The sequence below is a fragment of the Stutzerimonas stutzeri genome, assembly GCF_051028275.1.
Taxonomy (GTDB): domain Bacteria; phylum Pseudomonadota; class Gammaproteobacteria; order Pseudomonadales; family Pseudomonadaceae; genus Stutzerimonas; species Stutzerimonas stutzeri_AS.
Genome location: NZ_CP069269.1, coordinates 634,388 through 690,951, shown reverse-complemented (window position 1 = coordinate 690,951; position 56,564 = coordinate 634,388). Strand labels below are relative to the sequence as shown.

55 protein-coding genes and 2 pseudogenes (2 of these 57 running past the window's edge) are annotated in these 56,564 nt (G+C 61.9%); 39 read left to right on the top strand and 18 right to left on the bottom strand.

Annotation, left to right across the window (positions count from 1 at the left end; all coding sequences use genetic code 11):
- The 3 genes from urtC to urtE all read left to right on the top strand — a co-directional run.
- Positions 1-483, top strand: the final stretch of a protein-coding gene (gene urtC / locus JQR87_RS03095) for an urea ABC transporter permease subunit UrtC (RefSeq protein ID WP_407292686.1). 597 nt of this gene lie to the left of the window's left edge; 483 of the gene's 1,080 nt are visible here — the last part of the coding sequence; its start codon lies off the left edge, out of view; it ends in the stop codon at positions 481-483.
- Positions 480-1,334, top strand: a complete 855-nt coding sequence (urtD, locus tag JQR87_RS03090; protein ID WP_407292688.1) for an urea ABC transporter ATP-binding protein UrtD — start codon at positions 480-482, stop codon at positions 1,332-1,334. Before urtC ends, urtD begins: the two co-directional genes overlap by 4 nt.
- 187 nt (positions 1,335-1,521) lie before the next feature.
- Positions 1,522-2,220: an urea ABC transporter ATP-binding subunit UrtE gene (urtE, locus tag JQR87_RS03085; protein WP_407292690.1), complete on the top strand. Its 699-nt coding sequence runs from the start codon at positions 1,522-1,524 to the stop codon at positions 2,218-2,220.
- A 23-nt stretch (positions 2,221-2,243) separates the two neighbouring features.
- Here urtE and JQR87_RS03080 read toward each other — a convergent pair whose 3' ends face one another.
- Positions 2,244-3,032 (bottom strand): aldolase, encoded by a 789-nt coding sequence (locus JQR87_RS03080; protein WP_407292692.1) that lies wholly within the window; start codon positions 3,030-3,032, stop codon positions 2,244-2,246.
- Between the two features lie 213 nt (positions 3,033-3,245).
- On the opposite strand from JQR87_RS03080, the gene JQR87_RS03075 reads away from it, so the two are divergent.
- Entirely contained in the window at positions 3,246-4,568 is a 1,323-nt protein-coding gene (locus tag JQR87_RS03075; RefSeq protein ID WP_407292694.1) for an aspartate aminotransferase family protein, read from the top strand.
- Between the two features lie 47 nt (positions 4,569-4,615).
- On the opposite strand, the gene JQR87_RS03070 is transcribed toward JQR87_RS03075, so the two are convergent.
- Positions 4,616-6,112 carry a PLP-dependent aminotransferase family protein gene (locus JQR87_RS03070; RefSeq protein WP_407292695.1) on the bottom strand — a complete coding sequence of 499 codons (1,497 nt, stop codon included), beginning with the start codon at positions 6,110-6,112 and terminating at the stop codon, positions 4,616-4,618.
- Positions 6,113-6,371: 259 nt separating this feature from the next.
- Between JQR87_RS03070 and JQR87_RS03065 the strand changes: the two genes are divergently transcribed.
- The 5 genes from JQR87_RS03065 (at position 6,372) to JQR87_RS03045 (ending at position 10,372) form a co-directional block, all read left to right on the top strand.
- Complete coding sequence (locus tag JQR87_RS03065; protein WP_407292697.1) at positions 6,372-7,274, top strand: transporter substrate-binding domain-containing protein; 903 nt, start codon at positions 6,372-6,374, stop codon at positions 7,272-7,274.
- A gap of 126 nt (positions 7,275-7,400) precedes the next feature.
- A complete protein-coding gene (locus JQR87_RS03060) occupies positions 7,401-8,042 on the top strand; it encodes an amino acid ABC transporter permease (RefSeq protein ID WP_407292699.1) in 642 nt (213 codons plus the stop codon).
- 10 nt (positions 8,043-8,052) lie between these two features.
- On the top strand, positions 8,053-8,715 hold the full coding sequence (locus tag JQR87_RS03055; protein ID WP_407292701.1) for an amino acid ABC transporter permease: 663 nt from the start codon (positions 8,053-8,055) through the stop codon (positions 8,713-8,715).
- Positions 8,708-9,463, top strand: a complete 756-nt coding sequence (locus JQR87_RS03050) for an amino acid ABC transporter ATP-binding protein (protein WP_407292703.1) — start codon at positions 8,708-8,710, stop codon at positions 9,461-9,463. Before JQR87_RS03055 ends, JQR87_RS03050 begins: the two co-directional genes overlap by 8 nt.
- 147 nt (positions 9,464-9,610) lie before the next feature.
- Positions 9,611-10,372: an SDR family oxidoreductase gene (locus JQR87_RS03045; RefSeq protein WP_407292705.1), complete on the top strand. Its 762-nt coding sequence runs from the start codon at positions 9,611-9,613 to the stop codon at positions 10,370-10,372.
- Between the two features lie 130 nt (positions 10,373-10,502).
- On the opposite strand, the gene JQR87_RS03040 is transcribed toward JQR87_RS03045, so the two are convergent.
- The 6 genes from JQR87_RS03040 to JQR87_RS03015 all read right to left on the bottom strand — a co-directional run bounded on the left by JQR87_RS03040 (position 10,503) and on the right by JQR87_RS03015 (position 15,950).
- Positions 10,503-11,237: a sulfite exporter TauE/SafE family protein gene (locus tag JQR87_RS03040; RefSeq protein WP_407292707.1), complete on the bottom strand. Its 735-nt coding sequence runs from the start codon at positions 11,235-11,237 to the stop codon at positions 10,503-10,505.
- Between the two features lie 198 nt (positions 11,238-11,435).
- Positions 11,436-12,581 (bottom strand): ABC transporter substrate-binding protein, encoded by a 1,146-nt coding sequence (locus JQR87_RS03035; protein WP_407292709.1) that lies wholly within the window; start codon positions 12,579-12,581, stop codon positions 11,436-11,438.
- A 23-nt stretch (positions 12,582-12,604) separates the two neighbouring features.
- On the bottom strand, positions 12,605-13,312 hold the full coding sequence (locus tag JQR87_RS03030; protein WP_407292711.1) for an ABC transporter ATP-binding protein: 708 nt from the start codon (positions 13,310-13,312) through the stop codon (positions 12,605-12,607).
- Positions 13,299-14,066, bottom strand: coding sequence for an ABC transporter ATP-binding protein (locus JQR87_RS03025; RefSeq protein ID WP_407292713.1), 768 nt, complete (start codon positions 14,064-14,066; stop codon positions 13,299-13,301). Before JQR87_RS03025 ends, JQR87_RS03030 begins: the two co-directional genes overlap by 14 nt.
- Positions 14,059-15,087, bottom strand: coding sequence for a branched-chain amino acid ABC transporter permease (locus JQR87_RS03020; protein WP_407292715.1), 1,029 nt, complete (start codon positions 15,085-15,087; stop codon positions 14,059-14,061). The genes JQR87_RS03025 and JQR87_RS03020 overlap by 8 nt, the downstream gene beginning before the upstream one ends.
- The gene (locus tag JQR87_RS03015) at positions 15,087-15,950 is read right to left on the bottom strand and encodes a branched-chain amino acid ABC transporter permease (RefSeq protein WP_407292717.1); all 864 of its coding nucleotides are present in this window, start codon (positions 15,948-15,950) and stop codon (positions 15,087-15,089) included. The genes JQR87_RS03020 and JQR87_RS03015 overlap by 1 nt, the downstream gene beginning before the upstream one ends.
- A gap of 489 nt (positions 15,951-16,439) precedes the next feature.
- Between JQR87_RS03015 and JQR87_RS03010 the strand changes: the two genes are divergently transcribed.
- The 7 genes and pseudogenes from JQR87_RS03010 to JQR87_RS02980 form a co-directional block, all read left to right on the top strand.
- The gene (locus JQR87_RS03010) at positions 16,440-17,273 is read left to right on the top strand and encodes an urease accessory protein UreD (RefSeq protein ID WP_407292719.1); all 834 of its coding nucleotides are present in this window, start codon (positions 16,440-16,442) and stop codon (positions 17,271-17,273) included.
- Between the two features lie 133 nt (positions 17,274-17,406).
- Complete coding sequence (ureA, locus tag JQR87_RS03005) at positions 17,407-17,709, top strand: urease subunit gamma (RefSeq protein WP_407292721.1); 303 nt, start codon at positions 17,407-17,409, stop codon at positions 17,707-17,709.
- A 57-nt stretch (positions 17,710-17,766) separates the two neighbouring features.
- Positions 17,767-18,276, top strand: a complete 510-nt coding sequence (locus tag JQR87_RS03000; protein ID WP_407292723.1) for a GNAT family N-acetyltransferase — start codon at positions 17,767-17,769, stop codon at positions 18,274-18,276.
- On the top strand, positions 18,273-18,578 hold the full coding sequence (locus tag JQR87_RS02995) for an urease subunit beta (protein ID WP_407292725.1): 306 nt from the start codon (positions 18,273-18,275) through the stop codon (positions 18,576-18,578). Before JQR87_RS03000 ends, JQR87_RS02995 begins: the two co-directional genes overlap by 4 nt.
- Before the next feature lie 104 nt (positions 18,579-18,682).
- Complete coding sequence (gene ureC / locus JQR87_RS02990; protein WP_407297843.1) at positions 18,683-20,383, top strand: urease subunit alpha; 1,701 nt, start codon at positions 18,683-18,685, stop codon at positions 20,381-20,383.
- 461 nt (positions 20,384-20,844) lie between these two features.
- Positions 20,845-22,317: an NCS1 family nucleobase:cation symporter-1 gene (locus JQR87_RS02985; protein ID WP_407292727.1), complete on the top strand. Its 1,473-nt coding sequence runs from the start codon at positions 20,845-20,847 to the stop codon at positions 22,315-22,317.
- 179 nt (positions 22,318-22,496) lie between these two features.
- A pseudogene (locus tag JQR87_RS02980) lies at positions 22,497-22,634 on the top strand (ATP-binding protein); the annotation flags it as partial.
- On the opposite strand, the gene JQR87_RS02975 reads toward JQR87_RS02980, so the two are convergent.
- Together JQR87_RS02975 and JQR87_RS02970 are read right to left on the bottom strand one after the other, a co-directional pair.
- A complete protein-coding gene (locus JQR87_RS02975) occupies positions 22,631-23,077 on the bottom strand; it encodes a hemerythrin domain-containing protein (protein WP_407292729.1) in 447 nt (148 codons plus the stop codon). The pseudogene JQR87_RS02980 and the gene JQR87_RS02975 overlap by 4 nt on opposite strands.
- Positions 23,078-23,173: 96 nt before the next feature.
- Complete coding sequence (locus JQR87_RS02970) at positions 23,174-23,440, bottom strand: DksA/TraR family C4-type zinc finger protein (RefSeq protein WP_407292731.1); 267 nt, start codon at positions 23,438-23,440, stop codon at positions 23,174-23,176.
- A gap of 284 nt (positions 23,441-23,724) precedes the next feature.
- On the opposite strand from JQR87_RS02970, the gene JQR87_RS02965 reads away from it, so the two are divergent.
- Positions 23,725-24,444, top strand: a complete 720-nt coding sequence (locus JQR87_RS02965; protein WP_407292733.1) for a TorF family putative porin — start codon at positions 23,725-23,727, stop codon at positions 24,442-24,444.
- A gap of 9 nt (positions 24,445-24,453) precedes the next feature.
- Here the strand turns inward: JQR87_RS02965 and JQR87_RS02960 are convergent, their stop codons facing one another.
- The 3 genes from JQR87_RS02960 to JQR87_RS02950 form a co-directional block, all read right to left on the bottom strand.
- Positions 24,454-25,611: an MFS transporter gene (locus JQR87_RS02960; RefSeq protein WP_407292734.1), complete on the bottom strand. Its 1,158-nt coding sequence runs from the start codon at positions 25,609-25,611 to the stop codon at positions 24,454-24,456.
- 59 nt (positions 25,612-25,670) lie between these two features.
- Entirely contained in the window at positions 25,671-26,534 is an 864-nt protein-coding gene (locus JQR87_RS02955; protein WP_407292736.1) for an isocitrate lyase/PEP mutase family protein, read from the bottom strand.
- Positions 26,535-26,628: 94 nt separating this feature from the next.
- Positions 26,629-27,501 carry a DMT family transporter gene (locus tag JQR87_RS02950; RefSeq protein ID WP_407292738.1) on the bottom strand — a complete coding sequence of 291 codons (873 nt, stop codon included), beginning with the start codon at positions 27,499-27,501 and terminating at the stop codon, positions 26,629-26,631.
- Positions 27,502-27,810: 309 nt separating this feature from the next.
- Here JQR87_RS02950 and JQR87_RS02945 point away from each other — a divergent pair, with 309 nt between their 5' ends.
- From JQR87_RS02945 to JQR87_RS02915, 7 genes are all read left to right on the top strand, one after another.
- Complete coding sequence (locus tag JQR87_RS02945; protein WP_407297845.1) at positions 27,811-28,293, top strand: GNAT family N-acetyltransferase; 483 nt, start codon at positions 27,811-27,813, stop codon at positions 28,291-28,293.
- Positions 28,294-28,458: 165 nt separating this feature from the next.
- Positions 28,459-28,959, top strand: coding sequence for an urease accessory protein UreE (gene ureE, locus JQR87_RS02940; protein ID WP_407292740.1), 501 nt, complete (start codon positions 28,459-28,461; stop codon positions 28,957-28,959).
- The gene (locus tag JQR87_RS02935) at positions 28,956-29,633 is read left to right on the top strand and encodes an urease accessory protein UreF (RefSeq protein ID WP_407292742.1); all 678 of its coding nucleotides are present in this window, start codon (positions 28,956-28,958) and stop codon (positions 29,631-29,633) included. Before ureE ends, JQR87_RS02935 begins: the two co-directional genes overlap by 4 nt.
- A 28-nt stretch (positions 29,634-29,661) precedes the next feature.
- On the top strand, positions 29,662-30,276 hold the full coding sequence (ureG, locus tag JQR87_RS02930; RefSeq protein ID WP_407292744.1) for an urease accessory protein UreG: 615 nt from the start codon (positions 29,662-29,664) through the stop codon (positions 30,274-30,276).
- A 153-nt stretch (positions 30,277-30,429) separates the two neighbouring features.
- Positions 30,430-31,005: a HupE/UreJ family protein gene (locus JQR87_RS02925; protein WP_407292746.1), complete on the top strand. Its 576-nt coding sequence runs from the start codon at positions 30,430-30,432 to the stop codon at positions 31,003-31,005.
- A 121-nt stretch (positions 31,006-31,126) separates the two neighbouring features.
- On the top strand, positions 31,127-31,498 hold the full coding sequence (locus JQR87_RS02920) for a glucose dehydrogenase (protein ID WP_407292748.1): 372 nt from the start codon (positions 31,127-31,129) through the stop codon (positions 31,496-31,498).
- The gene (locus tag JQR87_RS02915; protein WP_407292750.1) at positions 31,495-33,567 is read left to right on the top strand and encodes a pyrroloquinoline quinone-dependent dehydrogenase; all 2,073 of its coding nucleotides are present in this window, start codon (positions 31,495-31,497) and stop codon (positions 33,565-33,567) included. The genes JQR87_RS02920 and JQR87_RS02915 overlap by 4 nt, the downstream gene beginning before the upstream one ends.
- A 22-nt stretch (positions 33,568-33,589) precedes the next feature.
- Here the strand turns inward: JQR87_RS02915 and amn are convergent, their stop codons facing one another.
- Together amn and JQR87_RS02905 are read right to left on the bottom strand one after the other, a co-directional pair.
- Complete coding sequence (gene amn / locus JQR87_RS02910; protein ID WP_407292752.1) at positions 33,590-35,086, bottom strand: AMP nucleosidase; 1,497 nt, start codon at positions 35,084-35,086, stop codon at positions 33,590-33,592.
- Positions 35,087-35,140: 54 nt separating this feature from the next.
- On the bottom strand, positions 35,141-36,481 hold the full coding sequence (locus JQR87_RS02905) for a PLP-dependent aminotransferase family protein (RefSeq protein ID WP_407292754.1): 1,341 nt from the start codon (positions 36,479-36,481) through the stop codon (positions 35,141-35,143).
- Between the two features lie 159 nt (positions 36,482-36,640).
- Here JQR87_RS02905 and JQR87_RS02900 point away from each other — a divergent pair.
- Both JQR87_RS02900 and JQR87_RS02895 read left to right on the top strand, forming a co-directional pair.
- A pseudogene (locus JQR87_RS02900) lies at positions 36,641-37,512 on the top strand (threonine dehydratase).
- A 235-nt stretch (positions 37,513-37,747) separates the two neighbouring features.
- Positions 37,748-38,590 carry an ion transporter gene (locus tag JQR87_RS02895; RefSeq protein WP_407292756.1) on the top strand — a complete coding sequence of 281 codons (843 nt, stop codon included), beginning with the start codon at positions 37,748-37,750 and terminating at the stop codon, positions 38,588-38,590.
- Positions 38,591-38,873: 283 nt separating this feature from the next.
- Here JQR87_RS02895 and JQR87_RS02890 read toward each other — a convergent pair whose 3' ends face one another.
- Positions 38,874-40,814 carry a sensor histidine kinase gene (locus JQR87_RS02890; protein WP_407292758.1) on the bottom strand — a complete coding sequence of 647 codons (1,941 nt, stop codon included), beginning with the start codon at positions 40,812-40,814 and terminating at the stop codon, positions 38,874-38,876.
- Between the two features lie 266 nt (positions 40,815-41,080).
- On the opposite strand from JQR87_RS02890, the gene JQR87_RS02885 reads away from it, so the two are divergent.
- The 10 genes from JQR87_RS02885 (at position 41,081) to lnt (ending at position 50,735) form a co-directional block, all read left to right on the top strand.
- Positions 41,081-41,875: a hydroxymethylpyrimidine/phosphomethylpyrimidine kinase gene (locus tag JQR87_RS02885; RefSeq protein ID WP_407292760.1), complete on the top strand. Its 795-nt coding sequence runs from the start codon at positions 41,081-41,083 to the stop codon at positions 41,873-41,875.
- A 12-nt stretch (positions 41,876-41,887) separates the two neighbouring features.
- Complete coding sequence (thiE, locus tag JQR87_RS02880; RefSeq protein ID WP_407292762.1) at positions 41,888-42,529, top strand: thiamine phosphate synthase; 642 nt, start codon at positions 41,888-41,890, stop codon at positions 42,527-42,529.
- Between the two features lie 62 nt (positions 42,530-42,591).
- Positions 42,592-43,875: a glutamate-1-semialdehyde 2,1-aminomutase gene (hemL, locus tag JQR87_RS02875; RefSeq protein WP_407292764.1), complete on the top strand. Its 1,284-nt coding sequence runs from the start codon at positions 42,592-42,594 to the stop codon at positions 43,873-43,875.
- Positions 43,872-44,510 (top strand): hypothetical protein, encoded by a 639-nt coding sequence (locus JQR87_RS02870; RefSeq protein ID WP_407292766.1) that lies wholly within the window; start codon positions 43,872-43,874, stop codon positions 44,508-44,510. The genes hemL and JQR87_RS02870 overlap by 4 nt, the downstream gene beginning before the upstream one ends.
- 124 nt (positions 44,511-44,634) lie before the next feature.
- The gene (locus JQR87_RS02865; protein WP_407292768.1) at positions 44,635-45,177 is read left to right on the top strand and encodes a tetratricopeptide repeat protein; all 543 of its coding nucleotides are present in this window, start codon (positions 44,635-44,637) and stop codon (positions 45,175-45,177) included.
- Positions 45,178-45,322: 145 nt separating this feature from the next.
- The gene (gene miaB / locus JQR87_RS02860; RefSeq protein WP_407292770.1) at positions 45,323-46,663 is read left to right on the top strand and encodes a tRNA (N6-isopentenyl adenosine(37)-C2)-methylthiotransferase MiaB; all 1,341 of its coding nucleotides are present in this window, start codon (positions 45,323-45,325) and stop codon (positions 46,661-46,663) included.
- A gap of 140 nt (positions 46,664-46,803) precedes the next feature.
- Positions 46,804-47,811 (top strand): PhoH family protein, encoded by a 1,008-nt coding sequence (locus tag JQR87_RS02855; RefSeq protein ID WP_407292772.1) that lies wholly within the window; start codon positions 46,804-46,806, stop codon positions 47,809-47,811.
- Positions 47,804-48,256 (top strand): rRNA maturation RNase YbeY, encoded by a 453-nt coding sequence (gene ybeY, locus JQR87_RS02850; protein ID WP_407292775.1) that lies wholly within the window; start codon positions 47,804-47,806, stop codon positions 48,254-48,256. Before JQR87_RS02855 ends, ybeY begins: the two co-directional genes overlap by 8 nt.
- Before the next feature lie 39 nt (positions 48,257-48,295).
- Positions 48,296-49,144, top strand: coding sequence for an HlyC/CorC family transporter (locus JQR87_RS02845; protein ID WP_407292777.1), 849 nt, complete (start codon positions 48,296-48,298; stop codon positions 49,142-49,144).
- Between the two features lie 79 nt (positions 49,145-49,223).
- Entirely contained in the window at positions 49,224-50,735 is a 1,512-nt protein-coding gene (gene lnt, locus JQR87_RS02840) for an apolipoprotein N-acyltransferase (RefSeq protein ID WP_407292779.1), read from the top strand.
- Positions 50,736-50,768: 33 nt separating this feature from the next.
- Here the strand turns inward: lnt and JQR87_RS02835 are convergent, their stop codons facing one another.
- A complete protein-coding gene (locus tag JQR87_RS02835) occupies positions 50,769-51,542 on the bottom strand; it encodes a YdcF family protein (protein WP_407292781.1) in 774 nt (257 codons plus the stop codon).
- Positions 51,543-51,614: 72 nt separating this feature from the next.
- On the bottom strand, positions 51,615-52,067 hold the full coding sequence (locus JQR87_RS02830; protein WP_407292783.1) for a hypothetical protein: 453 nt from the start codon (positions 52,065-52,067) through the stop codon (positions 51,615-51,617).
- 255 nt (positions 52,068-52,322) lie between these two features.
- On the opposite strand from JQR87_RS02830, the gene leuS reads away from it, so the two are divergent.
- The 3 genes in view from leuS to holA are tightly spaced (at most 42 nt apart) and all read left to right on the top strand, a layout consistent with a single transcriptional unit that may run on beyond the window.
- Positions 52,323-54,929 carry a leucine--tRNA ligase gene (leuS, locus tag JQR87_RS02825; protein WP_407292785.1) on the top strand — a complete coding sequence of 869 codons (2,607 nt, stop codon included), beginning with the start codon at positions 52,323-52,325 and terminating at the stop codon, positions 54,927-54,929.
- 42 nt (positions 54,930-54,971) lie between these two features.
- On the top strand, positions 54,972-55,577 hold the full coding sequence (gene lptE / locus JQR87_RS02820) for an LPS assembly lipoprotein LptE (RefSeq protein ID WP_407292787.1): 606 nt from the start codon (positions 54,972-54,974) through the stop codon (positions 55,575-55,577).
- A 40-nt stretch (positions 55,578-55,617) separates the two neighbouring features.
- Positions 55,618-56,564: the 5' portion of a DNA polymerase III subunit delta gene (holA, locus tag JQR87_RS02815; protein ID WP_407292789.1), read on the top strand. It continues 82 nt past the right edge of the window; only the first 947 of its 1,029 coding nucleotides appear in the window; the start codon lies at positions 55,618-55,620; its stop codon lies off the right edge, out of view.

The window sequence follows — 56,564 nt, the reverse complement described above, 5'->3', positions numbered from 1 at the left end:
GCCCCCGCAACTCGGGCCACGCTGTTTTTCGCCACCGTCGCCCTGCTTGTGGGCAGCCTGTTCCTGGGCTGGCGCTTGGCACACAGCAAGTTCGGTCGCGTGCTGACCGCTCTTCGCGACGCGGAGAACCGCCTGATGTTCTGCGGCTACGATCCACACGGCTACAAGCTGTTCATCTGGACGCTATCGGCAGTGCTCTGCGGCCTGGCTGGCGCGCTCTACGTGCCGCAGGTGGGCATCATCAACCCGAGCGAAATGGCACCGACGCAGTCCATCGAGGCCGCCGTCTGGGTTGCCCTTGGCGGACGCGGCACGCTGATCGGCCCGCTGCTGGGCGCTGGCATCGTCAACGGCATGAAGAGCTGGTTCACGGTGGCCTTCCCGGAGTACTGGCTGTTCGCCCTGGGCGCGCTGTTTATCGTCGTTACCCTGTACCTGCCCAAGGGCGTCATCGGGCTCGTCAAGCGGAGGGGCGAAGCATGAAAACCGCACCCGTACCTGAACTCATCGCTGACCTTGACCGACCCGATGTCAACGGCAGCGGTCGCGACGCCATCGGCCTCGGCCGTGCGAAAGGCGCCGGCCTGGACGCCCGTCACGGGACCATCCTCAGCCTGGAAGACATCAACGTCAGCTTCGACGGCTTCAAGGCGTTGACAAACCTCAGCCTCTACATCGGCGTCGGTGAACTGCGCTGCATCATCGGCCCCAACGGCGCTGGCAAGACCACCATGATGGACGTCATCACCGGCAAGACCCGTCCTGACAGCGGCACGGCTTTCTTCGGCGACACGCTCGATCTGACGCGCATGAGTGAAGTCGAGATTGCCCAATCCGGAATCGGTCGCAAGTTCCAGAAGCCCACAGTGTTCGAAGCACTCTCGGTGTTCGAGAACCTGGAACTGGCGCAGAAGACCGACAAGTCTGTGTGGGCCAGCCTCAGGGCCAGGCTTTCGGGCGCGCAGAAAGACCGCATCGACGAAGTTCTCGAGACCATTCGCCTGCAAGCGTCACGCAATCGCCCGGCTGGGCTGCTGTCCCACGGGCAGAAGCAGTTCCTGGAGATCGGAATGCTCCTGATGCAAGACCCGCAGCTGCTCCTGCTGGACGAGCCGGTCGCCGGCATGACCGACGCCGAAACCGAGTTCACTGCCGAGCTGTTCAAGAGCCTGGCGCGCAAGCACTCACTGATGGTGGTCGAGCACGACATGGGCTTCGTCGACACCATTGCAGACCACGTCACGGTGCTCCATCAGGGCCAGGTGCTGGCCGAGGGCTCGCTTGAAACCGTGCAGAACGATGAGCGGGTGATCGAGGTGTATCTGGGCCGGTAATTGATTCGGAGGTGGATGGGTGAAGCGTCATCCACCCTACGCCCGACGAACGTAGGGTGGAAAACGGCGAAGCCTTTTCCACCGCGTACCGAGTAGGCCAGGCCGGACGCCGGCGTCCGCATCATCGCAACCTAATCGTAGGGTGGATAACGCCAGAGGCTTGTCCACCAAAGTGAAGGAGTCACACATGCTGCAAGTCCAGCAACTGCATCAGTACTACGGCGGCAGCCATATCCTGCGCGGCCTCTCGTTCGACGCCAAGATCGGCGAAGTGACTTGCCTGCTGGGCCGCAACGGTGTCGGCAAGACCACGCTGCTCAAATGCCTGATGGGCCTGATCCCGGCCAAGGAAGGCGCGGTGAACTGGGAGGCCAAGCCGATCACCGGGTTCAAGCCCCACCAGCGCGTGCAGGCCGGCATCGCCTACGTGCCGCAGGGCCGCGAAATCTTCGGCCGGCTGACGGTCGAGGAGAACCTGCTGATGGGGCTGTCCCGCTTCAGTGCCAGGGACGCCAAGGAAGTGCCCGAGTTTATCTACGAGCTGTTCCCCGTTCTCAGGGAAATGAAGCACCGCCGCGGCGGCGACCTGTCCGGCGGCCAGCAACAGCAGCTGGCGATCGGCCGCGCCCTGGCAAGCAAACCGCGCCTGCTGATCCTCGACGAACCCACCGAAGGCATCCAGCCCTCGGTGATCAAGGAGATCGGCGTGGTGATCAAGAAGCTCGCCGAACGCGGCGACATGGCGATCCTGCTGGTCGAGCAATTTTATGACTTCGCGGCGGAGCTGGCCGACCAATACCTGGTGATGAGCCGAGGCGAGATCATCCAGCAGGGTCGCGGCGACACGATGGAGGCTGACGGCGTGCGCGGCCTGGTGGCGATCTGATCTCTACCGGAAGCAGGACGCCGTCAGGACGCGAACTCGGGCTCACTGCGTATCAGTTGCCGCTTGATGCTTTCAAGGTGCAGCCTGGCGCTCTCGGCATTGCCGTCGAGCATCTGCTGGCTGGCCGCTCGGGCAATGTCGGCCGCGACGGGCTTCAATGGCCTGCCGCTGCCCATCGCCTTGAGCTGAACCTCCGCGGCCCGCTCCAGGTAGTAGAGGTCATCCCAGGCTTCGGCAATGGTGGGGCCTAGTACCAGCGGGCCATGATTTTTCAGCATGACCACATCGGCCTCTCCAGCGGCACGTGCGATCCGCTCGCCCTCGGTGACGTCCAACGCCAGGCCGTTATAGGCTTCATCGGAGACCAGTCGGTCGTAGAATTTCAGCGCCGTCTGCCCCGCCCAGACAAAGGGCTCGCCCTCCAGCAGGCATAGCGCTGTGGCGTGAGGCATGTGGGTATGAAACGCGGCGCGCGCCCTTCGATTCAGACGATGCAAGGGCGCGTGGATGTAGAACGCAGTGGCCTCCGGCCGCCCCTCCCCAACCAGCACATGCCCCTCAAAATCGCAAATCAACAACGACGAGGCGGTAACCTCGCAAAATGCCAAACCGTAGGGATTGACCAGAAACAGGTCATCATGGCCCGGCACCACAAAGGAGAAGTGGTTGCAGATGCCCTCGCCCATCCCAAGCTGCGCTGCCATCCGGAAACAGGCCGCAAGGTCGATGCGCGCCTGGCGGATGGCCGGCGTGTCGAAGGTGGCATGGTCGACATCAGCTGAGCTCGCGGCAACCTCGAACGCATGGGCCATGGGCAATCCTCATCAGTCTGTATGAACCCTCAGCCTAGCCCGAATCCGGCCGCGGCCTAAGGCCAGTTACCGCCTGGCCCTGTGTCAGCCGGCTGCGGCTGCTGGCCCAGGCACCTCCGTCAACTGGCCCTACGGGCGCTTGCGTCTTTGTTTCTATGGTGAAGCCACCCGCGCCGACCCCTTCGGCGCAAGTGCCACTTCGTCGAGGCTTTCATGAACTCAGCCGTCACTAATGACTACGTCCGTACGCTGGACCGCCAGCACGTGTTTCATTCCTGGTCCATCCAGGGCGCACTGAACCCCCTGGTGATCGCGGGCGGGGACGGGTGTCGCTTGTGGGATCATGAGGGGACCCGTTATCTGGACTTCAGCAGTCAGCTGGTCAATACCAACATCGGCCATCAACACCCAAAGGTGATCGCGGCGATCAGAGCCCAGGCGGACAGCCTCTGTACCGTTGCACCGGCCACCGCCAACCTGATGCGCGGCGAAGCGGCCAAGCGCATCCTTGCCCGCGCACCGGACGGCTTCAGCAAGGTGTTCTTCACCAATGCCGGAGCGGACGCCAATGAGAACGCCATGCGCATGGCCCGGCAGTTCACGGGGCGCGACAAAATCCTATCGGCTTATCGTTCGTACCATGGCAGCACCGGCGCAGCCATCGTCGCCACCGGTGACCCACGCCGCGTACCGAACGAGTTCGCCCGGGGCCATGTGCACTTCTTCAACCCTTACCTGTACCGCAGCGAATTCCATGCCCGCGACGAAGCCGAGGAGTGTCACCGGGCCTTGCATCACCTGCGACGAGTGATCGAATGCGAAGGTCCAGCGGCTATCGCCGCGATCATCCTCGAAACCATTCCCGGTACGGCCGGCGTGCTGGTGCCACCGGAAGGCTACCTGCAAGGCGTGCGCGCCCTGTGCGACGAGTTCGGCATCGTGCTGATCTTCGATGAGGTCATGGCGGGGTTCGGCCGTACAGGCCAGTGGCTGGCGCTGGACAACTTCGGTGTGGCGCCGGACCTGATCACCTTCGCCAAGGGTGTCAACTCCGGCTACGTGCCGGCCGGAGGCGTGATGATCTCGCGCCCGATCGCCGAGTTCTTCGAGACACGTTTCTTCCCTGGAGGTCTGACCTACTCCGGCCATCCGCTGGCAATGGCAGCCATCGTCGCCACGCTCGATGCCATGGCCGAAGAAGACATGGTCGCCAACGCCCGGCAGATCGGCCAGGAGGTGCTGGGCCCTGGGTTGCAGGCGCTTGCCCATCGCCACGAGCTGATCGGCGAAGTCCGCGGGGTCGGGTTGTTCTGGGCGCTCGAGTTCGTCTCCGATCGTCAACGCAAGACGCCGCTGGCCGCGCCAGTAGTGGCTCAGATGAAAGCGGCGTTCCAGGCGCGCGGCCTGCTTACCTTCACCGTCGAGAACCGTCTGCACGTGGTGCCGCCGTGCATCGTCTCGCCCGCCGAAGTGAACGAAGCGCTGGCGATTCTCGATGACGTGATCGGCGACTTCTCCAGGCGGAGTCTGGCCTAGGGGACTACGAACAGGTTCGTTTTACACAAAGCCGTGCCAATCGACGGCTACAACCGATCCAGCACCCGGCCGAGAACCCGTGCCCCCTCGCCGATCCGGGCTGCGTCGATGGCATGGAAGCCCATACGCATGAAATGAACCGGCGGTGCATCGCTGAAGAAAAACTGCGCGCCGGCCTCGAACAGCACGCCCTGCTGGGCTGCAGCCCAGGCCAGGCGTTGGGTGTCGATGCCCTCTGGGGCGCGTAACCAGAAAGCACTGGCGCCTGGGCTACCCATGGGTTGGCAGCCGGGCATCGCCTCTTCCAGCGCCAGGCGGAGCGTGTCGCGGCGACGCCGGTGCTCTTCACGAAAGCGTCGCAGGTGCGCGTCGTAGTGTCCCTGAGCTAGAAACTCGGCCAGCATGCGCTGGTTGTTCAGCGGCGGGTGGCGGTACATCAGTCGGCGCAGCGCGCGCAGCTCGTCGATGAGCTCGGCGTCGGCCACCAGGTAACCGATACGCAGCCCTGGCGAAAAGGCCTTCGACAGGCTGCTCATGTAGATCACCCGGCCACTGGTGTCACCGGCCTTGAGCGCCGGCTGAGCCTGATGGTCGAGGTTGAACTCGGCATCGTAATCATCTTCGATCACCACCTGGTCGTGCTGCCGGATCTGACGCAGCAGCGTGGTGCGGCGCGACGCGCTCATGGCGACACCCGTAGGCACCTGGTGGCCGGGCGTGACGTACAGGTAGCCGCAGCCGTGGAGCCGGTTGTCGACCACCAGTCCTTGTTCGTCGACCGGCTGCAGTTGCACCTCGGCGCCGCGCAGTTCGAACAGGCTCAGCGCGTCGCGAAAGCCGGGGTTCTCCATGGCCACCCGCACGCCCTTGTCCATGAGCAGCGTAGCGAGCAGATACAGTGCATTCTGCGACCCGAGGGTGACGAGGATTTCATCCGAGCGAGCCCATATCCCTCGCTTGGGTAGCACCCGGGTACGCAGCTGCTCGATGAGCATTTCGTCGTCACGGTCGAAACGGTCGTTCATCCAGCACGGTTCGCGGTCGCCGCGCAGCAACGACCGGGACACCTCGCGCCAGCGCTCCAGCGGAAAAAGCTCTCGGATCGGCTGGCCATAGACGAAAGGGTACGGGTAGCGGGTCCAGTTGCTTGGTCGCAGCACGCCGTGTTTCAGGCTGGGCTGCATCTTCAGCCGAGCGCTCCAGTCTGGTGCGCGTTCGTCCGTCAACTTCGAAGCCCCGTCGCCTTCGTGCAGCAAGGGCATGCGCGAGACCTCGGACGGCACGTCACCCGACTGGTAGTCCGGGTGCAGGTAGTACCCGCTGCGCGGCCTGCTGACCAGATAGCCATTGTCCAGCAGGCTCTCGTAGACCAGCGCAACGGTGTTGCGCGACACGGCCAGCTGCTGGGACAGCTTACGGCATGAGGGCAGCGGCTCGTCGGCCGGAAAGCCGCCGCTGAGGATCGTCGAGACCAGCGTTTCGCGCAGCTGCTCCTGCAAGCCCCTCTGCTGATCAAAGTCCAGGTGGATGTAGTGATCGATCATGGCTCGTCCCCTTGGCAGGCATCAGCACGAGGCAAAGCAAGGACTGCGCCACGGCGAGCGGGTAGCGACGCAGGGGCCAAAGGACCGGCGCCACGAGCCGCGCAGACGTGCCAGCGCTGAAGGGGATGCCCTTTCGACTGGCCAGCCGAAAACGGTCAACTGCACCTATCGTTGCGAGCGAACCGGCTCCTAAGGTGAAAGCACGCCGCCGTTCAGCGCCGCTGACAGGCATGCCTACCGTCGAACTGGAGCAAATGACATGACGCATTCAAGCAAGGATTCGGTTACCGCCAAATCGGGCAATCTGCTGCGCACCCTGACGCTGGCCGGCTGCGTGCTGTCGGCTGCGCTCGCAGCCAGCGTGCAGGCCAAGGACCTGGAGGAGGTCAAGTCGCGCGGCTACATGACCGTCGCCACCGAGGACGACTACGCACCATTCAACTATATCGTCGACGGCAAGCCGGAGGGCTTCCACAAGGCGCTTCTCGAGGACCTCAAGGCCTACGCCAAGGAGGAGGGTTTCGACGTACGCCAGGAGATCCTGCCGTGGACCGGGCTGCTCGCATCGGTGTCGTCCGGCCAATACGACGCTGCCTTCACCGGCGCGCTGGTTACAGATGACCGCCTGCGGGTGTTCGACTTCGCTCCCCCGTTCGCTTCGGCGCAGCACTTCTATGCCAAGCGCGCCGGGGACGATCGGCTCTCGGACATCGCCAGCCTATGCGGCAAGACCGTTGGCGTGCAAGCCGGCAGCGCCCTGCTCGCGCGCCTCCCTGAACTGAAGAAAATGATGGCCGCCGAAAACTGCGAAATGGGTGAGGTGGTGGAATACCAGTCCTACCCCGAGGCCTACGCCGATCTGGCCAATGGGCGGCTGGACTACGTAGTCAATGCGCTGATCTCGGTGAACGACCTGATCAAGACCCGCGGCGACACCTTCGCCAAGGGCATCGCGGTGTCTGGCGACGGCTTCGCCGCCTGGCCGGTTTCTAAGCAGAGCCCTGAGCTGTTGGAGTTCTTCACCGGATTCATGAACCACATTCGCGACAATGGCCGTCTGGCCGAACTGCAGACCAAGTGGTTCGGCGAATCCTTCCCGAACCTGCCGAAAGAGCCGATCAAGAGCGTCGAACAATTCCACTCGCTGGCCGGGATGGACTGACCCAGCCCGCTCTGGCAAGGCCGACGGACCAAACTGGCCCCGGCCTTGCTAAGACCCTTCGGGGCGTGCTCCCACCTTCATGATGCGTTGCATCGTGCCCTGCGAACTGATCAAGGATCGTCTCCCATGAACGGACAGGCCTGGTTGCTGCTGCTCGAGGGTGCCTGGACCACGCTGTGGATCTCGGGCATCGCCATAGCCATCGGCGTGGTGCTGGGACTTGGGGTCGCACTGGTGCGCATGGCTCGGATTCCCTTCGTCGACCAGGCGCTGGTGCTCTACGTGAGCCTGGCGCGTGCCACACCACTGGTCACCCTGGTGCTGTTCATCTTTCTCACCGCACCAACGCTGGGCATGGGCCTTGATCGCAACACTGCGGCGATTCTCGCAATGACGCTCAATACCGCTGCGTTCAACGCCGAGGTCTGGCGCGCCGCCTTTCTCAGCTTTTCACGCGACCAGCGCGAGGCGGCGCTGGCCTGCGGCATGACAGGGCCCACCTTCTTTCGTCGCATCATGCTGCCGCAGATGTTCACCAGCAGCCTGCCGGGGCTGGTGAACGAGATGACATTCATCATCAAAAGCAGCCCGGCAATCGCAGTGATCGGGATCGTCGACCTGACCCGTGTGACCAACCGGATCACCGCAGTTACCTACGAGCCACTGCCGCCAATACTCGCCGCAGCGCTGTTTTACATGCTGATCATAGGCGTGCTGCTTCGTGTCCAGGCGATTGCTGAACGCAAAGCCAACCGGCTGGCCATGTGAGGAGACCGACATGAGCGAATGGGCCATCATCTGGGATGCACGTCAGGCCTTTCTCGACGGATTCCTCAACACGCTGCTTCTGTTCGGCCTGTCGATTACCGTGGCCTTTGCCACGGGTTGCCTGTTCGCCTTCTGGCTGGAGCGGCGCAACCCGCTCACCTGGCTGCTGCGCGGATTCATTGACTGCATGCGCATGCTGCCCTTTCTGATCCTGGCGTACCTGCTCCACTACGGACTGCCGAGCCTCGGCATGCGACTCGACGCCTGGACCGCCGGGCTGATCGCGCTGACCGTCTATTACGCCGCGTATTTCGGCGAGGTGCTGCGCGGCGCCCGCCTGGTGCTGCCGGCGGGCCAGGTTGAAGCGGCCAAGGCGTACGGCTTCACCGGTTTCAGACTGTACCGGCGCATTGTACTGCCGCAGCTGGTGATCAAGACCCGACCGCTGATGGGCAACCTGCTCATTCTGGCGCTCAAGGACACCGCCTTTCTCACCATCATCACCGTGCGGGAGCTGACCGCCGCAGCCAATTCAGTGCAGGCCACTTACTTCATTCCGATGGAGGTGTTCGTGGTGGTCATCGCGCTCTACTGGCTTATCAGTATTTGCCTGGAACTGGCGCTCAAGTGGGCCGGCCGGTTCGGCGCCAAACGAGGATTCGAGCATGTCTGAAGTACCTGCCGTGCGCATCGAGCGCCTGTCCAAGAGCTTTGATGGCGTGGAAGTGCTGCGTGACATCCAGCTGACCGTGAACAAGGGCGAAGTGGTCAGCGTGTTGGGCTCGTCCGGTTCGGGCAAATCGACCATGCTGCGCTGCATCAATTGGCTGGAGGAGCCTGACCGCGGCAGCATCCATATCGCCGGCGAACGCATCGGTGTCGATGCCAACGGCCGCAAGATGAGCAACAAGGCGCTGGCCGCCCTGCGCGCACGCACCGGCATGGTGTTCCAGGGGTTCAACCTGTGGCCGCACTTTACCGTGCTGGAGAACATCATGGAGTCGCCGGTGCAGGTCAAAGGCATGCGCAAGGACGAAGCGCGCACGCTGGCCCTGGCGCTGCTGGAAAAGGTCGGCATGGAGAAAAAGGCCGACGCCTACCCCTACACGTTGTCAGGCGGGCAGAAGCAGCGCGTGGCCATCGCTCGCGCACTGGCGATGAGCCCCGAGGTGATGTTGTTTGACGAACCCACTTCGGCTCTCGACCCTGAGCGCGTTGGCGAGGTGCTACAGGTGATGAAGACCCTGTCTTGCGAGGGCTACACCATGATCGTGGTCACCCACGAAATGGAGTTCGCCCGCGCCGTGTCCGATCAGGTGGTGTTTCTCGAAAAAGGCCGGATCATCGAGAAGGCCGATCCGGAAACATTCTTCACCAAGCCATCGACCGAGCGGGTGCGGCGCTTTCTCGAACTGGCCTGAAGCGGCGGGCGCTCAGCCACCCTGCCGCGTATCCCCCTGACCCATACACCCTGGGCAACTGGCTGCTGCCCTAGGCAGCCAGTCGCAGTAAGCTCTCCCCGTCGGCCGCGTACGGCCCGTCTACCCGAACAGACAAGAGGATCCTGCATGAACAACGTGGTGTTTATCACGGGTGCGACATCCGGCTTCGGCCGCGCCACTGCCCGCCGCTTCGCCGAGGCTGGCTGGGCGCTGGTTCTGACCGGGCGCCGCCAGGAGCGGCTCGAAGCGTTGAAGGAAGAGCTATCGGCCAAGGTTCCGGTGCATATCGCCGCGCTCGATGTCCGCGATGCCGAGGCAGTGAAGCAGGTGATTGCCGAGCTGCCCGAGGGCTTTCGCGAGATCAGGTCGCTGATCAATAACGCCGGCCTGGCGCTCGCGCCAGAGCCCGCGCAAAAGGTGGATCTGGCCGACTGGCACACCATGATCGACACCAATGTGACCGGCCTGGTGAACGTGACCCATGCGCTGCTACCGCGCCTGATCGAGACCGGCAAGGGTTCGAGCATCATCAGCATTGGTTCGGTCGCCGGCCACTGGCCTTATCCGGGTGGCCACGTCTATGGCGCCACCAAGGCGTTCGTGGAGCAATTCAGCTACAACCTTCGCTGTGACCTCCTGGGCACTGGCGTGCGTATCACCGACATCGCCCCGGGGATGGCCGAGACCGAATTCACGCTGGTCCGTACCAAAGGCAACCAGGAGGCCTCCGACAAGCTTTACCGTGGCACCACTCCGCTGACCGCGGAGGACATTGCCGAGCAGATCTACTATGTCGCTACCTTGCCTGATCACATCAACATCAACCGGCTCGAAGTGATGCCGACGCGCCAGGCGTGGTCACCCTTCAATATCGATCGGGACCAGTAACCGGCCGCCATCGCGCCTTATCGGCTTGATGTCCCCCGACCCGACCCGCAAATCGATAAATTCGGCCCTGCAGCGAAACGCTATCGTCTGCAGGGCCGAACGTTTTCCCGCCCTGGGATGCAAACCCCGATCACACCGTTCCGCCCAGCCTCGCAAGGCTTCGCCAAAGCATGGCGCCCGAGCTCAACACCAGAATCACACCGACCACCATCCGCATCGGAAAAGGTTGCCAATAACGGTGCAGCACCTGGCCGGCCAGATTGCCGACGAGCGCCGGAACAAGTAGCGAGACGGCCAGCGTCAGGTGATCATGGCCAACGAGGCCGAAGAGCCACAACCCAAGCAGCGCACAGCTGCTGCTTGCAACAAAGAACAGGACCGCCGTGCCCCGAAGATGCGCTGCACTCAGCCCGCTGCGCAGCAGGTAGAGAATCAAGGGTGGCCCGCCTGCGGAAGCCATGGTCATCGCAAGCCCTGAAGCAAGCCCTGCAGCCAGAGCGCCGAGCTTATTCGGTCCGCCGGCCGGCACCGCGGGCGGGCGATACAACACCAGCAGCCCTCCCAACAGACACAACAGGGCGATGATGGGCGTCATCCAGGCGGCCGGTATCAAGCGCAGCAGCCACGCGCCCAGCGGCACGGCCAGCAGCATGCCGCAGATGAGGCGCGTACCAATCGGTAGATGAAAGTTGCGCAGCGCAGCCGGCCACAGCGTGATCGAGCACACCAGATCGAGCATCAGCGCCACCGGGACCACTTGCGCCGGAGGGAGGTGCGTCAGCAGCCCCAGCGCCAGCAACATCGCGAATCCGAAGCCGCTGTAACCCCGCACCAGCCCGGCTGCAAAAGCGACCCATATAAGCATTCACACCACCCTGCACATCACGACAAGACACCCTATGCCGGGCGCGGTGTGGACGACAGGGCCAGCTCGGCGCTGGCGGCAAGCCAGCGCGCAATCAGGCAAGGATTGATCGCCAAGCAAAAAACCGTGACACAGGGGTGTAGATGCCTCAGAGGGCTTATCGCTGAACGGCCCTGCAGGCCGTTCGGGACCGGAGGGCTACTCGATGTCCTTGCGGACGATTTTGCCGTCTTCTACCACCGCCATGGTGGTCGGGGTGATAAGACCGCCCTTATCGGTAATTCCCTGAATCGAATAGAGGTTGTATTTAGGATCCAGCGAGCTGATCGCCTCGGCCATCTTTGCGCGGACCTGCTGCGGCTCGGTGCTGCCAGCCAACTCCATGGCCTTGGCCAGCGCATGGAAGGCCAGGTAGTTATAGGCCGCCTCCGACCCCGGAATCTTGCCGTGGGCCTGTTTGTAGCGTTCGACAAAAGCCTTGGCCGCCTCGCCTTCGTATTCGGACAGTGGCACCACACCGATCGCGCCTTCCAGCAGATCCAGGCCGCCCGTGACGGCAGCAATTTCATCCAGCTTGGCCTGGTCCATCACGATGAAGCCGCCCTGAAAGCCCAGCTGGCGGGCCTGCTGCATGACCAGACCGGTCGGCTCCGAGGCGCCGCCGACAAACATTACGTCCGGGTTGGAAGCGATTACCCGGCTTACGCCAGTGTAGAAATCGGTCGACTTGTTGTAGTCCATGGGATTGCTGGCGACCACCTCGCCACCCTTCTCTTCCCAGGCCTTGGTCATCATGTCGGTCCAGATCTTGGCGTACTCGTGGGTCGCACCGGCGATGCCGAGCGTCTTGCCCTGATGCTTGAGCGCATAGTCGGAAAAGGCGTCGACGTATCCGGTGAACTCCGGCGGAATGCGTACCGTCAACGGATTACCCTGCTCGGTCACCGTGGGTACGCTGGTGTAAGCCATGATCAGAAAGCCATCGGCTACGTTGAAATCCTGCAGGGCGAATACGCCGCCGGTATGCGGAACGAACACAGCAGCCGCGTCTGATTCTTTCACCAGGCGCTTGGCGTTGGTGGCTGCCTGGCTGGGGGAATACTTGTCGTCCAGGCTGATGAGATTGACCTTGTAGGTCTCGTCGCCGATCTTCAAACCGCCCGCCTCGTTGGCGTCCTCGACCGCCATGCGCAGGCCGGACAGGGTGTTTTCGCCATAGAGCGCAGCGCCACCGCTGAGGGGCCCGGTGAAACCAATATTGAGCGTCTGCTCGGCATAGACGCCGCTGGCCTGGGCCGCAGTCAGGGCAGCGATCGCCAGTCCAAGTGTTTTGAGTGTTTTCATGGTGTCTCCTTGGTCATGACTGATCAGGCGCCGATGTAGGCTTTGCGAACCGCTTCATTACCCAGCATGGCCTGCTGGTCGCCTTCCATCACCAGGCTGCCGCCCTCGATGACATAGGCTCGATGGGCGATTTTCAGCGCCGCGAACGCATTCTGTTCGGCCAGCAGCACGCTGGTTCCGGATGTGTTGATGCGGGATATCACCTCGAACATCTGGTTGACCACCAGCGGCGCAAGCCCCAGGGAGGGTTCGTCGAGCATCAGCAATCGAGGACGACTCATCAGGGCGCGCCCAATGGCCACCATCTGCTGTTGGCCACCGCTCAGTGAGCCGGCCGGCTGATTGCGCTTGTCGTGGAGGATAGGGAACATATCGAGCACTTCCTGCAGGTTGCGCCTGTTGCCCTCCCCGTCACGCCGATGCAGATAGGCACCGAGCGCCAGGTTCTGCGACACCGACATCTGGGGGAACAGCTTGCGCCCTTCTGGGCAGTGCACCACGCCTGTGGCGACCAATGCTGACGGCTTGAGCCCGTCGATGCGCTTGCCCTCCAGCGTGATACTGCCGACGGTCGGCTTGAGCAGCCCGCTGACGGTATTGAACAAGGTGGTCTTGCCCGCGCCGTTAGCCCCAAGCAGCACCACCAGCTCGCCAGCACCGACCGTCATCGAAACCTGGGTCAGCGCCTTGAAACTGCCGTAGCAGACATCGACACGATCAAGCTGCAGCATCGTAGTCGCTCCCCAGGTAGGCCTCGATGACGGCAGGGTTCGCCTTGATTTCGGCAGGCGTGCCTTCGGCGATCTTCTCGCCGTAGTTGAGCACCATGATCTTGTCCGCCAGGCCCATGATCATGTCCATCTTGTGCTCGATCAGGCACACGGTCAGGCCATGCTCGGGCATCTTGCGGATCAACTGGGCCAGGCCTTCGGTCTCCTCCGGATTGACGCCTGCGGCCGGCTCGTCGAGCAACACCAGCTTAGGTTCGGTTGTCAGCGCCAGGGCAAACGCGACGCGCTTGCGTTCCTCCTGTGAGATATCCAGCACCACGCGATTTTCCAGGTGCGCCAGGCCAACGAAATCCAACGCGGCGCGGGCCTTCTCGCGGCACTCGCGCTCCTCCTGCTGCAGGCGCTTGGAGTTGATCAGCACATCCCAAAGACCCGATCGGGTCCGCAAGCGGTGGCCGACGATGAGGTTGTCCAACACGGTGGCCTGCTCGAACAGGTGCGTGGTCTGGAACGTGCGACCGACGCCGAGCCGTGCCACGCGGTCGCAGCGCATCCGCGATACGTCGTGACCATCGATCAGGATGCGCCCTGAACTAGGCTTGTGCACCCCGGAAATCAGGTTGAAGAAGGTGCTCTTGCCGGCACCGTTGGGACCGATGATGGCGTTGATCTTGCGCGCCTCGAACTCGATGCTGACATCGTGCACCGCCGCCAGGCCGCCGAACATCTTGGTCAGGTTTTCGACCTTAAGCATTGTTGTTCACCTCGTTGCCTGGGCTGACTTTAGTGGCGGCACGCGGCTCGTGGGCCCGCGCTGCCTCGGTGTCCTTGCGCAGCTTCCAGCCTAGGAAGGTGCCGATGACCCCGCGCGGCATAAAGATCACCAGCACCACGATCAGTGGTCCGAAGATGATCATCCGGTAGTCCTCGAGGAACTGCAGTGATTGGGTGATCCAGACGATCCCGACAGTGCCAGCCAGCGGCCCGAATAGGGTGCCGAAGCCGCCCACCAGCAGGTAGGTGATCATGTCGAAGGTGTGGTTGGGGTTGGCCTCCTCCGGGCCGATGAAGCGAATCATCGATGCATAAAGCCCGCCGGCGACGCCGGCATAGCTGGTCGAGAGGACGAAGGCCAGCAGCTTGTTGCGCATCAGGTCGATGCCCAGCGATTGGGCCAGCGCATCGCCGTTGCGGATCGCCATGAAGGTGCGTCCCAGCAGCGAGCGCGCCAGGCGACCGGCAAACCAGATCGCCAGCAACAGAAACAGCAGCGCAAGGTAGTAGAACGGCACCGTCTGGCTGAAATCCACCAGCCCGAAGCCATCCGGCGCCGCAATACCGCGAATACCGATGGCACCGTGAGTCAGCGCTTCCCACTTGTCGATCAGCAGATAGATGATGAAGCCGACGCACAGCGTGAAGATGGCGAAGAAGTGCTCCTTCAACCTCAGCGAGACGATGCCCACCAGCGCTCCGACGGCGGCCGAGACCAGCGCCGCCGCCAGAAACGCGGGCCAGAAATTCCAACCGTGATCGGCGGTGAGAATGGCCAGGGTATAGGCACCAATGGCAAAGAAGCCGCCATGCGCCAGGTTCAGCTGGCCACAGTAGCCCGTGATGATATTCAGGCCGTACACCGCGATAGCCCAGATGAACGCACTGGCCATCACGTAGACCTGGTATTCGCTTCTGGCGAACAACGGAAACGCCAAGGCGAAGGCCAGTACAACCAGCTTGCAGCCGCGCCCAGTCAGGAAAGAGGCGAGAGAATGCATCAGTGGGCCCCCTTGGCGAACAGCCCGGTCGGGCGCAACGATAGAATCACCACCAGCAGCGAGAAGGCGATGATGTCCTTGTAATCGGAGGACAGGTAGAAGCCGCCGAAGCTCTCCGCGAAGCCGAGGATCATTGCCCCGATGATCGCGCCGGGAATGCTGCCCATGCCGCCGAGCACGATGATCACGAAGGCCTTCATGATCACCAGGTGCCCCATCGCCGGGTACACCAGGTTGATCGGCGCATACAGGGTGGCGGCGAATGCGGCGAGCATGCCGGAAATGGCGAAGGTCAGCATTGCCACGCGGTTGGCGTCGATGCCGACGAGAAAAGCACCTTCCCGGCTTTGCGCCATGGCGATGATGGTTGAACCAAGCATCGTTTTGCGCAGAAACAGGTGCAGCGCCAGCATCAGCGTAAAGGCACCAACGATGATCAGCAGTCGCTGCTCAGGGATGATCAACCCGTCGAAATTGAGGATGCCACCGTAGGGCGAGGCCATGCGACGGAAGTCTGAGCCCCAGAGCATCTGCACCACCGCCTCGAGAAACAGCAGGATGCCGATCGCTGCAATCTTGTCGTGAATCGGAGGCGCATTGCGCAACGGATGGAAAACCAGCCGTTCCGACAGCACCGCCAGCACCGCCACCACCACACCGGACGCAAGCATGGCGATCCAGTAATGCAGGCCCATGTCGGTCATGAAGAAGTAGGACGCGAAGGCGCCGACCATGTAAAGCGCGCCATGGGCGAAGTTGGGAATGTGCAGGATGCCGTAGACGAGCGTCAGGCCAAGGGCGACCAGCCCGTAGATGCTGCCCAGTGTCAGCCCGTTGAGCACTTGCTGAAACAGTAGATTCAATGCGGCGTCTCCGTGGATCTTGTTGTTATGGGGTGCCACCGAGCGATCACCGACTGCTGCAGCCTAGTCGGTCGGAATCTCGACGGCCGCCGGCGCATCGGAACTCTTCGCCTGATTGACATTGGCACTCGCTTGCACCCTCGTCAAACCAGCAGCTCGGAAGAGATAAAGGGCCATAAAGCAGCGTGATGCTGGCAACAATCTGTTTCAGTGACCGTCCGGTCGACCCGAGTGGGCCTCAACGCATCGGTAATGAGATCAAGCGAAGCGCGCCGCAGCGAGCCGGGCTTTGGGTGCACCAAACCGGGTCACACAGAACACCAGAACCCTCGAGCGCACCATCCAAGTGCATAAAAGCTGGACACCCAGCCCACTCAAACCGGCCCTCCAAGCACCTGCTAGCCTGCAAGCCCTACCCAGCGCACCGCCTTGGCGCGAAAGGCATGACATTTGCTCGACTCAGTCATCACTCTTTCCGATCTCCGGCTAATGACTGCTCTGACGCCCTTGTTCACGCCACACTGGAATGCCGAACTCGAACTGGCCTACGCCCGCTTCGATGAATCGACACGACCGGTGTTGCGCCGTCACAGCGGTCCCCTGAGGGTGCAAAAGCACCTCTATCCCGAGGGGCCGGAGGTCTGTCAGCACATCATCGTGCACCCGCCGGGCGGGATTGCTGGCGGAGATCGACTGGACATCAGCGCCGCTGTCGGCAACGGCGCTTGGGCACAGCTGACCAGCCCTGGCGCGGCGAAGTGGTATCGCGCTGCCGGCCCGGCTTTCCAGAATGTGCTATTGCGCGTCGAGGCCGGCGCGACGCTGGAATGGCTGCCGCAGGAAACAATCGTCTACTCGGCGGCGCAGGCCGAGCTCACCACGGCCATCGAGTTGGAAGGCGATGCGCGGCTGTTTTACTGGGACATCATCGCGCTGGGGCGGCCGGCCAGTGGTGAGCGCTTCGACGCAGGTCACTTCCAGGCACAGCTGAACATTAGCCGCGAGGGTGAACTGCTCTGGCACGAACGCCAGCGTGTGGTTGGCAACGATGGATTGCTGGATTCGCCGATCGGCCTCGATGGTAAGCCGGTGTTCGCCACGTTGGTCGTCAGCGGAGAGATTGATCCCGAGTTACTGGAGCGCTGTCGAGAGTGGCCAGGCCAGGTACAGGGAGACCTCACGCAACTTCCCGGTTTACTGATCGGTCGATGCCTGGCCAGCGAGGCGTTGCACGCGCGGGCGTGGCTGATCGCGATGTGGCGCCTGTTGCGTCCCCAGTTATTGGGCCGCGCGGCAGTACCGCCGAGAATCTGGAGTACATGAACAACGTTGGGTAAGGCTTTACCGTACCCATTTACGCTGGTGCGCCTCGGGCGCGCCCCTGACTTCGCTGCGTGGTTTCGACCACCAGCCGGTGGATGCGAGAAGCGATATCCACCCTACGATTGGAGCCGTTATGGATTTGTCGCCAAGAGAAAAAGACAAGATGCTGATCTTCACCGCAGGGCTGGTGGCTGAGCGTCGCCTCGCCCGCGGATTGAAGCTCAACTATCCGGAGGCCATGGCGTTCATATCCGCCGCGCTGCTCGAAGGTGCCCGCGACGGCCAGACGGTCGCCGAGCTGATGCACTACGGCACGACGCTGCTGGCTCGTGACCAGGTCATGGAAGGCGTGCCGGAGATGATTCCCGAGATCCAGGTCGAGGCGACCTTTCCGGACGGCACCAAGCTCGTCACCGTGCACCAACCTATTCCCTGAAATGCGGGTCAATGTCTACTGCGCAAGACTTTCGAACCGTTACTGAAGGATATGAACGTGCAGATACGTGACGCCCTGGACGCCGACCTCGAAGGCATCCTGCTGATCTACAACGACGCGGTGCAGAACAGCACCGCAATCTGGAACGACCGCGTCGTCGACCTCGATAACCGTCGGGCCTGGCTGGCCGAGCGCCACGAACAACAGTATCCGGTCCTGGTAGCGATCGACGATCAGGGGCAGGTGGCCGGCTACGCCTCCTTTGGCCCCTGGCGACCTCATGACGGCTTTCGACATACCGTGGAGAACTCGGTCTACGTCAGTCCCGACCACCGTGGCAGCGGCATCGGCCGTAGCCTGATGCAAGCACTGATCGGACGTGCGCGCCAGTTGGAAAAGCACGTGATGATTGCCTTTATCGAAAGCGAGAACCGCGCTTCGATCCACATGCACCAGCAGCTCGGTTTCATCCATGTCGGCCAGATGCGCCAGGTTGGCTGCAAGTTTGGCCGCTGGTTGGACCTCACCATGATGCAACTGACCTTGAACAGGACGTCCCAGCCATGATCCCCGGCGAATACCAGATCCAGAACGGCGAGATCGAGCTCAACGCCGGTCGCCGCACCCTGACCCTCAGCGTGGCCAACAGTGGTGATCGGCCGATTCAGGTCGGCTCGCACTATCATTTTTTCGAGACCAACGATGCCCTCGCCTTCGACCGCGACGCCACGCGTGGCATGCGCCTGAACATTCCCGCCGGCACTGCGGTGCGCTTCGAGCCGGGCCAGAGCCGCGAGGTGGAGCTGGTCGAGCTGGCCGGTGATCGACGCGTGTTCGGATTTGCCGGGCGGGTAATGGGCGCGCTCTAGAGGCGCACGCTTTTCGGAGGGTGGAAACGCCGGTGGCTTTCCACCACCCAGATTGCCGGTGGACAAGCTTCGCGTTGTCCACCCTACGGACAGGATCAGATTCGATGAAGATTTCCCGCCAAGCTTATGCCGACATGTTCGGCCCTACCGTCGGCGACAAGGTGCGCCTGGCCGATACCGACCTGTGGATAGAGGTTGAAAAAGACTTCACCACCTATGGCGAGGAGGTGAAGTTCGGTGGCGGTAAGGTGATCCGCGACGGCATGGGACAGGGACAACTGTGCGCTGCCGATGTGGTGGACACCCTGATCACCAACGCGCTGATCCTCGACCACTGGGGCATCGTCAAGGCCGACGTGGGCCTGAAGGACGGCCGCATCGCCGCGATCGGCAAGGCCGGCAACCCGGACATTCAGCCCGATGTGACCATCGCCATAGGTGCCGCAACGGAAGTCATCGCCGGCGAAGGCATGATCCTCACCGCCGGCGGCATCGACTCGCACATCCACTTCATCTGCCCGCAGCAGATCGAAGAAGCGTTGATGAGCGGCGTCACCACCATGATCGGTGGCGGCACCGGGCCGGCCACCGGCACCAACGCCACCACGGTAACCCCCGGCCCTTGGCACATGGCGATGATGCTCCAGGCCGCTGACGCCTTCCCGATGAACATCGGCTTCACCGGCAAGGGCAATGCCTCGCTGCCCGGCCCACTGATCGAGCAGATCAAGGCCGGGGCCATCGGCCTCAAGCTACACGAGGATTGGGGCACCACGCCTGCCGCTATCGACAACTGCCTGAGCGTGGCGGACCAGTATGACGTGCAGGTGGCGATCCACACCGACACGTTGAACGAGTCCGGCTTCGTCGAGACGACGCTTGGCGCGTTCAAGGGCCGCACCATCCACACCTACCACACTGAAGGCGCCGGTGGCGGCCATGCGCCGGACATTATCAAGGCCTGCGGCTTCCCCAACGTACTGCCCAGCTCGACCAACCCGACCCGGCCGTTCACCCGCAACACCATCGACGAGCACCTGGACATGCTCATGGTCTGCCACCACCTCGACCCGAGCATCGCCGAGGACGTGGCATTCGCCGAGAGTCGTATCCGCCGCGAGACCATCGCCGCCGAGGATATCCTCCACGACCTCGGTGCGTTCTCCATGATCAGCTCCGACAGCCAGGCCATGGGCCGCGTCGGCGAGGTGATCACCCGCACCTGGCAAACCGCCGACAAGATGAAGAAGCAGCGCGGCGGCCTGCCTGGTGATGGGCCGAGCAACGACAACTTCCGCGCCAAGCGCTACATCGCCAAATACACGATCAACCCGGCCATTACCCATGGTGTGAGCCACGAAGTGGGTTCGATCGAAGTGGGCAAGTGGGCCGACCTGGTGCTCTGGCGCCCGGCATTCTTTGGTGTCAAACCGACCCTTATCCTCAAGGGCGGCGCTATCGCTGCCAGTTTGATGGGCGACGCCAATGCCTCGATTCCAACGCCGCAGCCGGTGCACTATCGGCCGATGTTCGCCAGCTACGGTGGTTCAGTGCATGCATCGAGCTTCACCTTCATCAGCCAGGCCGCTTTTGAAGCCGGCGTTCCCGAGCAGTTGGGGCTGAAAAAAAGAATCGGCGTGGTGAAGGGTTGCCGTTCGGTGCAGAAGAAAGACCTCATCCATAACGACTACACGCCGGACATCGAGGTCGACCCGCAGAATTACCAAGTCCGCGCAGATGGCCAGCTGCTCTGGTGCGAACCGGCCGACGTGCTGCCCATGGCACAACGGTACTTCCTGTTCTGACCTAGACGGCTCAGTGAAAGGCGGCCATGGCCGCCTTTTTTGTGCACACCGGGAGTGGTGTGCACGTGAAAGGCGGCCATGGCCGCCTTTTTTGTGCGCACCGGGAGTGGCGTGCACGCTCAGGGTGCAAAAACGGTCCTCAAGAGTATCCCTGTCCAGACGCTGACCGACTCGCACCTGGCATCAAAGCGGAGCGGCGGGCCGATTGGGTCTTTTAAATGCGCAACGGAACGGTAAACCGCTCTGAGTGAGCGGTTTCAGGGATGAGCCGCAAAAAGTGCATAACAAAAAACAGGTTTATGTATACAAAATCCATCACTTCTGGATTTAGGTTCTAAGCTCTACTTTAGGCTTTAGACCTTTTAAGGATGGTCTGGAGGCTCTAATTCGCGGACTCTGCCCTACGCGGAACAGGAACTGCATACAAAAACCGACAATAGTCATGCACAGAGCGCCCACCTATGAATCACGACGATTACCAGATAAAGCAGATCGACCCCACGCTTTACAACGAGGACCTCGCCCCGCTCGCTCCGGCCAAGCGCAAATGGGGGTGGTTCGAGATCTTCAACGTCTGGTCCAACGACATCCAGAGTTTGTTCGGCTACACCTTGGCCGCAACGCTGTTCATCAGTTACGGCCTCAACGGCTGGGCAGTGCTTGCGGGCATCGTGCTCGCTGGCTTTATTGTGATGGGGCTGGTGCAGCTGACCGGCAAACCCAGCGTCAAGTACGGTATCCCCTTCCCGGTCATGGCGCGCGCCAGCATGGGCGTGCGCGGCGCTAATTTCCCGGCGGTGGTACGCGGCATCGTGGCGGTCTTCTGGTACGGCGTGCAGACGTACTTTGCCTCGACAGCCGTCGCCTTGCTGATCCGCACACTGGCGGGCCCGGGCTCGGAAGCCACGCTGCTGGGACTGACCTTCGTGGACTGGATCGCCTATGTGATGGTCTGCATTTTCCAGGTCGCTCTGTTCGTCCGCGGCGTGGACTGGGTGACGCGCTTCCTCAACTGGGCTGGGCCACTGGTCTACGTCGTGATGATCGCGATGATGATCGCTATCTGCTACAAGGCTGGCCCCGGCCTCGCCGGCGCGCTGGGTACGATATTCAGTGGCACGGGCAGCTACGCTGGCGGGCCAATCGCGGCCTTCGCCGCAGTGGTCGGCACCATGGTCGCCTACTTCGCGGCGGTAGTGATCAACTACGGCGACTTCGCCCGTTTCGTAAAGAATGAGCGGCAAATGCGTATAGGCAACTTCCTCGGTTTGCCGGTGAGCCTGGCGTTTTTCTCGCTGATCGCCCTGGTGATCACCGCCGGAACCGTGGTGGTATTCGGCGAGACGCTGACCAACCCAACCGATATTGTGTCGCGCATCGACAACGTCGGCCTGACCTTGATCGCCGCGGTTACCTTCTTCGCCGCCACCGTAGGCATCAATCTGGTCGCTAACTTCATCCCCCCGGCCTATGACATCGCCAACCTGGCTCCGTCGCGTATCAGCGCACGCACCGGTGGCTACATCACCGCAGCGATTGCTTTTTTCATCGGTGCGCTATGGGTGTCGTTTATCAGTGCAGTGGGCATCGCCGCGTTCGTCGATACACTCGGCGCGGTACTGGCGCCGCTGTATGGCATCATCGTGGCCGATTACTACCTGGTGCGCCGCCAGCGGCTGGATATACAACAGCTGTTCTCGGCGGAGGCCAACTCGGCTTACTATTTCAACGCCGGCTGGAATCGAAAGGCGATCATCGCCTTTGGCATCAGTTCAGTATTCTCAGTGGCCTCGGTCTGGATGCCCGGACTGGAAAGTCTCTCCGGTTTCGCCTGGCTACTGGGAGCGCTCTTCGGTGCAGTGGTGCATTACCTGCTGATGCGCAAGCAGATCTTACCGGCCGGTGCGACGCCGCCCCTGACCACCCGGGCGTGAGCCGCTGAACCGAGTCGAGCCGGCTGACAGTCGGCTCGACGACCGGCCAGTAATAGAGTGCACACCCATCATCACGCGCGCCATGACGCCCAGCATGAATCGATCTAGATCCGACGACATCTCGGCCGTCAGCCGCGTAAACACCGTGCCGGCGATAGTGGCGAGAGGCGCTGAACACGCAGTCCGGACTTGGGCTCGGCCTCTATATCGCCAATGAAATTGCCGTTTCGCACGGAGGCAGCATGCAGGTATCGTCTACCGCCGAGGCCGGCACCACTTTTACCTTCAGCATGCCGACCGGTGCTTCGCTCGTTTAAGCGTGCTCGGCCTTCATCAGGTCGTAGGCACCCAGGTACGCGCCGGCGAGCTGGGTCTTCTGCCGGTCGCTGAGCAACTTACCCGCCATCTGGAAGAACCTATGCTCTTCCTCCTCCAGGTGATGGTGAATTTTTTCCGATAGCTTGCGGGCCTGAGCGAGCCAGCCGGGGCTGCTGGGATCGGTCTCTTCAAGCGTCTCGACCAGTTCGTCCATTTCATGGTGCTCGGCGATGGCATGACGGGACAGGTCGACACCCTTGTCGTCATGCATCAGCGGGATATAGAAGTGCCGCTCTTCGGCCACCGAGTGAACCCAAAGCTCGTGCTTGAGCTGGGCGAACAGGGCCTGGCACTCCGAGCTACCGCCGCGGGTCTGGACCAGGCGCTCGGACAGTTCACGCTGGATATCGTGGCTCAGGCGCAGTGCTTCGAAAATCTTCATGACGGCCTTTCCTCTTCCTTGGAATGATGGGCGATGCGCGTCTGACAGGCAGTTACGCAGCAAGTGCCTCCGCACCGGTGGCTTTTGTCATGTAGCTCAGCGCAGCTGACTGTCCTTACTGCCGCGGCGGTTGTAGCCGCTGAACTTTGCTTCGTGCTTATCCAGTTCGGTCTGGCATTTAACACACAGGCGCACACCCGGTACGGCCTGACGCCGTGCCTCGGGGATCTTCGCGTCACACTCCTCGCAACGCACCAGGCTTTCACCTCGCCCGAGTCGGCTGCGGGCGCGTTGCACCGCATCTTCGATGGTGCTGTCGATCTGCTCCTGAACTGCCCCTTCGTTTGCCCAACCCGTAGCCATCGCGACCTCCCTAAGACCAGGGCTCAACTCTGTCCGTCGTTAGAACACCAGCCCCGGGGCACCGTTCAATCCTGGGTCCGCTGCTGCATGCTCACTTAACGTCAACTCGACAGCGCCACCCGTCGATTCGCTGGCGCCAAAACGACGAGCGGATCTCAGCGGCGGAATACATTGTCTATCCTTCCAGCCGATTAATTATCAGCCGAACCGAACGCTTCGCAGACGCTTGGCCTGACCGCGGTCGCCCTGCGACCTTCTGTAAACACACCCCAAGGGATGCGGTGATGAACACGAAGATCCTGACGGCGCTGATCCTTGGCCTGGGCGGATGCGCCAGCCAGCCGGAAGTCGTCGAGCGTGAGGTGGGCCAGTTCGATCTACGGCTCGGTACGGCGCCTACCCGCAGCATGGCCCAAGGGCTGGTCAACCCAGCGACCGCCAGTACCTTTCGCGGCGGATTGGACCTCACCCACGAGAGCGGCTGGTATGTTGGCCAGTGGGCGCCGAGCATGGGCATCATCGAGGGTAACCAGCTGGAGGTGGACAGCTATATCGGTTACGTCCAGCACCACTTCGATCAGGCACCAGGCTACGAGCTGGGTGTGATCCGCTACAGCTTTCCGGAGCTGGAGGGTGCGGATCGTCACGAATACTACGCAGGCTTCAATCTGGCTGGCAGTCGCCTTGGTGGCGCACTGAGCAGCCGGCCAGGGCGCACCGACAGCACCTTGTTATTGGAGATTGCCGGAGTCAGTCCATTCGCTGTGGACCTGCGCCTGAAATACGCCAGCCACTCGATGGACAGCCCAATGTATCACCCTGGCGGCAGTGTCGAGGTTTTCAACGACTGGTCACTGAACCTGTCGCGCCCCTGGCTGGGTGTACGCCTGGACCTGTCCTACACCGACTCCAACCTTCGCGGGCGCGAGTGCGGTGTCTACTCAGGGCAGAACGCCTATTGCGAGGGCTACTTCATGTTCAAGGCCGAGCGTTCGCTGTTCTAGCCAATAAGATCAGCCGTGCTTGAAGCGCATCCGCGCATGCCATACGGCGATGAGAAAAGCAGTGGCGGCAAAGCCATAGAGCAGACCGAGGTTGCCCTCCTGGTACAGCCAGGAGCCGAGTACCGGCCCGGTAGCCATGCCCATGAAGCGGAAGAAGTTGTAGCTGCCAACGGCGGTGGCGCGGTTGTCTGGATAAAGGTCCATGAGCAGGCTGGTCTGGACCGGCAACGAAAGGCCGAGAAACAGCCCGAACGCACTGACCGCCACCACCAGCGCGACCAGCGACCAATGCGCAACCGCAAGAAATAGCAGCAGACCAAGGGCGTTGAATGCCGCTGTGGTCACCAGCACCGGGCGTGGACGCCAGCGCCCCAACAGCCTTCCACCGGCGAAACTGCCGATGACGACAGCTATCGACAGCGGCAAGAAAACCAAGCCTTTCTCGCTCGCACTCAGCCCATAGCGGGCATCAAGCACGCGCGGCATGAACACAAGGTAGTTGTAGAACGCGTAGTACTGAACGAAGCTCAGGATCATGATCGCCAGCCCCTGGCGATTGCGCACGACGTCCAGATACTCCCTGGGGTGAAAGGCGCGCGGCGTACTCGCTGCTGGACGGGTTTCCTGAAGCCAGATGAAGTTGCTTAGCAACGCCACGCCACCGACCACGGCGAGGAGCAGGAACACATAATGAAAGTCGACGTGCTCGCCAATGAAGCCGCCGACCACAGGGCCGACCACCGGCCCCAGCGCCACCATCATCTGAAACGAGCCCATCGCCCGACCACGCTCGGCCCCTTCGAACCGGTCGCCGATCACCGTCACCGCCACCACCGCACCCGCTGCGATACCCACCGCCTGCAGCGCACGGAACACCAGTAGCGTCTCAATGCTCGGTGCAAGGAAACAACCGATGGAAGCGCCGATATAGCACGCCAGACCGAGCAGCAGGGTGCGTCTGCGGCCGCTGCGATCCACCAGCGGTCCGTAGACGATCTGCATGAACGCCAGGACGAAGGTGAAGATCGAAATGCTGAGGTTGATCAGCAGCGGCGTCGTCTGCAGCGCCTCGCCCAGCTCCGGCAGGATCGGGGCGTAGACGGTCTGCGTGAAAGGCCCGAGAAAGGCGGCGAATGCCACCATGAAGGTCAACAGGCGTGGGCTCATCGGTTCTCCGCTCGGTCAGAAAGACACGTCCGGCAGCGCAGGCTGCCGGACGCAACCGGTCACTCCTTGACCTGCATGTATTCCTCGGCCCAGACCATGTACTCCTCGGCGGTCGAGTATTTGACCGATAGCTGTGAGGCGTTGAGGTCCGACGCATCGATCTGACGCTGCTCGCGCAGGCAGTCGTAGGTCGCTTTGATGGCGGCAAAATAGGCAGCGTGACCGTTGACCACGATGCGTACGCCAAGCGCCGCCAGCCGGGCGTTATCACGCAATTTGGGGTTGCCATAGGTCACCAGCATCAGCGGCACGCTGAGCTTCTCCGCGACCTGCTCCAGTTGCTCGAAATCCTCGATGCCGACCAGGCAGATCGCATCGGCGCCGGCCGCCTCGTAGGCCTGCACGCGAGCAATCACCTCTTCCAGGCCAATCACTCCCGCGTTCGTCCGGGCGATGATCGAGAGTTCCGGATCGATGCGGGCCTCGAGCGCCGCACGAATCTTGCCGACCGCTTCGAACATGCCGATCAGGTCAGTGGATTTGCGCCCGAATTTCGCGGGCAGCAGGGTATCTTCGATCGTCAGCGCGGCGATACCGGCGCGTTCCAGCTCGACGACTGTGCGCATCACGTTGAGCGCGTTTCCATAGCCGTGGTCGGCGTCGGCGATGATCGGCAGGCGGGTCACGCGGCCAATACGAATCGCCTGTTCGACGAATTCGCTCAGTGTGATCAGGGCAAAGTCAGGGGCTGCCAGTACCTGCAGCGAGGCGACCGAGCCACCGAGGATGCCCACTTCAAACTCCAGGTCGGCGGCGATACGCGCCGACATCGGGTCAAACACCGAAGCGGTGTGATAACAGCGATCGGAGGCCAGCAGCCGGCGGAATTCGTTACGCAGGGTGTGATGAGAGATACGTTGCATGTAGGTTCCTGATGGATCGCACGCAAGGGTCGAATCGCCCTTGTAGGTTCAGTGTTGGTAACGGTACGGACGGCCAACGGCACGTCGTGGTGTTTCAAAGTGGCGGGCGCGGTTGTCGCCCCTGCACATACGCCATGACCAACCCACTGGCAATGATGATGGCCATGCCGACGATGGCGCCAAGATCCGGCGTGTGTCCAAAGGCAATCAGGCCCACCACTCCGGCAAAGATGATCTGCGAATAGGTGAACGGGGCCAGCGCGGCGGCGCTGGCGAATCGAAACGCATTGGTCAGCAGCAGATGACCGCTCATGGCCATGGCCCCGAGCCCGGCCATCATCAGCGCGTCATGCAGCGTCGGCGTCTGCCAGTTGAAGAAGACCAGCACGCTCATGACCAGACTGCCGACCACGCTGGTGATGAAATTACTGGTGACAGGATGATCCGTCGCACTGAGTCGTCGGGTGATCAACTGGTACAGTGTAAAGCTCAGCGCCGCGCCGAGTGGCAACAAAATCGCTGGCGTGAACAAGGCGCCACCCGGCCGCACGATGATCATCACGCCGACCAGTCCACAGCCGACCGCCAGCCATTGAGCACGGCTGACCGTCTCGCCAAGCAAGGCGGACGCGATGGTGACGAGCAATGGGGTCAGGAAGATGACTGCGGTCGCTTCGGCCAGCGGGATGTAGCTCAGGCCGCTGATGAACAGCATGCTGACGCTCACCAGACTCAGGCCCCGGCAGATCTGCAACTTCGGCCGCAGGGTACGAAAGACGCGATGCCCCATGCGTGGCGTGAACAAGACGAGCATAAGCGCCGTTTGTGCCATGTAGCGCGCCCATATGACCAGGAACACGGGATAGAGCTGCGTCAGATACTTCGACAACCCGTCATGACTGGCGAGCGTCAGACAGGAAACCAGGATCAGCGACACGCCGAGCAGGGGCCGATGCGAGTTATTCAATTGAGAAACCGCGGCAATAGGTAGCAACCTAAGAATTATGCCTGCTTATCATTGATTCGTCAGTGATGACGTTAGCCAAACCGACCAGACGAGGCGCAATCAATGACCGAGTACGTCGGTCGACGTCGTGATTGCTGCATACGCCGGCGACTCGATTCACGGCGCTGTCATCCCGTCAGGCTGTAATGCGCTACGTCTGTCGGCGTCCGCTCCGCGCGTTCGACAATCGCGTATGATCCCCGCCCCCGTGCGAGCCCCCTGACCGGCCGCTGTAGTCCGAGTATTGTTTCGATGTTCAAGTTACGAGCGATGCAGGTGCGCGATATACCTGCTGTCATGTCGATTCAGGAAGAATCCTATGCTGCGGAAGTCCACGAAGACGAAGCAGTGATTCTCAACCGCCTTGCAGCCTGCCCGCAGCTGGCCTGGGTGGCCGAAGATGATCAGGGTGTCTGCGCGTACCTGTTCGCCTACCACTCGCGGGTCGGCAAAGTGACCCCCCTTGATGGCAATTTCGAACCCCACGCAAAAGCTGACTGCCTGTATCTGCATGATCTCGCTGTATCCCGCCGAGCCAGCGGCCGGGGCATCGGTCCGGCGCTGGTGCAGAAAAACCTCGAACAGGCGCGCACTCAAAAGTTGCGCTATTCGGCGCTGGTGTCGGTGCAAGAATCCGAAGCGTTCTGGTCTCGTCTTGGCTACGCCGCTCATACGGAACTGGAGCCGCCCCAAGCGACTAATCTTGCCAGCTACCAGATACCCGCCGTGTACATGGTGCGTGCACTGCACTAGATGCACACTATTGGTGCAGCGCGAAACCTCACGCACCACCAAAGGACATGCTGAAGCCCCATCATCAGGCACGGTCGATCCGTAGCCTGCGGGCCGCGCCTGTTGTGTGGGGTTGGCAAGGGCCTTGCTCTGCTTGTGTATCTTGCACAACCGGAACTGCTCGCCATGCTGGTCATCCATCACCGCACCCCCCCGCAGCCTACCGCTGATGCGGAGCTTGAGCTGACCTACGAGGCTCGTAGCAAAGCGCGTCTGCGCTGCTTCACCACCGCCGGTGAGGATGTCGGACTGTTTCTCGAACGCGGCCAGCCACCCCTGCATGACGGTGAATACCTGCGTGCCGAAGATGGCCGTATCGTCCGCGTACGTGCCCGTGCAGAACAGCTCCTTCACGTGACCTGTAGCAGCGCGTTCGAACTGACACGCGCCGCCTATCACTTGGGCAATCGCCACGTGGCACTGCAGGTAGGCGACGGCTGGCTGCGCCTGCTCGACGACTACGTGCTCAAAGACATGCTGCTGCAGCTGGGCGCTAGCGTCGAGGCCATCGAAGCCCCCTTCCAGCCAGAGCACGGCGCCTACGGTGGCGGCCATCACCACTCCCACGCGGGCGAAGCCGGGTTCAGTTACGCACCCCGCCTGCATCAGTTCGGCGCACGCAAGTGAATCCGGCTGCGTTCGCGTTGCTACGGCTTGCCAGCCCGCAGTTGCCGATCGGCGGTTATAGCTATTCACAAGGACTCGAACTGGCGGTCGAGCAGCAACGCGTGCATGACGAATCCAGCGCCAGTCGCTGGCTAGGCGACCAGCTTTTACTGAACCTGGCTCGCTTCGAAGCGCCGCTATTGCTGTCGCACTGTCAGGCCGCTGCCGCTGAATGTTGGGACGAGCTGGAGCGGCTCGCCGCCATTCATCGAGCCAGCCGAGAAACGCGCGAGCTGCGACTGGAAAGCCGGCAGATGGGCTATTCGCTCAAGCAACTATTGGACAACCTGCCAGAACTCGACGCCCCGGCCCGCGCCCTGTTTCAACGCATCGACGAACCCGGCCTCGCCCTCGGCTGGGCCTTGGCAGCGCGTGCCTGGCACATCAGCCCGGACGACGCGCTGGCGGCCTGGCTCTGGGGATGGCTGGAAAATCAGCTGGCCGTGCTGATGAAAACCCTGCCGCTCGGTCAGCAAGCGGCGCAACGCATGACCTCGCACCTGCTGCCAACCCTTCAGCGGGCCCAGCACGACGCAACCGTTATCGAGCCAGAACACTGGGGCAGCGCCGCCTTTGGCCTGTCCCTCGCGAGCATGGCCCATGAGCGTCAGTACAGCCGCCTGTTCCGCTCATGAGACAACTTACACAACGAGGAAACAGACCATGAACACACATCCCCTTCGCGTCGGCATCGGCGGCCCGGTCGGCTCTGGCAAGACGGCGCTGACCCTCGCCCTGTGTCTGGCGCTGCGCGAGCGCTACAACCTGGCCGTGGTTACCAATGACATCTATACCCAGGAGGATGCGCAGTTCCTGGTACGCAACGAGGCGCTGGCACCCGAGCGCATCATCGGTGTCGAGACTGGCGGTTGCCCGCACACCGCAATCCGTGAGGATGCTTCGATCAATCTGGAGGCGGTCGAGCAACTCAACCGCCGTTTTCCGGGGCTGGACCTGATCATCGTCGAGTCCGGCGGCGACAACCTGTCGGCAACCTTCAGCCCGGAGCTCTCGGACCTGACCATCTACGTGATCGACGTGTCGGCCGGCGACAAGCTGCCGCGCAAGGGCGGGCCGGGCATCTGCAAGTCCGACCTGCTGGTGATCAACAAGGTGGACCTGGCGCCGATGGTTGGCGCCTCACTGGACGTCATGGACCGGGACACCCGCAAGATGCGCGGTGACAAGCCCTTCGTGTTCAGCAACCAGAAGGTGGGCCAGGGGCTCGACGAGATCATCGCGTTCATCGAAAAACAGGGAATGCTCAGCGCCGCCTGAACCGAATCACCGTGAAGCAGCGTGGGGCGCCGATTCCCCGCGAACGCGCCTTGAAAGCTTCGCCAGCACACTGGCTCCTCACATGAATAGCCGTCTGGCGTAGGGATCGCCTCGACGATTCGCGACCGCCATGCAAACCAGAAGGAATACCGCATGAATCTGAATAAAAACGTTGTCCTCGCTTCCGCGCTGCTGTTCAGCCCGGCTTTGGCGTTCGCCCATCCTGGCCATGATCACGCTGGCGTCATGTCGGGTATCGCACACCCGATTTTCGGTCTCGATCATTTATTGGCAATGGTTGCGGTCGGACTCTGGGCGGCGCAGCAAACAGGCATGGCACGCTGGGCTTTACCCTTGACCTTCGTCGCCACGATGTTGCTGGGTGGCCTGCTCGGATTCTCTGGTATTGAATTGCCATTGATGGAAAGCGGTATTGCCGGCTCGGTACTGGCGCTTGGGCTTCTGGTTGCATTGGCGGTGCGCCCGCCGCTGGCCGTTGCCGTCGGGCTGACCACCCTGTTCGCACTCAACCATGGCGTCGCCCACGGCCTGGAGCTGCCTATCTTATCCAGCCCATGGGGTTACGCTGCCGGCTTCGTCGCCGCGACCGCAGCACTGCACGGCATCGGTTATGCCGCCGCGCGCAACTTGCCGCAGGTAGCGGCCCCACTGGTGCGCATCGCAGGTGGTGCCGCCGCGCTGGCAGGTGCCTGGTTGCTTGCAACCTGAACCCGACATAAACCGAAACATCAACGGAACCTGAGCGCACCCTGAGACCCAAAAGTTGAGTTACGCCTCCGATTGCGTTCGGTGGCGCCTCACTCACCCATCTTCAGGGAGCAAGCGCCACGTGTCCGGATCCCCTCACGCCCGCGGCTTCGCCTATTGGGCATTGAAAGTCTTCTCCATCATCGTCGCCCTGTTCGGGCTCGCCCTTGCCGCTGGCGGCGTCTGGCTCATCACCCTCGGCGGTTCCTGGTACTACCTCATCGCTGGAACCGGCATGCTGATTTCTGGCGTGCTGCTGTTCATGCAGCGCATCAGTGGCGTCTTACTCTACTGGCTGGTGTTCATCGGCACCCTGATATGGGCGATCTGGGAAGTCGGCCTCGACCCATGGGCGCTGGTGCCTCGCGTAGTCGCGCTGGCCGTGATCGCCATTCTGACACTGGCATTCATTCCGGTGCTGCGGCGCCCTACTCGCAGGGAGGCGCACCCATGATTCAACTGATTCGACTGCTTAGCCTGCTGGGCCTGGTCTGGTTACCGCTCGGCCACGCCCAAACGTCGGCCGCGGACCCTTCGCTCGAGCCCGCTACCACGGTTTCGCCGAGACCGGCGGGTGGAGAACCCGAACCGGCTGACTGGACCGCCTACGGACGCAATAACGCGGCCACGCGCTACTCGCCGCTTGAGCGAATCAACCGCGACAACGTCGCCGAACTCAAGCCAGTCTGGGGCTATCGCACCGGCAACCTGCCTGATCAATCGGTGGTCGACAAGAAGTGGGCGCCGGAAACCACGCCACTCAAGGTCGGCGACAATCTCTACCTGTGCGATGCGCTGAATGTTCTGATTTCGTTGGACGCCAGCAGCGGCCGTGAACGCTGGCGCTATGACCCGCAGGTCTCAACCGACCATATCCCCTACTCAGCCACCTGCCGTGGCGTGAGCTACTACGAGGTGCCGGACGCACCCGATGACGCAGCCTGCAAGCGCCGCATCATCGAGGGCACGCTCGACGCCGAACTGGTGGCGGTGGATGCCGATACAGGCGTGCCCTGCGCGGACTTCGGCCATGCCGGGCATGTCGACCTGATGGAAGGGATGGGCGACTCCGTACCGGGCTACGTCGCAGTGACGTCACCGCCAACCATCGTTCGTGGAGTCGCCGTGGTCGGGCATCAAGTGCTCGATGGCCAGAAGGAAGACGCGCCGTCCGGCGTCATCCGCGGATACGACGCGACCACCGGCGAGCTGGCCTGGGCGTGGGACATGGGCCGTCCTGGCGAGACCGGGCTGCCCGAAGGGGATGATGTCTATACCCGGGGCACCCCCAACGCCTGGACGATCTTCTCCGGCGACGAGAACCTCGGGCTGGTCTATGTGCCGATGGGCAACTCGTCGGTCGACTATTGGAGCGGCAACCGCCGTGAGTTCGAGGAACCCTACTCGACCGCGCTGGTGGCCCTGGACGTTACCAACGGAGCAGTGCGCTGGGTGTTCCAGACCGTGCATAACGATGTCTGGGACTATGACCTCGGGTCTCAGGGCAGCCTTATCGACTTCCCGGTCGGCGAGGGACGCACAGTTCATGCGGTCGTGCTGCCGACCAAGATGGGCGACATCTATGTCCTCGACCGCCGCACCGGCGAGCCGCTGACGCCTGTCGAGGAACGTCCGGTGCCGGCCAGCCCGCTGCCTGACGAAACGCTTTCAGAGACTCAGCCATTTTCCACCGGCATGCCGTCGATGCCACGCGAGCCGCTGACCGAGAGCGACGCCTGGGGTGTCACACCGCTGGACCAGCTCTGGTGCAGAATCCAGTTCAAGCGCGCCAATTATGAGGGCATGTACACACCGCCGAGCGTAGACAGGCGTTTCCTGCAATGGCCGGGCTACAACGGCGGTAACGACTGGGGCAGCGCCGCGGTCAACACCGATCGCAACATCCTGGTGCTGAACTACAACCACATCGCCATGCATGACCGGCTCATCCCGCGAGAAAAGGCCGACGAACGCGGCATGGTCCCACTTGGCGTACCCGGTGGCAGCACCTCTTCCGGCGGCTCAGTGCCCCAAGCGGGGGCGCCCTATGCCGTGTCCATCCAGGCCTGGCGCAACAGCCTGACAGGCGTCCCCTGCTCCCGGCCACCGTTTGGCGGCATCATGGCCATCGACCTCAACACCCGGAAGGTGCTGTGGAATGAACCACTAGGCACAGCCCGGCGTAACGGGCCGTTCGGTATCCCTTCGCACCTGCCAGTGACAGTGGGTACACCGAATAACGGTGGCCCGGTGATCACCGCAGGCGGCTTGATTTTTATCGCAGCAGCAACAGACAACCTCATCCGCGCCATAGACATCGACACGGGCAAGGTGCTGTGGGAGGACGTGCTGCCCGCCGGTGGCCAGGCGACGCCGATGACCTACGAGGTCGACGGGCGTCAATACCTGGTGATCGTTGCAGGCGGTCACCATTTCATGGAGACGCCACCGGGCGATTATGTGGTCGCCTACAGCCTGCCAGCCAAAGGCGACCCCAAACTGCCGGACTTCCTGAAAGACTGAGCGTCTCGGCGAGCCGCATCCGTTAGCGGAACGGCGGCTCGTCGAAGCTGCGCAGTTTGCGCGAGTGCAGCGAATTGAGCTGGTTGCGGAGCAGATCGAGCGCAGCAATCCCGATCTTCAAGTGCTGGGTCACGGCGCGCTCGTAGAAGGCGTTGGCTGAGCCCGGTAGTTTGATCTCGCTGTGCAGCGGCTTGTCCGACACGCATAGCAGCGTCCCGTACGGCACTCGCAGGCGATAGCCCTGAGCAGCGATGGTGCCGCTTTCCATGTCCACCGCCACCGCTCGGGACAGGTTGATCAGCGGCCGTTCCTGCGCCCAACGCAGTTCCCAGTTGCGGTCGTCGTAGGTCAGCACCGTACCGGTGCGCAGCCGCTTTTTCAGCGCCTCGCCCTTGTCACCGGTGATTTGCGCGGCCGCTTCCTGCAGCGCCTGCTGCACTTCAGCCAGGGCCGGCAACGGGATATGCGGCGGCAGCACGCGGTCGAGGATGCCATCGCGGCGCATATAGGCGTGCGCCAGCACGTAGTCGCCGATGGACTGCGACTGCCGCAGCCCGCCGCAATGGCCAATCATCAACCAGCAATGCGGACGCAGCACGGCCAGATGATCGGTGATGTTCTTGGCATTGGACGGACCAACACCGATGTTGACCAGGGTGACGCCATCACCATCCTTGGCCTGCAGGTGATAGGCCGGCATCTGGTAACGATGCCAGAGCACGCCGCCAATGATCGCCTGGGCCTCGCCCTCGTCCATGCCACGCTCGATGATGATGTTGCCCGGCAGCACCATGCGCACGAAACGGGTGTCGTCGCGCAGCATGTCGAGGCCGTGGCGGATGAACTGGTCGACGTACCGGTGGTAGTTGGTCAGCAGGATCCAGGGCTGCACGTGCCGCCAGTCGCTACCGGTGTAGTGCACCAGCCGCCGCAGGGAAAAATCCACACGCGCTCCATCGAACAGCGCCAGCGGATAGGGATCGGCATGTTCCCAGTCATAGAGGCCGTCGGCGATGTCATCGGTGGCCGCAGACAGATCAGTACTGGGGAATACCCGAGCCAGCTCGGCGGCGGTTACGCCGGTGCCGGCCAGCTCATCACCCTGCTCGATCACATAGGGATAGGGAATGTTGCGATCGCTGATGCCCACTTCGACCTTCACGGCGAAGTCGTCAATCAGCGGGCGCAGCTGGTCGAGCAGGTAACTTCGGAAAGCCGTCGGGTGGGTCACGGTGACACTGTAGACGCCCGGTGACTGCACCTTGGCATAGGCGCGGGTAGAGGCCGGTACCTCACCGTGACAGGCGTAGGTCAGGCGTAGCTCGGGATAGCGGAACAGTGCACGTTCAGCGAGGTCCGGTTCTTCACGCGTGGCGACATAATGTTTGAGGGCCTGGTTCAGTGCACGGGTAGCATGCTGATGCAGCTCGGCAAGGTGGTCCACGGCCGCTTCAGCGCTGGTGGCAATGCGAAAGGTCTCGCCTGCTGGGTTCATGGTGGGTTTTCCTTGTCTGGTCATTGAAAACATCTTGCCTGCTGTTCGATGACAGCGGTAGCACCGGTTTGAATGCATTCATGGGCAGCGCGCCGCAGTGCCCCGCGCGATCGCCTCCAACCGAGCCTTGAGCACCGCCAGGCTGGGCGCGGCGGTCAGGCTCAGCCGCAACGCGCTCGGTGCGCCATGGCCGACAGCGAACACGTTGGCCGCTGCCGCTTCGAGACCTGCATCACGGCACAGCGCTTCGAGATCCAAGCCATCGGCAAGCTCAAGCCACAGGTGTGGCGACGAGGCCGATCGCCTCAAGCCAAGCAGTTTCTGCGCCAGCCGCCAACGACGCGCTACCTGCTCACGCTGCCAACGCAACCGACGCGCAGCCGTGCCGTCTTCCAGCCAATCGCAGGCGATGCGCAGGCACAGCGGTGAAAGCGCCCAACTGGTCGCCTGTGCTTCAGGGTCGATACGCGACAACCACTTTCGCGAACCCGCAATGAAGCCCAGCCGCAATCCCGGCGCGACGGTCTTCGACAGGCTGCTGATCCACAAGGTGCGCTCGGGCAGTACCGAGGCCAGCGATGGCTCATCGCCAAGCGCGCCATAGACATCATCTTCCAGGATCAACAGGTCGTGACGGCGTGCCACGGCAGCGATTTCTTCGCGGCGGCACGCATCCATGCTGACGGCGGTAGGGTTCTGCAGGCATGGGGTCAGCACGGCCACTCGCGCCGACGTGGCACGGGCCAGACGATCCAGATCATCCGGAAGAATGCCATGCTCATCCATTGTCACTCCATGCAATGGCAACCGAAGTTGCCGCCCCGCTGCCTTGATGCCCGGCGAAGTCAACGCCTCTACCAGCACCGGCTCGCCGGGTTCGCACAAGCCCAGCAAGGCGGCAAACACGCCCTGCTGGGCGCCGGCACAAAGCACCACGTTTTCAGGAGCCAGATCCAGCCCGCGCCTGGACAGCCAGCCACCCACGACCAGCTGACCACGCTGCAGGCTGCGCGCCGACGGATAGCCTTGCAAGCTGGCCAGTTCACCTGAACGGCAAATGGCCGACAGGCTCCTTTGGAAGTCCTCATCATCCGGATCAAGCACCGGCAAGTTAGTCGAAAGATCGACCAATTCGGGATGCGCATCGGGCATCTTCAGCCGGAACAGGCTCGCTTCGCGGCTGCTGGCCAGCACATAGGTGCCGCGCCCCACTTCACCGCCGACCAGGTGTCGACGCGCGGCTTCGCGATAGGCCTGCATCGCGGTGCTGGGGTTGAGACCCAGCGCCCAGGCCAATCGCCGCTGAGGCGGCAATCGATCGCCCGGTTTCAGTTCGCCGCTTGCAATAGCCGAGGCGATGGCGTCGACCAGGGCCAGGTAGCGTGGCTGATCATCGGATCGGAGTTTGGGTAACCACATTGTCTGCCATGCAATATATAGATTTACCCACACAATGCTCGCGCCTAGGATCGACGTCAAACCTTCAAGGAGCTCAAGGTGTTCGATCTCGACTCACTGCGTCACGCAGCCGCCCTCATCCAACAGAGCGTACCGCCCACACCACAACATCAGTGGCCTTTGCTGGCTCAACGGCTGGGCTGCGACGTCTGGGTGAAACACGAGAACCACACACCGGCCGGCGCATTCAAGGTCCGCGGCGGCGCGCTCTACGTGCATGAGCTGATCAAGCGCGAACCGCAGCTGCCGGGGCTCATCACTGCCACTCGTGGCAATCACGGCATCAGCCTGGCGATGGCCGCACGCAAAGCGAGCCTCGCTTGCAGATCCTGGTGCCCGAAGGCAATTCCACCGAAAAGAACGCCGCGATGCGCGCCTATGGCGCGGAGGTGATCGAGTACGGTCGTGACTTCGATACGGCCCGCCAGCAGGCCGCGGAGCTGGCCAAGGCGAACGGCTGGCATTTCGTCCCATCCCTGCATCCGGACCTGATCAGAGGCGTCGCGACCTATGCCCTGGAGCTTCTTGAGGCGGTGCCTGATCTTCGCAGGGTCTATGTGCCGATCGGGCTTGGCTCCGGCATCTGCGGAATGATTCGGACCCGCGACCTGCTGGGCCTTGAGACCGAAATCATTGGCGTGGTGTCCAGTGCTGCCGATGCTTATGCACAGAGCGTCGAACAGGGCCGCATCGTCTGCACCGAAACGGCGGATACATTTGCCGATGGCATGGCCTGCCGAATGCCAGCGCCGGAAGCCCTGGAGATTATCCAGAACGGTGCGGCGCGCATCATCCGGGTCGATGATGCAGAGATTCGCCAGGCCATCGTTGCGCTGCACGAAGACACCCACAACATTGCCGAGGGCGCGGGTGCTGCAGCGCTGGCAGCAGCCCTGCAGGAAAGAGACAGCAATCGCGGCGAACGGATCGCCGTTGTGCTCAGTGGTGCAAACATCGACCGCAAACGCTTGGCGCAAATATTAGGCGGTTAACGTCCGGGCAGCTGATACGACGATGACGAACCTGAAAGGACGTCAGACAGGTGCCGCCGGTTGCGGCCGGGCAGCGCCTGGCCTGACCGATGCCACTGGGCCCTGTTAAATCACGAAACGAGCCGCCCCTCCTGGACACTTCCCCGCGCCGTGCCGCAGCGCCATACTCGCGCCCGCCCGGCCCTAGCGCTGCAAAAGGCGGCCGGAGCGTTGACTGATCACACAGGTAAGCAACATGCAGGTAAAACGCCCAGAGAAGAGCGCCCGTAGTCGCCTGGCATATTTCATCGGGAGCCCCGCGGTCCAGCGCAGCATTCTGTTTCTCATCGTAATCAACGCGGTCATCCTCGGCATGCAGACCTCGGCTTCGCTGGTGGCGAGCTGGGGCGAGCTGCTTGTGGCTCTGGACACGCTGATTGTGAGCGTGTTCGTGGTCGAGATCGCTGCGCGTATCTACGTACACCGCGCCGCCTTCTTCAAAGATCCGTGGAGCCTGTTCGATTTCACCGTGGTAGCCATTGCGCTGGTGCCGGCCAGCGGCCCGCTGAGCATTTTGCGAGCTCTTCGCGTGCTACGGGTGATGCGCATGGTGACCATGGTGCCGTCGATGCGACGTGTTGTGGGCGCGCTCCTATCGGCCATCCCAGGCCTCGGCTCGATTGCGATGGTGCTGGCGCTTGTCTTCTATGTGTCTGCGGTGATTGCCACCGGCCTGTTTGCTGCCGAATTTCCTGAGTGGTTCGGCAGCCTCGGCCGGTCGATCTACACTCTGTTCCAGGTCATGACGCTCGAAAGCTGGTCGATGGGCATTGTGCGCCCGCTGATGGAGGTATACCCCTACGCCTGGGTTTTCTTCATCCCGTTTATCCTGATCGCCACTTTCACGATGCTCAACCTGTTCATCGCCATCATCGTCAATGCCATGCAGACGGTCACGGATGCGGACCACCAGGCCACTCAGGTCAGCATTGATGCAGCGCGCGAGCACATCGAGGCCGACTTGCACGACGAGGTCCGAGCCCTGCGCGGGGAGATAGCCGAGCTCAAAGAACTGCTACGCGACCAGGCGCACCGCTAGGCGAAGCCGCCTTGCTCGTAACAGGCAACGAGTAGCAATCATGCCGGGTCGCCAGCGCGTTCCGCATGGACGGCTGCGCAATAAGGGCGCAATCGGATATCAGCAGCTTAGGCATCAACGATGCTGGAGCGGACCATGCAATCGCAGCGGGACAGGAAGGGATCCGCCCGTGCAGCCAGGCATGCAGGTCTGCAGCACTGCATGAGGGTTTCGGCGACGTCCGCACGATGCCAAGGCCAGCACAGGCCGAGCCCTAGTGTGCAAACGCGTGGCTTTTGCCCTTTCAGCCCAGTTTCACGGGCAGCAGCACGTGGAAACTGCTCCCACGGCCTGGTTCGGATTGGCAGGAAACCGTTCCGCCCTGCAATTCAACCAGCTGTTTGCACAGTGAAAGGCCAATACCCAATCCTCCGTACTGACGGGTCATGCTGCCGTCGAGTTGGCGGAAATACTGGAACAGCGAGTCACCGACAGGCGCGTCGAACCCAACCCCTGTATCGGTCACCGTTAAATCCAGCATGAAGTCGGGCGCCGTCTCGTATCCCTTGACCGAAAGGGTGATGCCGCCGCGCAAGGTGAACTTGATGGCGTTGTCGAGCAAATAACCGAGGCACTGTTTCAGTTTGCCAACGTCGCCGATCAGCATCTCCGGAAGCTGACTATTCAGTTCTAGATCGAAGCTCAACCCTCGGGTTGCGGCACGTGAGCCGTAGTCTGCGTAGAGCTCATCAACCAGTAGTCGAAGACCGAACGGCTCGTTACGAACACGCAGTTTGCCCGCCTGCAATTCGGTCAAGGCAAGGATGTCATTGACCAGACGCATCATATCGCGCGCCGATCCTGTTGCGATGCGCTGGTATTGCTCCAACTCGCCGTTCAACTCCAACGTACGCATCAGATCGAGGCTGCCAATCACGCCATGCATCGGCGTCCGCAGTTCGTGGGTCACGTTGGCGAGAAACTGATCCTTGAGGCGATTGCTCTCGGCCAGCTCGCGGTTCATGGCTTCAAGCTTGCGCCCGGTTTCCTCAAGCACCTGAGCGCGCTCCTCCTTCATCATGTTGATCCGGTCGGCCAGGGCAAGTGACAACAGGGCCACCTCCAGCGCCGAGCCGATCTGTCCGGCGTACATGGTGATGAATGTGTGCGGCAGATAACCCAGCACCATCAGCGTGTTGATCTGCCCCCCGATGAGGAACGCCGACCAGGCGATCAAGAAATAGCGCGCGACGCGCATCCCTCGGTACCAGGCCAGAACGGCGGCGATAAAAATCACCACAATGAACCAGAGCGCGAGGAAGGTTGCCATCCGCAGCGCCAGCGCATAACTGGAGGTCAGCGATACGACCATAGTCGCCGCCCCAAGCCCCATCAGCAGCATCAAGGTACGGTCGATCCAGGGGCTATGCTCGCTTGTATGCAGGAAGCTGCGTGCGAATTGGCAGCCAAAAAGCCCCGCCGCGCCAATCAGGAATGGCGTCGATGCATTGGCCCACCACGGCCAATTCGGCCAGAGGTACTGCACGCCAAGGCCGTTGACCGAAACCTGATACAAGCCGAACGAGCCAATGTAGAGGATGTAATAGAGATAGCTGCGGTCACGTACGCTGAGGTAGATGAACAGGTTGTAGAACAGCATCACCAGCAGCACGCCGTAGATGATGGCAAGCACGTAAATGTGCCCCGACTGCTCTTCCAGATAAGCCACCGGCGCCCAAAGGGTGAGCGGGACCTGGATCGAGCCCTCGCTCTCCAACCGAAGATAGATTCGCAACGGCTGGTTGGGCGTCAGCTGCAGTTCAAACAGATGGTTTCGCTGTTTGATCTGGCGATCATGGAATGGCAGCGCGTCACCGCTCCGCTGCGCCAGCCGATAGCCACCGTGACCATCTGGCAGATAGAGATCGAGGTGATCGAGCGGCGGATAGGCCAGTTCCAGCCACCATCGACTGTCCTCGGCCAGCGGCTCGGCACGGTAATTCAGGTCGATGCGCAACCAGAACGCTGAGCGTGAATAGCCAGCATTGAGCACATCCTCACGGTGCTCGACGAAGCGACCAGCCGCATCGAGCGCGATGACCTCTTCAATGGTGGCTTCGCTGCTGGGATCTTCCAGCACAGCCATGACCTGGCCGAGTGGAAGACGCTGGGTATTGCTGCTGAACTCGACGGCGCCTGCCATCGCTGGCAACAGGGCGAGCAGAAAAAAAACAATATGGTGCATGAAGAACGCAATCCGTCGAGCTGCGTCAGAAGAACCCCAGTTCCCCTGATTGGCCACAGCCGAAGCTAAGTGCTGGCACTTTAACATGGTTCTGACGCCACAGAATCCACGTCCTGCATGTCACCGGACAGACGTACGCAGCCGCAACAGCCAGCCGTGTCGGCGTGAACTGCCCGGCCGGATTGGTGATAAGCTCGCACGCCATGAAACCCGGCTGCGCCTAGCTCCGGCCGAACCCACCACGCCATGAATCGGGGAACCCATCGATGTCCGGCCACTGCTCCCGCCCTGTCGTTCTTTGCCTGTCCGGCCATGACCCGAGTGGCGGTGCGGGGCTACAGGCCGACATCGAAGCACTGATTGCTCAAGGATGTCACGCCGCGCCGGCCGTCACTGCACTCACCGTTCAGGATACCGTCAACGTAGCCGACTTTCGCGTCCTTGATCGCGAGTGGGTGCTGGCCCAAGCGAATGCGGTCATCAGTGACCTGCCGGTGGCCGCAGTCAAGCTCGGCATGCTCGGCTCGGTGGAGATGGTCGAAACCGTGTTGGAAATCATGCAGAAGCTACCAGACGTCCCGCTGATCTGTGACCCGGTGCTGCGCGCCGGTGGCGGCGGAGCGCTGGGCAAGGATGAAGTGGGCTACGCCATGCGTGAACGTTTGTTCCCGGTAGCCACCATTGCCACACCGAACCTGCCCGAAGCACGAATTCTGGCCGAACTCCCGGATGGCAGCGCCGATGAATGTGCGGAAAAACTGCTGCCCTTCATCCGCCATCTGCTGATCACGGGTGGCCATGGCGACGAGACAGAGGTGCATAACCGCCTCTATACCCGCGACGGCAGCCGCTACGACTTCAGCTGCCAGCGTCTGCCGGGCAGTTATCACGGATCCGGCTGCACCTTGGCCAGTGCGTTGTCCGGGCGGCTGGCGTTGGGCGAGGAATTGACCAGCGCAGTGAAATCCGCCCTCGATTACACCTGGCGCACCCTGCGTGACGCCGAGGCACCAGGCCGTGGCCAATATATCCCACGTCGATTGCCGCTGGATCTGGCCTGAGGAGGCCACCCCATGAAGGACACCACAAAGCTCTGCGGCCTTTATGCAATTACCGACAGCAAGTTGTTGGCCGATGGCCGACTCCTGCCCTACGCCGAAGCGGCGCTCAAAGGCGGAGCCCGCCTGCTGCAATACCGCGACAAATCCCATGACGATGCGCGACGCCTGCGCGAAGCCGAAGCATTGCGCGAGCTCTGTGACCGACACGGGGCTCAGCTGATCATCAATGATGACGCCGAGCTTGCCGCGCGCCTGGGTGTCGGCCTGCACCTCGGCCAGGAAGACGGCTCGCTTTCAGCAGCCCGGGCCCTGCTCGGACGTAAAGCCGTCATCGGTGCCACCTGTCATGCGCGTCTGGATCTGGCTGAGCAGGCCATCCGCGAAGGTGCCAGCTATATTGCCTTCGGTCGATTCTTCGACTCCAACACCAAGCCAGGCGCACCTCAGGCAACGCTGAACCTTCTGGCAGAGGCGCGTCAGCGGTTCGGCGTACCAATCACAGCGATTGGCGGCGTGACACATGAAAACGCGCCGAGGTTGATCGCCCAGGGTGCCAGCCTGATAGCCGTCGTCCACGCTTTGTTCGCTGCCGATACGGCGGGCGAAGTCGAACGCCGCGCGCAAGCCTTCAGCGAATTATTCGCCATCAACTGAACGCCGTACGGCCTCCAGCCGCCGTGCCAAGCCCACCTATTCCTGTATCGAGAGAGGCCCTTATGTCCCGTTCCGAAACCCTCTTCGCAAGCGCACAGAACCGAATTCCCGGCGGCGTGAACTCGCCGGTACGCGCCTTCCGCAGCGTTGGCGGTACGCCGTTGTTCTTCAAGCACGCCGAAGGCGCCTACGTGACCGACGAAGACGACCAGCGCTACGTCGATTACGTCGGTTCCTGGGGCCCGATGATCCTTGGGCACGGTCACCCGGACGTTCTCGACGCGGTTCGCAATCAGCTGCAGCACGGTCTTTCCTACGGTGCACCGACAGCGATGGAAACCGAAATGGCAGTGTTGGTCTGCAGCCTGGTGCCGTCCATGGAGATGATGCGAATGGTCAGCTCTGGCACCGAGGCGACCATGAGCGCGATCCGCCTGGCCCGCGGCTACACCGGACGCGACAGCATCATCAAATTCGAAGGGTGCTACCACGGCCATTCCGACAGCCTGCTTGTAAAGGCCGGGTCCGGCGCCCTTACCCAAGGTGTTCCCAGCTCCGCGGGCGTACCGGCAGCCTTCGCCAAGCACACCTTGACGCTGCCCTTCAACGACCTGGCGGCCGTCGAGCAAATGCTCGCCGAAGTAGGCAGCGAAGTGGCGTGCATCATCGTCGAGCCAGTTGCAGGCAACATGAACTGCGTACCCCCGGCGCCCGGTTATCTGCAAGGCTTGCGCGAGCAATGCGACAAGCACGGCGTCGTTCTGATCTTTGATGAAGTGATGACGGGCTTTCGTGTCGCCCTTGGCGGTGCTCAGGCCCATTACGGTGTCACCCCGGATCTAACGACCTTTGGCAAGATAATCGGCGGTGGCATGCCGGTCGGCTGCTTTGGCGGCAAGCGCGCCATCATGGAGCGCATCGCACCGCTGGGCCCGGTCTATCAGGCCGGCACCCTGTCAGGAAACCCGCTGGCGATGGCTGCAGGCTTGACCACCCTGAAGCTGATCAACCGTCCCGGCTTTCACGACGAACTCACCGCCTACACCACGCGGATGCTGCACGGCCTGAAAGCGCGAGCCGAAGCAGCCGGCATTCCGTTCGTCACCACACAGGTGGGCGGCATGTTTGGTCTGTATTTCAGCGAAGCGGACGACATTGTCACGTTCGATGACGTAATGGCCAGTGATGCAGAGCGCTTCAAGCGTTTCTTCCATCTGATGCTCGAGGGTGGCGTGTACCTGGCGCCCAGTGCGTTCGAAGCCGGCTTCACGTCCATCGTTCATGGCGACCACGAGCTTCAGATTACCCTCGATGCGGCCGAACGCGCCTTTTCTCAACTGAAATGAACCTGATGCCTGATCTGCTACAAGCCATATTGCTGATGCTGGCAGGGCTGGCGAGCGCAATCGGGATAGGCCGCGCCCGACGGGGCTACGGCGAGCCTGATCAACCGGCTCTGTTTTCGGCTCTGCTCGCGTTCAGCCTGGCATCGGGGACTGGCGCATGCGCGGCGGCACGCCTTGCCCTGGGTGCTGATACGCTCGAGGCCGAACGCTGGCTGTTGCAGGCAACCCTGCTGCTCGGCTTACCGCTCGTCGGCGTAGCCGCGCTCACGCTATCGCGCAGATGGACGTGGAGCCGCCCCACATGGGGACGGGTAGTGATCGGCTTATGCGCCTTTTTTGAACTGGCCAGACAGCTGGGCTGGAGCGCGCCATATGCACTTTCGCTGGGCCTGCTGAGCGCGCTTCTGGTCGTTTATGCGGGCTTGCTGCAGTGGCCTGCGCGCCTGCAGACCACGGCAGGGCTGGCCGGAGGCGTTTTGCTCATGGCGCTGCTGCCCTGGGGTGGGCTGCTGACTTACTCCAATCCGCTGCAGGCAAACCAGCAGCTGTGGTTGGCACTGGCCATGCCTGTCATCGCCTGGCTATTACTGCGCCTTCCGGGAAATTTGGGCGAAGAGAACCCTGTGTCTTCTTAAAAAGCCGAGGGTTAGCCCTTAAAGCCTTTGTAAGCAGGCCGGCGCTTATCCATAATGTGACTGTCGGCTCGTTTCACGCCGGATTTTTTCAGTCACCGCCCTGATCTTCGAGGCGCCTTGATTCATGACTTGCACCGGCCGCAGCCTAACGCTTGGCTGCCTGCTGCTTCTCTCGCCCCTGCTAGCCACGGCAGGCGGCAATTCGCTGCTGGTTCCGGCGACCTCCCGCTGCGCTCTGAATACCGTCCCCGAGGCGATGCAAGAGGCATTGCGCGCCTGCGAACAGGCCGCCAGCGAAGGCGATCTGCAAGCGGCGTACGAGCTTGGCGAGCATTACTATGATGGTCGGCGCGCCCCGCGCGATCTTGCCAAGGCCCTGCAATGGTTCGAGCAAGCCTCGCTTCAGGGGCACGCCCTTGCGCAGCATCGACTGGGTATCATGTTCTTTCGGGGCGAAGGAGTGCCGGCAAACAATGTTCAGGCCTACGTAGTGCTGAAGATGTCTGCAGTCAATGGCGAGGAAGGCGCGCTCGACACGGCCGATCGTGTCTCGGCGCAAATGCGTCGCGATGAACTCGAGATCGCTACCCAAGTGTTGGGGCAGATTTTTCGCGACTACCTGATGGATCTGCAAACCGCTGGCGAGAGCAAGCCCTTCACACGCTGACCTCGCCGGCCTGCGGCTCGGTCTTGCCGCCGAGCGCACCACCTGGCCCACCCGGGGTCCGCACCCAGCTTCGCGCTGTGCTTTTAACCGGGTTCGGGTGCGCATATAATCGCCGGTCATTTTTTGCACAACGCCGGCCCGAGACATGACCCGCAAGCTCTATATCGAAACCCACGGCTGCCAGATGAACGAGTACGACAGCTCGCGCATGGTGGATCTTCTGGGTGAGCAGCAGCCCCTGGAGATCACCGCGAACCCGGCCGAAGCCGACGTGATCCTGCTCAATACCTGCTCGATTCGCGAAAAAGCTCAGGAGAAGGTGTTCTCCCAGCTAGGCCGCTGGCGGGAGCTCAAACTTGAAAATCCGCAGCTGGTTATCGGCGTTGGTGGCTGCGTCGCCAGCCAGGAAGGCGCGGCGATCCGTGACCGCGCGCCCTATGTCGACGTGGTGTTTGGCCCGCAAACCTTGCATCGCCTGCCCGAAATGATCGATGCAGCCCGGACGACGAAGAAGCCTCAGGTGGACATTTCGTTTCCTGAGATCGAGAAATTCGACCGCCTGCCTGAACCCCGCGTTGACGGTCCGACCGCTTTCGTATCGGTCATGGAAGGCTGCAGCAAGTACTGCACCTTCTGCGTGGTGCCGTACACCCGCGGTGAGGAAGTCAGCCGGCCGTTCGATGACGTGCTGGCCGAGGTGATTCACCTGGCCGAAAACGGTGTTCGGGAAGTCACGCTGCTCGGGCAGAACGTCAACGGTTACCGCGGCGCCACCCATGACGGGCGCACCGCCGATCTGGCCGAACTGATCCGCGTGGTTGCGGCAATCGATGGCATCGACCGCATCCGCTACACCACCAGCCACCCGCTGGAGTTCTCCGATGCGCTGATCCAGGCCCATGCCGAAGTGCCGGAGTTGGTGAAGTATCTGCATTTGCCGGTTCAGTCCGGCTCCGATCGGGTGCTGGCTGCGATGAAGCGCAACCACACGGCGCTTGAATACAAGTCGCGCATCCGCAAACTCAAGGCAGCGGTTCCGGACATACTGATCAGCTCGGACTTCATCGTCGGCTTTCCGGGCGAAACCGAAAAGGACTTTGAGCAGACCATGAAGCTGATCGAAGACGTCGGCTTCGACTTCTCCTACTCCTTCGTCTACAGCTCGCGGCCCGGCACGCCGGCAGCGGACCTGGTCGATGAGACCCCTGACGAGGTCAAAAAACAGCGCCTGGCGATCCTGCAACAGCGGATCAACCAGCAAGGCTTTGAGAACAGCCGACGGATGGCAGGCACACGGCAGCGCATTCTGGTCACGGACTACTCTAAGAAAGACCCAGGAATGTTACAGGGCCGTACCGAGCACAACCGGATCGTAAACTTCCGTTGCGACAACCCCCGGTTAATCGGCCAATTCGTCGATGTGCACATTGACGATGCGTTGCCGCATTCGTTGCGCGGCACGCTGCTGGAGCAAGTCGCCAGCTGAACGCCTCAGCGTGGCTGATCGCCGTATAAGCGTCAGCCGTGTTTCCGTTACGGGTCGCAACGATCAGTGTGCCGCTGCTTTTTTTGTCGCGCGGCGCTATTCTCGTCCAACATTTTGCAAAGCAGGTCAACTAAAAGCCCTTGAACGCCCCCACAGAACCTCATCGCTTCACCCTCGAACCCTTTGAAGCCAAACGCTTCGCCAATCTCTGCGGCCAGTTCGACGAGCATCTGCGCCTAATCGAACAGCGCCTGGATCTGGAAATCCGCAACCGCGGCAATCAGTTCGAGCTGGTCGGCGCACCGGATGTAGCCCAAGCAGCAGAGCATCTACTGCGACGCCTTTACCGCGAGACCAAGAGCATCGAGCTCTCGCCGGACACGGTTCACCTGTTCCTGCAGGAATCGGCAATGGAGGAATTGAGTGACTCGTCCACAACGCCGAATATTTCGCTGCGCACCCGCAAAGGCAACATTCGCCCGCGTGGCGTGAATCAACAGCTTTACGTCAAGTCTATTCTCGATAACGACATCAATTTCGGTATCGGGCCGGCCGGTACAGGCAAGACCTATCTGGCGGTTGCCTGCGCGGTCGACGCACTGGAGCGCGAGCAGATTCGTCGCATCCTTCTGGTACGCCCGGCAGTCGAGGCCGGCGAAAAGCTTGGCTTCCTCCCTGGCGATCTGGCACAAAAGATCGACCCTTATCTCCGCCCGCTCTACGACGCGCTGTACGAAATGCTCGGCTTCGAGCAGGTCGCCCGACTGATCGAGAAACAGGTTATCGAAATCGCGCCGCTGGCCTACATGCGCGGACGTACGTTGAACAACAGCTTCATCATCCTCGACGAGAGCCAGAACACCACGCTCGAACAGATGAAGATGTTCCTGACCCGTATCGGCTTTGGCTCGACCGCGGTGATCACCGGCGATATCACGCAGGTCGACCTGCCCCGCGGCACCAAGAGCGGTCTGGCCCACGTGATCGAAGTCCTCAAAGACGTAAACGGCATCAGCTTCACGCACTTCAAACCAAAGGACGTTGTGCGCCATCCGCTGGTGCAGCGAATCGTCGAAGCATACGAAGCCTTCGAGGGCAACCAGACCCAAGCGGGCAGCCGTGCTTCGCAGGGCAACCGAGGTGATTGAACTCGACCTGCAGGTGGCGACCGACGGCGCCATTCCGGATGAAGGCGATCTGCGCCGCTGGTGCGAGCTGGCGCTGCGCCAACGCAAGGGCGACTCCGAACTGACCATCCGCCTGGTTGATGAAGGTGAAGGGCGCGAACTCAATCGCACCTGGCGCCAGAAGGATTACGCTACCAACGTGCTGTCTTTTCCGGCCGACGTGCCCGATGATCTGCTGGATATCCCGTTGCTTGGCGATCTGGTGATCTGTGTGCCCGTGGTCGAGCGCGAGGCAGCTGAACAGGGCAAGCCGCCGCAGGCGCATTGGGCGCACCTGGTAATACATGGCTGTTTGCACTTGCTCGGTTACGATCACATCGATGACGACGAGGCAGAGGAAATGGAAAGCCTCGAACGTCAACTGCTGGCCGAACTGGGTCATGCCGACCCCTACGCCGACGAATAGCCCTCTTTGGGTGACTGCAAGGACCATTGAGTCAAAGACATGAGCGAAGACCGATCGAGCAACGGGCAGAAGTCCTGGTTTGGAAAAATCAGCCAGGCTTTTGCCCATGAGCCGAAAAATCGTGAGGAGCTGCTGGAAGTATTACGCGGCGCACATCAAAACAAACTGCTCGACAACGAAGCCTTGGCGATTGTCGAGGGCGCCATTCAGGTTGCTGACTTGCAGGTGCGAGACATCATGGTGCCGCGCTCGCAGGTGATGAGCATCAGGGCCGACCAATCGCCAAGGGAGTTTCTCCCCTCGATCATTTCCGCAGCGCATTCGCGCTATCCGGTAGTGGGCGACAGCCTCGATGAAGTCATCGGCGTGTTGCTGGCCAAGGACCTGCTACCGCTGATCCTGCAGAGCGATCAGCAGAATTTCGACATCAAGGACCTGCTGCGTCCGGCCACCTTCGTGCCCGAATCCAAACGCCTCAACGTGCTGCTGCGCGAATTCCGCGCCAACCACAGTCATATGGCCATCGTCATTGACGAATACGGCGGTGTGGCCGGATTGGTAACCATTGAAGACGTGCTCGAACAAATCGTCGGAGACATCGAGGACGAGCATGACATCGAGGAAGACAGCTATATCCGGCCATTGCCTAGCGGGGATTTTCTGGTCAAGGCACTGACACCGATCGATAGCTTCAACGAATTCTTTCAGAGCGAGTTCTCAGATGAAGAATTCGATACGGTTGCCGGCCTGGTGATGAGCACCTTCGGTCACTTGCCCAAGCGTAACGAGGTGACCGAGATAGATGGCTTCCGGTTCCGCGTCCTGAACGCCGACAGCCGCCGCGTGCATATGCTGCGTCTGACCCGGACCGAAGTCGAAAACCGCTAGCTGCAAAACCTCAGAAAGCCCCTTAGCATCCACCCGCCGAGGCCCGCGTTAGCACTCGGCGGTTACCCAAGGACCATCCATGCGCTGGATTACCCGCCCCGGCTGGCTGGGCAACCTGCTGGCGCTCGCCGCCGGTGCCCTGACGACCCTGTCGCTCGCCCCTTTCGACATCTGGCCACTGGCACTGGTGTCGATAGGCGTGATTTACCTTGGCTTGCGCAACCTGACGCCGAAGCAGGCGGCCGGCCGCGGCTGGAGTTATGGTTTCGGCCTGTTCGCGTCAGGTGTGAGCTGGGTTTACGTCAGCATCCACGACTTCGGTTCTGCACCGCCGGTCCTGGCCGGCGCCTTGACCCTGGGCTTCGTCGCAGGTTTGGCCCTGTTCTTCATGCTACTGGGCTGGACCTGGGCTCGCTGGGTGCAGCAAACCAAGGCACCGCTGCTCAATGCCCTGCTGTTCGCCGCACTTTGGCTTGCTCTGGACGCCCTTCGTGGCTGGGTGCTGACCGGCTTCCCCTGGCTTTATGCAGGTTACAGTCAGCTCGATGGTCCGTTGGCCGGGCTTGCACCGATCGGCGGCATCTGGCTGCTGACGTTCGTGCTCGCCTTGACCGCAACGCTGCTCGTCGAGCTCCCTCAGCTCCTGCGCCAAAAGGCATCGGCGACCGCTGCAGTGGCGCTTCTGGTCGCCTTTTGGGGCGGCGCGCTGGGCTTTGGCAAACACGCATGGACGACAGCGAAAGCTGAACCACTCACCGTCGCCGCCATGCAGGGTAACGTCGCCCAGAGCATCAAATGGGATCCGAAGCAACTCGAGATGCAGTTGCTGCTGTACCGTGACATGACCTTCCGCAGCGAACCGGTGGATCTCATTGTCTGGCCAGAAACCGCCGTGCCTATTCTCAAGGAGCACGCCGAAGGCTACCTGACAATGATGAGCCGCTTCGCCCAAGACCGGCAGTCGGCGTTGATCACCGGCGTCCCGGTACGCCAGCCCAATGCCGAGGGAGAATTGCGCTACTACAACGGGTTGACCACCGCAGGCGACGCTCAAGGTACCTATCTGAAGCAGAAGCTGGTGCCGTTCGGTGAATACGTGCCGCTGCAAGACGTCCTGCGCGGCCTGATCGCCTTTTTCGACTTGCCGATGTCGGACTTCGCAAGGGGTACGCCAGGTCAGTTGCTGCTGCAGGCCAAGGGTTATCAGATCGCGCCTTTCATCTGCTACGAGGTTGTCTACCCAGAGTTTGCCGCCAGCCTCGCAGCGCAGAGCGACATTCTACTGACGGTTAGCAATGACGCCTGGTTCGGTCACTCGATTGGCCCGTTGCAACACCTGCAGATGGCACAGATGCGCGCCCTCGAGGCCGGCCGCTGGATGATTCGTGCCACCAACAATGGCGTCACGGTGCTGATCGACCCTTACGGCCGCATCACCGAGCAGATCCCGGCGTTCAAGGAAGCGGTGCTATACGGCGAGGTTACGCCCATGCAGGGGCTGACGCCTTATCTGCAGTGGCGCTCCTGGCCGTTGGTCGTTGTTTGTATGGTGTTGCTAAGCTGGGGCCTGGTGCGCCGTCAGCGTGGCTGATGGTCATCACGCCTACCTACAGCCAACACACCGCTATTTGGAATCCCCGTCATAAAGCAGTGGGTAAACCAGCATGCCCACTGCTTCGTTGAGCAGCATGCCGTTCTGCCAGACGGCCTTCGCCTCGGGCAACCAGCCGCCAAAAGGTCGCCCGTTTGGAACACCCAGGAAGCCTACCGGGGCAGCGATAACTTCCAATCCCACCTCCTCGAAACACCAGCGGGACCGTGGCATGTGCGATGCAGAGGTCACCAGCACGACACGCTCAACACCCGCCGCCTTGAGCATCTCAGCGCTGTAGCGCGCATTTTCCCAAGTGGTCCGGCTGCGTTCTTCGAGCCACTGGGTCTGTGTGTTGAAATCATGTTCCAGCGCCTCGGCAGCCAGTAACGCTTCGCTCGGCGGTTCGCCGTAGTGCAGCCCACCACTTGCAAGGATCGGCAGACCTGATGCCTTTGCCAATCGAGATGCGTAACGCAGCCGCTCAAGCGCAATATGGCTGGGCTGATCTGAACTCCAGGCGGGGTCAGCCTGTTCTCGACCAGCCCCCAGCACGACGATCGCTTGCGCACGCTCCGCAAGACCGTTCCACTCCGAACGATCCAGCGCCACTTCGCTTTCAATCGTCCGTGCCGCCCATTCGACCGTTACCGGCAAAGTCATCAGCCACAATCCGCCGAACCCAAGTACGAAACAGAGCGCAGCCAGCCGTGGCGAGCGACGCCGCAACCACCAGGCAAGGAGTAATAGCAACAACAGCCCACCGGGCGGAAGTAGCAACTGTTTGAAGAAATAGCGTATCGGCATTGGCGGCTCCGGTTGATCGGCCGCTGCCACTTTACCTGCCGAGGCGTCCGTTTGTCGGCACTGCTGATATGTTCAATGCTTAGGGTAGGTGTGCAAGCGTTGTCGGGCACGAAGCAACTGCGAACCACAAGCCGAGCACGCGACCGCCCCGGCACCCTCCGGCCAACCAACGCTGGCGCCACAGAGCGCACACGTCATCGATTGCTGCAGCGCAGGCGGGCTCTGTTTGCAGCGTTTGGCAGGATGATGCCGCAATACATTGCGCAAGGCGGGTCGCGTCGCCTGCCTGACCAGCTGTGCCTGCTCCTCGGCAGCCGCATGCCAGCCGGAAAGCCATTGCGAATCCTGTTGCAGATAGGCACGGATCAGGTCGAACTCTGCGGGCGTTAGTCCGCCCACCTCTAGCTCGGCCATTGCGCCCGACTCGTCATTGGGCGCCCGCTCGGCCTCCTCCAGTGCCAGAGTCAACCGCTGTAGCACACGCCCGTACAGGTTACCTTCTTGCGCTTGGCGCTCTTTGCTCATGATTAACCTCGTATTCGTCCCGCCCCCACTACCAGCGTAGCTCAGCCTCGGACATCCACGCTGCGCACGACAAACGGGCCGCTCAGTGCTGGCAAATCGGGTTTCCCTCGGTTGCGGAGGGTCATGTATGCTACGGCGCTTCCATGCGTCCGTATCCAACCCGTTGTGCCGCTGTTTCTGTCAGGCCTGAAGCCGGCGATGCGGCAGCCCGGGTTGTCACGCGAACAGCCAGCCCCCATTCCAACGCCAGTAGCCATGCACGAACAGTATCAGCCCCGCGAAATCGAAGCCGCCGCGCAATCCCACTGGGATTCGCAGAAATCCTTTGAAGTAAGCGAACAGCCAGGCAAGGACACCTTCTATTGTCTGTCGATGTTCCCCTACCCCAGCGGCAAGCTGCATATGGGGCACGTGCGCAACTACACCATCGGCGATGTGATTGCCCGCTACCAGCGTATGCAGGGCAAGAACGTGCTGCAGCCCATGGGCTGGGACGCGTTCGGCATGCCGGCGGAAAACGCGGCGATGAAGAATAAGGTCGCGCCGGCCAGGTGGACCTACGAAAACATCGACTACATGCGCACCCAACTCAAGAGCCTGGGCCTGGCAGTCGACTGGACGCGCGAAGTCACTACCTGCAAGCCGGACTACTACCGTTGGGAGCAGTGGCTGTTCACCCGCCTGTATGAAAAGGGCGTGATCTATCGCAAGAACGGCACCGTCAACTGGGACCCTGTGGACCAGACCGTACTGGCCAACGAGCAAGTCATCGACGGCCGTGGCTGGCGCTCCGGCGCGCTGATCGAAAAGCGCGAAATCCCCATGTACTACTTCAAAATCACCGCCTACGCGGATGAACTGCTGGAGAGTCTGGACGAGCTGGACGGCTGGCCGGAACAGGTCAAGACCATGCAGCGCAACTGGATCGGCAAGTCGCGCGGGATGGAGATCAGCTTCCCCTACGACGTCGCCAGCATCGGTAGCGAAGGCGTGATGAAGGTCTTCACCACCCGCCCGGACACCCTGATGGGCGCCACTTATGTCGCGGTGGCGGCCGAACATCCGCTGGCCACCCTCGCCGCCCAGAACAATCCCGACCTGCAGGCGTTCATCGACGAATGCAAGCGCGGCGGCGTCGCTGAAGCCGATATCGCCACCCAGGAAAAGAAAGGACTTGCCACCGCACTGAAGGTACAGCACCCGCTCACTGGCGAGCTGCTGCCGGTATGGGTCGCAAACTATGTGCTGATGAATTACGGCGAAGGTGCCGTGATGGCTGTTCCGGCCCACGATGAACGCGACTTCGCCTTTGCGACAAAGTACGAGCTGCCAATCAAGCCTGTAGTACGCACCAGCGCGGGTGACCAGACGCCCGCGCCCTGGAACGATGCCTATGGCGAACACGGTGAACTGATCAATTCCGGCGACTACGATGGCCTGGATTTTGATGGTGCGTTCGATGCCATGGAAGCGGCATTGCAGCGCAAAGGCCTCGGCCAGGCCCGCACTCAGTTCCGCCTGCGCGACTGGGGTATCAGCCGCCAGCGTTACTGGGGCTGCCCAATTCCAATCATTCATTGCCAAACCTGTGGCGACGTTCCGGTGCCGGAAGACCAATTGCCGGTTGTGCTGCCCGAAGACGTAGTCCCTGACGGCGCCGGCTCGCCGCTGGCCCGTATGCCGGAGTTCTATGACTGCAGCTGCCCGAAGTGCGGCGCCGCAGCCAAGCGCGAAACCGACACCATGGACACCTTTGTCGAGTCGTCCTGGTACTTCGCTCGCTATGCCTCGCCCCATTACGACCAAGGCATGGTCGATCCAGCAGCGGCCAACCACTGGCTGCCAGTGGATCAATACATCGGCGGCATCGAGCACGCCATCCTGCACCTGCTCTACGCGCGCTTTTTCCACAAACTGATGCGCGACGAAGGCCTTGTCAGCTCCAACGAGCCGTTCAAGAACTTGCTGACCCAGGGTATGGTCATTGCCGAAACCTACTACCGCACCCTGGAAAACGGCGGCAAGGACTGGTTCAACCCGGCCGACGTCATCGTCGAGCGCGACGCCAAAGCCAAGGTGATTGGTGCCAAGCTGGCCAGCGACGGTCTGCCGGTGGAAATCGGCGGCACCGAGAAGATGTCCAAATCGAAGAACAACGGCGTCGACCCGCAAGCCATGATTGACACATACGGCGCCGACACCTGCCGCCTGTTCATGATGTTCGCCTCGCCGCCGGACATGAGCCTCGAATGGTCGGACTCCGGTGTGGAGGGCGCGAGCCGTTTCCTGCGCCGCGTCTGGCGTCTGGCGCACGCCCATGTCAGCGCCGGCCGGGCTGGCAAGCTGGATGTCGCCAGCCTCGACGACGAGCAGAAAGCCGTTCGGCGCGCGATTCACCTGGCAATCAAGCAGGCAAGCCAGGACGTAGGGCAGCACCACAAGTTCAACACCGCCATTGCTCAGGTCATGACGCTGATGAACGTGCTGGAAAAGGCTGCAACCAGCAGCGATCAGGATCGTGCATTGATGCAGGAAGGGCTGGAAACCGTCGCCCTGCTGCTCGCACCAATCACGCCGCACATCTGCCATGAACTCTGGCAACAACTGGGCAACAGCGGCTCGATCATCGATGCACAGTGGCCGGTGGTCGACGAAGCGGCACTGGTTCAGGACAACCTGACGCTGGTAGTGCAGGTCAACGGCAAGCTGCGCGGACAGATTGAAGTACCGGCCAGCGCTTCGCGCGAAGAAGTCGAAGCCAGCGCACGTGCAAATGAAAACGTGGTGCGTTTCACCGAAGGCCTTACGATTCGCAAAGTCATCGTGGTGCCAGGCAAGCTGGTCAATATCGTCGCTAACTGATTGGTCTTGGCGCACGCGCCAAGGCTGGCAAGGGGAAACAACATGGTTAAACGCAATCTCGTGGTGGTCGGCCTGGCCGTGCTGCTGAGCGCCTGCGGATTTCAGCTTCGCGGAACGGGTGATACGAGCTTCGCCCTGAACGAGATCGACCTGCAAGCGCGCAACAGCTATGGCGAAACTGCCCAGGAGCTCGAAGAACTGCTCAAGGACAACGGCGTCAGGGTCCACTCGGGCGCTCGCTACACCTTGGATCTGGTACGCGAACATACTCGTCAGCGTACCGCGAGCTATACCACTGCGGCGCGCACGGCCGAATATCAGCTGACCCATGTGCTCGATTACGAGATTCGTGGCCCCCAGAACACCGTATTGATGCAGGATCGCGTTGAGGCTTCGAAAGTTTACGTACATGACAGCAGCAACCTGATCAGCTCTGATCAGGAGGCACTTCAGCTACGCCGAGAACTGCGCCGTGAGGTGCTTCAGCAGCTGAGCATGCGCTTGCGTAATGTCACGCCTGCAGAGCTCGACCAGCTGCAACAGACGGCCGAAGCGAAGAAGCGAGCCGAAGCCGAGGCGATCGAAGCACAGATGCGCGAGCAGGCCGCGCAACCGCTTCAGTCGCCTATCGAACTGCCCGCCCAGTAACGACCGGGGAGCCTGCTGACACAGGCTCCCGAACCCGCCAATGAAGTTACCTCCCGCCCAGCTCGCCAAACACCTGCAAGGCCCGCTCGCGCCGGTCTATGTGGTCAGTGGAGACGAGCATCTACTCTGCCAGGAAGCCTGCGATGCTATCCGTGGGGCCTGCCGCCAGCAGCATTTCAGCGAACGCCAAGTACTCAACGTAGAAACCGGATTCGATTGGGGTCAGCTTATCGAAGCCGGGGCCAGCCTTTCGCTGTTTGCCGAAAAACGTCTGCTGGAGCTGCGCATCCCCAGTGGCAAGCCGGGCGACAAGGGCGCCGCAGCGCTGATGGACTACCTCGCACGCCCTGCCGAAGACACCGTCCTGTTGATCAGCCTTCCCAAGCTTGATGGCAACACGCAAAAGACCAAATGGGCCAAGGCGTTGATTGACGGTAAACAGGTGCAGTTCCTGCAGATCTGGCCGATCGATGCGCAGCAGCTTCCCCAATGGATCCGCCAGCGTCTGGCCCAAGCCGGTCTTGCGGCGGACCAGGAGGCCGTGGAGCTGATCGCGGCAAGGGTCGAGGGCAACCTGCTGGCCGCTGCACAGGAGATCGAAAAGCTCAAGCTGCTTGCAGAAGCGGGTCAGGTAACCACCGAAACCGTGCAGGCTGCGGTCGCCGATAGCGCACGCTACGATGTTTTTGGACTCATTGATGCCGCATTACTTGGCCAGGCGGGGCACGTCCTGCAGATACTTACAGGCCTGCGCGGCGAGGGCGTCGAGGCCCCGGTAATCCTCTGGGCCGTAGCGCGCGAGATTCGCCAACTGGCGAACATCGCCCAGCAATACAGTCAAGGCGTGCCCCTTGACCGCGCCTTCAGCCAGGCGCGCCCGCCGGTCTGGGACAAGCGCAAGCCGCTGGTGAGCAAGGCGCTCCAACGCCACGATGCAACCGGCTGGCAACGCATTCTGATGAACGCTCAGCACATCGACGAGCAGAT

Bases quoted from the DNA above. Each gene is read 5' to 3' on its own strand.
- urtD (WP_407292688.1), top strand. From the start codon at position 480: ATGAAAACCGCACCCGTACCTGAACTCATCGCTGACCTTGACCGACCC.
- urtE (WP_407292690.1), top strand. From the start codon at position 1,522: ATGCTGCAAGTCCAGCAACTGCATCAGTACTACGGCGGCAGCCATATC.
- JQR87_RS03080 (WP_407292692.1), bottom strand. From the start codon at position 3,032: ATGGCCCATGCGTTCGAGGTTGCCGCGAGCTCAGCTGATGTCGACCAT.
- JQR87_RS03075 (WP_407292694.1), top strand. From the start codon at position 3,246: ATGAACTCAGCCGTCACTAATGACTACGTCCGTACGCTGGACCGCCAG.
- JQR87_RS03070 (WP_407292695.1), bottom strand. From the start codon at position 6,112: ATGATCGATCACTACATCCACCTGGACTTTGATCAGCAGAGGGGCTTG.
- JQR87_RS03065 (WP_407292697.1), top strand. From the start codon at position 6,372: ATGACGCATTCAAGCAAGGATTCGGTTACCGCCAAATCGGGCAATCTG.
- JQR87_RS03060 (WP_407292699.1), top strand. From the start codon at position 7,401: ATGAACGGACAGGCCTGGTTGCTGCTGCTCGAGGGTGCCTGGACCACG.
- JQR87_RS03055 (WP_407292701.1), top strand. From the start codon at position 8,053: ATGAGCGAATGGGCCATCATCTGGGATGCACGTCAGGCCTTTCTCGAC.
- JQR87_RS03050 (WP_407292703.1), top strand. From the start codon at position 8,708: ATGTCTGAAGTACCTGCCGTGCGCATCGAGCGCCTGTCCAAGAGCTTT.
- JQR87_RS03045 (WP_407292705.1), top strand. From the start codon at position 9,611: ATGAACAACGTGGTGTTTATCACGGGTGCGACATCCGGCTTCGGCCGC.
- JQR87_RS03040 (WP_407292707.1), bottom strand. From the start codon at position 11,237: ATGCTTATATGGGTCGCTTTTGCAGCCGGGCTGGTGCGGGGTTACAGC.
- JQR87_RS03035 (WP_407292709.1), bottom strand. From the start codon at position 12,581: ATGAAAACACTCAAAACACTTGGACTGGCGATCGCTGCCCTGACTGCG.
- JQR87_RS03030 (WP_407292711.1), bottom strand. From the start codon at position 13,312: ATGCTGCAGCTTGATCGTGTCGATGTCTGCTACGGCAGTTTCAAGGCG.
- JQR87_RS03025 (WP_407292713.1), bottom strand. From the start codon at position 14,066: ATGCTTAAGGTCGAAAACCTGACCAAGATGTTCGGCGGCCTGGCGGCG.
- JQR87_RS03020 (WP_407292715.1), bottom strand. From the start codon at position 15,087: ATGCATTCTCTCGCCTCTTTCCTGACTGGGCGCGGCTGCAAGCTGGTT.
- JQR87_RS03010 (WP_407292719.1), top strand. From the start codon at position 16,440: ATGACTGCTCTGACGCCCTTGTTCACGCCACACTGGAATGCCGAACTC.
- ureA (WP_407292721.1), top strand. From the start codon at position 17,407: ATGGATTTGTCGCCAAGAGAAAAAGACAAGATGCTGATCTTCACCGCA.
- JQR87_RS02995 (WP_407292725.1), top strand. From the start codon at position 18,273: ATGATCCCCGGCGAATACCAGATCCAGAACGGCGAGATCGAGCTCAAC.
- ureC (WP_407297843.1), top strand. From the start codon at position 18,683: ATGAAGATTTCCCGCCAAGCTTATGCCGACATGTTCGGCCCTACCGTC.
- JQR87_RS02985 (WP_407292727.1), top strand. From the start codon at position 20,845: ATGAATCACGACGATTACCAGATAAAGCAGATCGACCCCACGCTTTAC.
- JQR87_RS02975 (WP_407292729.1), bottom strand. From the start codon at position 23,077: ATGAAGATTTTCGAAGCACTGCGCCTGAGCCACGATATCCAGCGTGAA.
- JQR87_RS02970 (WP_407292731.1), bottom strand. From the start codon at position 23,440: ATGGCTACGGGTTGGGCAAACGAAGGGGCAGTTCAGGAGCAGATCGAC.
- JQR87_RS02965 (WP_407292733.1), top strand. From the start codon at position 23,725: ATGAACACGAAGATCCTGACGGCGCTGATCCTTGGCCTGGGCGGATGC.
- JQR87_RS02960 (WP_407292734.1), bottom strand. From the start codon at position 25,611: ATGAGCCCACGCCTGTTGACCTTCATGGTGGCATTCGCCGCCTTTCTC.
- JQR87_RS02955 (WP_407292736.1), bottom strand. From the start codon at position 26,534: ATGCAACGTATCTCTCATCACACCCTGCGTAACGAATTCCGCCGGCTG.
- JQR87_RS02945 (WP_407297845.1), top strand. From the start codon at position 27,811: ATGCAGGTGCGCGATATACCTGCTGTCATGTCGATTCAGGAAGAATCC.
- ureE (WP_407292740.1), top strand. From the start codon at position 28,459: ATGCTGGTCATCCATCACCGCACCCCCCCGCAGCCTACCGCTGATGCG.
- ureG (WP_407292744.1), top strand. From the start codon at position 29,662: ATGAACACACATCCCCTTCGCGTCGGCATCGGCGGCCCGGTCGGCTCT.
- JQR87_RS02925 (WP_407292746.1), top strand. From the start codon at position 30,430: ATGAATCTGAATAAAAACGTTGTCCTCGCTTCCGCGCTGCTGTTCAGC.
- JQR87_RS02915 (WP_407292750.1), top strand. From the start codon at position 31,495: ATGATTCAACTGATTCGACTGCTTAGCCTGCTGGGCCTGGTCTGGTTA.
- amn (WP_407292752.1), bottom strand. From the start codon at position 35,086: ATGACCAGACAAGGAAAACCCACCATGAACCCAGCAGGCGAGACCTTT.
- JQR87_RS02905 (WP_407292754.1), bottom strand. From the start codon at position 36,481: ATGTGGTTACCCAAACTCCGATCCGATGATCAGCCACGCTACCTGGCC.
- JQR87_RS02895 (WP_407292756.1), top strand. From the start codon at position 37,748: ATGCAGGTAAAACGCCCAGAGAAGAGCGCCCGTAGTCGCCTGGCATAT.
- JQR87_RS02890 (WP_407292758.1), bottom strand. From the start codon at position 40,814: ATGCACCATATTGTTTTTTTTCTGCTCGCCCTGTTGCCAGCGATGGCA.
- JQR87_RS02885 (WP_407292760.1), top strand. From the start codon at position 41,081: ATGTCCGGCCACTGCTCCCGCCCTGTCGTTCTTTGCCTGTCCGGCCAT.
- thiE (WP_407292762.1), top strand. From the start codon at position 41,888: ATGAAGGACACCACAAAGCTCTGCGGCCTTTATGCAATTACCGACAGC.
- hemL (WP_407292764.1), top strand. From the start codon at position 42,592: ATGTCCCGTTCCGAAACCCTCTTCGCAAGCGCACAGAACCGAATTCCC.
- JQR87_RS02870 (WP_407292766.1), top strand. From the start codon at position 43,872: ATGAACCTGATGCCTGATCTGCTACAAGCCATATTGCTGATGCTGGCA.
- JQR87_RS02865 (WP_407292768.1), top strand. From the start codon at position 44,635: ATGACTTGCACCGGCCGCAGCCTAACGCTTGGCTGCCTGCTGCTTCTC.
- miaB (WP_407292770.1), top strand. From the start codon at position 45,323: ATGACCCGCAAGCTCTATATCGAAACCCACGGCTGCCAGATGAACGAG.
- JQR87_RS02845 (WP_407292777.1), top strand. From the start codon at position 48,296: ATGAGCGAAGACCGATCGAGCAACGGGCAGAAGTCCTGGTTTGGAAAA.
- lnt (WP_407292779.1), top strand. From the start codon at position 49,224: ATGCGCTGGATTACCCGCCCCGGCTGGCTGGGCAACCTGCTGGCGCTC.
- JQR87_RS02835 (WP_407292781.1), bottom strand. From the start codon at position 51,542: ATGCCGATACGCTATTTCTTCAAACAGTTGCTACTTCCGCCCGGTGGG.
- JQR87_RS02830 (WP_407292783.1), bottom strand. From the start codon at position 52,067: ATGAGCAAAGAGCGCCAAGCGCAAGAAGGTAACCTGTACGGGCGTGTG.
- leuS (WP_407292785.1), top strand. From the start codon at position 52,323: ATGCACGAACAGTATCAGCCCCGCGAAATCGAAGCCGCCGCGCAATCC.
- lptE (WP_407292787.1), top strand. From the start codon at position 54,972: ATGGTTAAACGCAATCTCGTGGTGGTCGGCCTGGCCGTGCTGCTGAGC.